General features: G+C 70.1%; 59 protein-coding genes (1 of these 59 cut by a window edge). 18 read left to right on the top strand and 41 right to left on the bottom strand.

Features of this window, described 5'->3' with window-relative positions; genetic code table 11:
- On the top strand, positions 1-673 hold a 673-nt coding region (locus O9280_RS15105), incomplete at its 5' end, for a BamA/TamA family outer membrane protein (protein ID WP_298344585.1).
- Positions 674-986: 313 nt separating this feature from the next.
- Here O9280_RS15105 and O9280_RS15100 read toward each other — a convergent pair.
- The 7 genes from O9280_RS15100 to O9280_RS15070 all read right to left on the bottom strand — a co-directional run bounded on the left by O9280_RS15100 (position 987) and on the right by O9280_RS15070 (position 7159).
- Positions 987-1913 carry a transposase gene (locus O9280_RS15100; RefSeq protein ID WP_298344582.1) on the bottom strand — a complete coding sequence of 309 codons (927 nt, stop codon included), beginning with the start codon at positions 1911-1913 and terminating at the stop codon, positions 987-989.
- 195 nt (positions 1914-2108) lie between these two features.
- A complete protein-coding gene (locus tag O9280_RS15095; RefSeq protein ID WP_298344579.1) occupies positions 2109-3140 on the bottom strand; it encodes a phosphotransferase family protein in 1032 nt (343 codons plus the stop codon).
- A complete protein-coding gene (locus tag O9280_RS15090) occupies positions 3137-4348 on the bottom strand; it encodes an acyl-CoA dehydrogenase family protein (protein WP_298344576.1) in 1212 nt (403 codons plus the stop codon). The genes O9280_RS15095 and O9280_RS15090 overlap by 4 nt, the downstream gene beginning before the upstream one ends.
- A gap of 10 nt (positions 4349-4358) precedes the next feature.
- Complete coding sequence (locus tag O9280_RS15085; protein WP_298344573.1) at positions 4359-5042, bottom strand: histidine phosphatase family protein; 684 nt, start codon at positions 5040-5042, stop codon at positions 4359-4361.
- A gap of 3 nt (positions 5043-5045) precedes the next feature.
- A complete protein-coding gene (locus tag O9280_RS15080; protein WP_298344570.1) occupies positions 5046-5561 on the bottom strand; it encodes a DUF4426 domain-containing protein in 516 nt (171 codons plus the stop codon).
- Positions 5562-5577: 16 nt separating this feature from the next.
- Positions 5578-6414, bottom strand: coding sequence for a pyrroline-5-carboxylate reductase (proC, locus tag O9280_RS15075; protein WP_298344568.1), 837 nt, complete (start codon positions 6412-6414; stop codon positions 5578-5580).
- Positions 6415-6481: 67 nt separating this feature from the next.
- On the bottom strand, positions 6482-7159 hold the full coding sequence (locus O9280_RS15070; RefSeq protein WP_298344566.1) for a YggS family pyridoxal phosphate-dependent enzyme: 678 nt from the start codon (positions 7157-7159) through the stop codon (positions 6482-6484).
- Between the two features lie 86 nt (positions 7160-7245).
- Between O9280_RS15070 and O9280_RS15065 the strand changes: the two genes are divergently transcribed.
- Genes O9280_RS15065 through O9280_RS15055 form a run of 3 tightly spaced genes read left to right on the top strand, consistent with a single transcriptional unit; the run spans position 7246 to position 10336 of the window.
- Positions 7246-8283: a type IV pilus twitching motility protein PilT gene (locus O9280_RS15065; RefSeq protein WP_298344564.1), complete on the top strand. Its 1038-nt coding sequence runs from the start codon at positions 7246-7248 to the stop codon at positions 8281-8283.
- A gap of 46 nt (positions 8284-8329) precedes the next feature.
- Entirely contained in the window at positions 8330-9460 is a 1131-nt protein-coding gene (locus O9280_RS15060; protein ID WP_297866111.1) for a PilT/PilU family type 4a pilus ATPase, read from the top strand.
- A gap of 60 nt (positions 9461-9520) precedes the next feature.
- Positions 9521-10336 (top strand): methyltransferase, TIGR04325 family, encoded by an 816-nt coding sequence (locus O9280_RS15055; RefSeq protein WP_298344562.1) that lies wholly within the window; start codon positions 9521-9523, stop codon positions 10334-10336.
- Between the two features lies 1 nt (position 10337).
- Here the strand turns inward: O9280_RS15055 and O9280_RS15050 are convergent, their stop codons facing one another.
- The gene (locus O9280_RS15050) at positions 10338-11096 is read right to left on the bottom strand and encodes a hypothetical protein (protein ID WP_298344559.1); all 759 of its coding nucleotides are present in this window, start codon (positions 11094-11096) and stop codon (positions 10338-10340) included.
- Between the two features lie 73 nt (positions 11097-11169).
- Here O9280_RS15050 and O9280_RS15045 point away from each other — a divergent pair, with 73 nt between their 5' ends.
- From O9280_RS15045 to O9280_RS15035, 3 genes are read left to right on the top strand one after another with little or no spacing between them, the layout of a single operon-like run.
- Positions 11170-11730 (top strand): YqgE/AlgH family protein, encoded by a 561-nt coding sequence (locus O9280_RS15045; protein WP_298344556.1) that lies wholly within the window; start codon positions 11170-11172, stop codon positions 11728-11730.
- Positions 11731-11743: 13 nt separating this feature from the next.
- Entirely contained in the window at positions 11744-12187 is a 444-nt protein-coding gene (gene ruvX / locus O9280_RS15040) for a Holliday junction resolvase RuvX (RefSeq protein WP_297866115.1), read from the top strand.
- Entirely contained in the window at positions 12184-13116 is a 933-nt protein-coding gene (locus O9280_RS15035) for an aspartate carbamoyltransferase catalytic subunit (RefSeq protein WP_298344553.1), read from the top strand. Before ruvX ends, O9280_RS15035 begins: the two co-directional genes overlap by 4 nt.
- Here O9280_RS15035 and O9280_RS15030 read toward each other — a convergent pair.
- The gene (locus tag O9280_RS15030) at positions 13113-13811 is read right to left on the bottom strand and encodes a hypothetical protein (protein ID WP_298344551.1); all 699 of its coding nucleotides are present in this window, start codon (positions 13809-13811) and stop codon (positions 13113-13115) included. The genes O9280_RS15035 and O9280_RS15030 overlap by 4 nt on opposite strands.
- A 2-nt stretch (positions 13812-13813) precedes the next feature.
- On the bottom strand, positions 13814-15175 hold the full coding sequence (gene mgtE, locus O9280_RS15025) for a magnesium transporter (protein WP_297875456.1): 1362 nt from the start codon (positions 15173-15175) through the stop codon (positions 13814-13816).
- A gap of 131 nt (positions 15176-15306) precedes the next feature.
- Between mgtE and O9280_RS15020 the strand changes: the two genes are divergently transcribed.
- Positions 15307-15687 (top strand): hypothetical protein, encoded by a 381-nt coding sequence (locus O9280_RS15020; protein WP_298344548.1) that lies wholly within the window; start codon positions 15307-15309, stop codon positions 15685-15687.
- Positions 15688-15708: 21 nt separating this feature from the next.
- On the opposite strand, the gene ptsP is transcribed toward O9280_RS15020, so the two are convergent.
- From ptsP to O9280_RS14955, 13 genes are all read right to left on the bottom strand, one after another.
- Positions 15709-17433 carry a phosphoenolpyruvate--protein phosphotransferase gene (gene ptsP, locus O9280_RS15015; protein WP_298344546.1) on the bottom strand — a complete coding sequence of 575 codons (1725 nt, stop codon included), beginning with the start codon at positions 17431-17433 and terminating at the stop codon, positions 15709-15711.
- Complete coding sequence (locus O9280_RS15010; protein ID WP_298344544.1) at positions 17433-17702, bottom strand: HPr family phosphocarrier protein; 270 nt, start codon at positions 17700-17702, stop codon at positions 17433-17435. Before O9280_RS15010 ends, ptsP begins: the two co-directional genes overlap by 1 nt.
- A complete protein-coding gene (locus O9280_RS15005) occupies positions 17695-18087 on the bottom strand; it encodes a PTS fructose IIA subunit family protein (RefSeq protein ID WP_297866122.1) in 393 nt (130 codons plus the stop codon). Before O9280_RS15005 ends, O9280_RS15010 begins: the two co-directional genes overlap by 8 nt.
- 55 nt (positions 18088-18142) lie before the next feature.
- On the bottom strand, positions 18143-19003 hold the full coding sequence (gene rapZ / locus O9280_RS15000; RefSeq protein ID WP_298344542.1) for an RNase adapter RapZ: 861 nt from the start codon (positions 19001-19003) through the stop codon (positions 18143-18145).
- Positions 19000-19950, bottom strand: a complete 951-nt coding sequence (gene hprK, locus O9280_RS14995; RefSeq protein WP_297875493.1) for an HPr(Ser) kinase/phosphatase — start codon at positions 19948-19950, stop codon at positions 19000-19002. Before hprK ends, rapZ begins: the two co-directional genes overlap by 4 nt.
- 15 nt (positions 19951-19965) lie before the next feature.
- Complete coding sequence (ptsN, locus tag O9280_RS14990) at positions 19966-20436, bottom strand: PTS IIA-like nitrogen regulatory protein PtsN (protein WP_298344540.1); 471 nt, start codon at positions 20434-20436, stop codon at positions 19966-19968.
- 32 nt (positions 20437-20468) lie between these two features.
- Complete coding sequence (raiA, locus tag O9280_RS14985) at positions 20469-20795, bottom strand: ribosome-associated translation inhibitor RaiA (RefSeq protein ID WP_297866125.1); 327 nt, start codon at positions 20793-20795, stop codon at positions 20469-20471.
- 99 nt (positions 20796-20894) lie between these two features.
- Positions 20895-22340 carry an RNA polymerase factor sigma-54 gene (locus tag O9280_RS14980; RefSeq protein ID WP_298344537.1) on the bottom strand — a complete coding sequence of 482 codons (1446 nt, stop codon included), beginning with the start codon at positions 22338-22340 and terminating at the stop codon, positions 20895-20897.
- A gap of 5 nt (positions 22341-22345) precedes the next feature.
- The gene (gene lptB, locus O9280_RS14975) at positions 22346-23065 is read right to left on the bottom strand and encodes an LPS export ABC transporter ATP-binding protein (protein WP_298344534.1); all 720 of its coding nucleotides are present in this window, start codon (positions 23063-23065) and stop codon (positions 22346-22348) included.
- Positions 23065-23568, bottom strand: a complete 504-nt coding sequence (gene lptA / locus O9280_RS14970; protein ID WP_298344532.1) for a lipopolysaccharide transport periplasmic protein LptA — start codon at positions 23566-23568, stop codon at positions 23065-23067. Before lptA ends, lptB begins: the two co-directional genes overlap by 1 nt.
- Complete coding sequence (gene lptC, locus O9280_RS14965) at positions 23504-24100, bottom strand: LPS export ABC transporter periplasmic protein LptC (RefSeq protein WP_298344530.1); 597 nt, start codon at positions 24098-24100, stop codon at positions 23504-23506. The genes lptA and lptC overlap by 65 nt, the downstream gene beginning before the upstream one ends.
- Positions 24097-24648 carry an HAD-IIIA family hydrolase gene (locus O9280_RS14960; protein ID WP_298344528.1) on the bottom strand — a complete coding sequence of 184 codons (552 nt, stop codon included), beginning with the start codon at positions 24646-24648 and terminating at the stop codon, positions 24097-24099. The genes lptC and O9280_RS14960 overlap by 4 nt, the downstream gene beginning before the upstream one ends.
- A 3-nt stretch (positions 24649-24651) precedes the next feature.
- Positions 24652-25653, bottom strand: a complete 1002-nt coding sequence (locus tag O9280_RS14955; RefSeq protein ID WP_298344526.1) for a KpsF/GutQ family sugar-phosphate isomerase — start codon at positions 25651-25653, stop codon at positions 24652-24654.
- A gap of 70 nt (positions 25654-25723) precedes the next feature.
- Between O9280_RS14955 and O9280_RS14950 the strand changes: the two genes are divergently transcribed.
- From O9280_RS14950 to O9280_RS14940, 3 genes are read left to right on the top strand one after another with little or no spacing between them, the layout of a single operon-like run.
- Positions 25724-25960 (top strand): BolA/IbaG family iron-sulfur metabolism protein, encoded by a 237-nt coding sequence (locus tag O9280_RS14950; protein ID WP_298344524.1) that lies wholly within the window; start codon positions 25724-25726, stop codon positions 25958-25960.
- A gap of 1 nt (position 25961) precedes the next feature.
- On the top strand, positions 25962-27221 hold the full coding sequence (gene murA / locus O9280_RS14945) for a UDP-N-acetylglucosamine 1-carboxyvinyltransferase (protein ID WP_298344522.1): 1260 nt from the start codon (positions 25962-25964) through the stop codon (positions 27219-27221).
- A 4-nt stretch (positions 27222-27225) separates the two neighbouring features.
- Positions 27226-27900, top strand: a complete 675-nt coding sequence (locus tag O9280_RS14940) for an exopolysaccharide biosynthesis protein (RefSeq protein WP_298344520.1) — start codon at positions 27226-27228, stop codon at positions 27898-27900.
- A 30-nt stretch (positions 27901-27930) separates the two neighbouring features.
- On the opposite strand, the gene O9280_RS14935 is transcribed toward O9280_RS14940, so the two are convergent.
- The 4 genes from O9280_RS14935 to purM are packed head-to-tail and all read right to left on the bottom strand — an operon-like array spanning position 27931 to position 30682.
- Entirely contained in the window at positions 27931-28641 is a 711-nt protein-coding gene (locus O9280_RS14935) for a DUF3108 domain-containing protein (protein WP_298344518.1), read from the bottom strand.
- Between the two features lie 36 nt (positions 28642-28677).
- Positions 28678-29343 (bottom strand): phosphoribosylglycinamide formyltransferase, encoded by a 666-nt coding sequence (gene purN / locus O9280_RS14930; protein WP_298344516.1) that lies wholly within the window; start codon positions 29341-29343, stop codon positions 28678-28680.
- Positions 29340-29597 carry a hypothetical protein gene (locus O9280_RS14925; RefSeq protein ID WP_298344514.1) on the bottom strand — a complete coding sequence of 86 codons (258 nt, stop codon included), beginning with the start codon at positions 29595-29597 and terminating at the stop codon, positions 29340-29342. The genes purN and O9280_RS14925 overlap by 4 nt, the downstream gene beginning before the upstream one ends.
- Before the next feature lie 11 nt (positions 29598-29608).
- A complete protein-coding gene (gene purM, locus O9280_RS14920; RefSeq protein ID WP_298344511.1) occupies positions 29609-30682 on the bottom strand; it encodes a phosphoribosylformylglycinamidine cyclo-ligase in 1074 nt (357 codons plus the stop codon).
- Positions 30683-30849: 167 nt separating this feature from the next.
- On the opposite strand from purM, the gene O9280_RS14915 reads away from it, so the two are divergent.
- Genes O9280_RS14915 through O9280_RS14900 form a run of 4 tightly spaced genes read left to right on the top strand, consistent with a single transcriptional unit; the run spans position 30850 to position 34294 of the window.
- On the top strand, positions 30850-32013 hold the full coding sequence (locus tag O9280_RS14915; protein WP_298344510.1) for a DUF2066 domain-containing protein: 1164 nt from the start codon (positions 30850-30852) through the stop codon (positions 32011-32013).
- Between the two features lie 21 nt (positions 32014-32034).
- Positions 32035-33180: an AI-2E family transporter gene (locus tag O9280_RS14910; protein ID WP_298344508.1), complete on the top strand. Its 1146-nt coding sequence runs from the start codon at positions 32035-32037 to the stop codon at positions 33178-33180.
- Positions 33177-33902, top strand: a complete 726-nt coding sequence (gene hda, locus O9280_RS14905) for a DnaA regulatory inactivator Hda (protein ID WP_298344506.1) — start codon at positions 33177-33179, stop codon at positions 33900-33902. The genes O9280_RS14910 and hda overlap by 4 nt, the downstream gene beginning before the upstream one ends.
- Entirely contained in the window at positions 33899-34294 is a 396-nt protein-coding gene (locus O9280_RS14900) for a hypothetical protein (RefSeq protein ID WP_298344504.1), read from the top strand. The genes hda and O9280_RS14900 overlap by 4 nt, the downstream gene beginning before the upstream one ends.
- Positions 34295-34298: 4 nt before the next feature.
- On the opposite strand, the gene O9280_RS14895 is transcribed toward O9280_RS14900, so the two are convergent.
- The 5 genes from O9280_RS14895 to O9280_RS14875 all read right to left on the bottom strand — a co-directional run bounded on the left by O9280_RS14895 (position 34299) and on the right by O9280_RS14875 (position 39833).
- Positions 34299-35984, bottom strand: coding sequence for a hypothetical protein (locus tag O9280_RS14895; RefSeq protein ID WP_298344502.1), 1686 nt, complete (start codon positions 35982-35984; stop codon positions 34299-34301).
- 300 nt (positions 35985-36284) lie between these two features.
- Positions 36285-37010 (bottom strand): N-acetylmuramate alpha-1-phosphate uridylyltransferase MurU, encoded by a 726-nt coding sequence (murU, locus tag O9280_RS14890; RefSeq protein ID WP_298344499.1) that lies wholly within the window; start codon positions 37008-37010, stop codon positions 36285-36287.
- A gap of 13 nt (positions 37011-37023) precedes the next feature.
- Positions 37024-38049 (bottom strand): phosphotransferase, encoded by a 1026-nt coding sequence (locus O9280_RS14885; RefSeq protein ID WP_298344497.1) that lies wholly within the window; start codon positions 38047-38049, stop codon positions 37024-37026.
- Between the two features lie 4 nt (positions 38050-38053).
- The gene (locus O9280_RS14880) at positions 38054-38320 is read right to left on the bottom strand and encodes a GlsB/YeaQ/YmgE family stress response membrane protein (RefSeq protein ID WP_298344495.1); all 267 of its coding nucleotides are present in this window, start codon (positions 38318-38320) and stop codon (positions 38054-38056) included.
- Between the two features lie 19 nt (positions 38321-38339).
- A complete protein-coding gene (locus tag O9280_RS14875; protein WP_298344493.1) occupies positions 38340-39833 on the bottom strand; it encodes a M20 family metallopeptidase in 1494 nt (497 codons plus the stop codon).
- 225 nt (positions 39834-40058) lie between these two features.
- On the opposite strand from O9280_RS14875, the gene O9280_RS14870 reads away from it, so the two are divergent.
- Both O9280_RS14870 and O9280_RS14865 read left to right on the top strand, forming a co-directional pair.
- A complete protein-coding gene (locus O9280_RS14870; RefSeq protein ID WP_298344490.1) occupies positions 40059-40409 on the top strand; it encodes a helix-hairpin-helix domain-containing protein in 351 nt (116 codons plus the stop codon).
- Positions 40410-40616: 207 nt separating this feature from the next.
- On the top strand, positions 40617-41180 hold the full coding sequence (locus tag O9280_RS14865; RefSeq protein ID WP_298344487.1) for a HutD family protein: 564 nt from the start codon (positions 40617-40619) through the stop codon (positions 41178-41180).
- Between the two features lie 21 nt (positions 41181-41201).
- On the opposite strand, the gene O9280_RS14860 is transcribed toward O9280_RS14865, so the two are convergent.
- From O9280_RS14860 to O9280_RS14820, 9 genes are read right to left on the bottom strand one after another with little or no spacing between them, the layout of a single operon-like run.
- Positions 41202-41519, bottom strand: coding sequence for a non-heme iron oxygenase ferredoxin subunit (locus tag O9280_RS14860; RefSeq protein ID WP_298344484.1), 318 nt, complete (start codon positions 41517-41519; stop codon positions 41202-41204).
- Positions 41516-42043: a GNAT family N-acetyltransferase gene (locus tag O9280_RS14855; RefSeq protein WP_298344481.1), complete on the bottom strand. Its 528-nt coding sequence runs from the start codon at positions 42041-42043 to the stop codon at positions 41516-41518. The genes O9280_RS14860 and O9280_RS14855 overlap by 4 nt, the downstream gene beginning before the upstream one ends.
- 41 nt (positions 42044-42084) lie before the next feature.
- On the bottom strand, positions 42085-43338 hold the full coding sequence (locus O9280_RS14850; protein ID WP_298344478.1) for a cysteine desulfurase: 1254 nt from the start codon (positions 43336-43338) through the stop codon (positions 42085-42087).
- Positions 43335-44645, bottom strand: a complete 1311-nt coding sequence (gene sufD / locus O9280_RS14845; RefSeq protein ID WP_298344475.1) for a Fe-S cluster assembly protein SufD — start codon at positions 44643-44645, stop codon at positions 43335-43337. Before sufD ends, O9280_RS14850 begins: the two co-directional genes overlap by 4 nt.
- Positions 44642-45406, bottom strand: coding sequence for a Fe-S cluster assembly ATPase SufC (sufC, locus tag O9280_RS14840; protein WP_298344472.1), 765 nt, complete (start codon positions 45404-45406; stop codon positions 44642-44644). The genes sufD and sufC overlap by 4 nt, the downstream gene beginning before the upstream one ends.
- Before the next feature lie 8 nt (positions 45407-45414).
- Positions 45415-45834: an ACT domain-containing protein gene (locus O9280_RS14835; protein WP_298344468.1), complete on the bottom strand. Its 420-nt coding sequence runs from the start codon at positions 45832-45834 to the stop codon at positions 45415-45417.
- Between the two features lie 4 nt (positions 45835-45838).
- A complete protein-coding gene (locus tag O9280_RS14830; protein ID WP_298344465.1) occupies positions 45839-46180 on the bottom strand; it encodes a DUF3703 domain-containing protein in 342 nt (113 codons plus the stop codon).
- On the bottom strand, positions 46177-47652 hold the full coding sequence (sufB, locus tag O9280_RS14825) for a Fe-S cluster assembly protein SufB (RefSeq protein ID WP_298344462.1): 1476 nt from the start codon (positions 47650-47652) through the stop codon (positions 46177-46179). The genes O9280_RS14830 and sufB overlap by 4 nt, the downstream gene beginning before the upstream one ends.
- Before the next feature lie 22 nt (positions 47653-47674).
- On the bottom strand, positions 47675-48136 hold the full coding sequence (locus tag O9280_RS14820; RefSeq protein ID WP_298344459.1) for an SUF system Fe-S cluster assembly regulator: 462 nt from the start codon (positions 48134-48136) through the stop codon (positions 47675-47677).
- Positions 48137-48385: 249 nt separating this feature from the next.
- Here O9280_RS14820 and O9280_RS14815 point away from each other — a divergent pair, with 249 nt between their 5' ends.
- Positions 48386-49062: the 5' portion of an SDR family oxidoreductase gene (locus O9280_RS14815; protein ID WP_298344588.1), read on the top strand. It continues 898 nt past the right edge of the window; 677 of the gene's 1575 nt are visible here — the first part of the coding sequence; the start codon lies at positions 48386-48388; its stop codon lies off the right edge, out of view.

Here is a 49062-nt window from a genome sequence, read left to right as displayed (position 1 = left end):
GAACCGGTCGCCCGTGATCGAGCACCTGCTTGGCCGCCTCAACCTTGAACTCGGTCGTGTACTTCTTGCCACCCATAACCACCTCCGTGAATGCCGTAATGTACGGCGTGGAGGTGTCCATCAAAACCGGGGCGATTCACTGCGCCTACCGAAGCGTTCGCAGTTGCGGCTGTCGTCGGCGCTTTCCACGCGCTGGGAAGACGGAAGCGCCCGTGACCTCAAACTCACCGGCAGCGTTCGCTTCTATCGCGAAACCGGCCGCAACCGGCTGTTCTTCGTCACCGTGGACGGCCAGTACGGCCATCACTTGGACCTCGACAACCGTAGCTACTTGGGTGGTGACTCCGGCCTGCGCGGTTACCCGCAGCGCTGGGCCGGAGGCGAAAGCTTCGCGCGGTTCAGCGTTGAGCAGCGCTACTACACCGATTGGTTTCCATGGCGCCTGTTCCGCGTCGGCGGTGCCATCTTTGCTGACGTCGGCCGCACGTGGGGTCCGGATGGCCTGGGCAGTGAGAACCCTGGTGTGCTGGCGAGCATTGGCCTCGGCTTGCGCCTGAGCAATGCGCGCAGCGCGTTTGCGCGAGTGATCCATGTCGATTTCGCCGTCCCGCTGGATTCGGACCCCGGCTTGAAGAAAGTCCAGTTTCTGATTGAGGCGCGTCGGGAGTTCTGATGCGCCGCCTTTTTCCGATCAGTGTGCGAGCGCGCGCCTGGACGTCAGCACGCCTTCGCAACTCGCCATGGACCTCCTTCGTCTCGACAAACTCGGCCACTCCACGAAGGCTGCGCACCGCCGCAGGGTCGAGTGGGTCTTCCAGCAGTTCTCTCGCGAACTGCCCGTCGATCTTCAAGGTGTTCACCGGGAGGCTCTTGAATTCGCCGAAAGACGAGATGCCAGCACCAAAGTCGTCCAGCGCCACTTGAGTGCCCAGTGCGCGCACTTGCTCGACCTCTGGGCCGGCGTACTGAAGGTCCGGTTGTTGCACTTAGTCGGGCGCCAGCTCGCCGCTGGCCCGAAGCTCGTCGCGTCGCCGGGCGTTGACGATGGTGAGGAGCTTGCGCATGCAAGCCACCAGCGCGACCTTCGCCGGCTTGCCGTGGTCGCGAAGCTGCCGATAGTGCGCCTTCATCGCCGGGTCGCAGCGCACGGCGGAGAGGGTGGCCATGTACAGCGCCACCCGCATGCTGGCCCGCCCGCCACGGATACGGCGTCTGCCCTGGCTGTGGCCGCTTTCCTTCGCCATCGGCGCGACACCGACGAGTTTGGCGACTTGCCGGCGGCTCAGTCGTCCCAGCTCGGGCAGCAGGGCGAGGGTCGTGGCCTGGAAGATCGGGCCCATGCCCTTCGATGAGCGGATGGCCGCTGTGCCATTCGCGTCGACGAGGACCTTCATGGCCTGCTCGATGGCCGCGATTTCCCGCCGGAGGGCGGCCATGGTGCGGTGGATCAGGGTGCGCACCGCGGGCGGCGTGCGATCAGCCTGCTGTTTCTGCGCCTGCAGGGTCATGACGACCTGACCGCGGCGGCGCAGCCACGCGCGCAGTTCGCGTTGCCAGGGCGGTGCCGGGACGTGGCATCGCAGTCGATCGCGGAAGAGCCGCGCGAACAGGCAGAGCAACCGCGCATCGATGGCGTCGGACTTGGCGAGTTCACCGATGGCGCGGGCGAAGGCGTTCGACTGTCGGCGGTTGATCCGCGCCACGTGGAGCCCGGCGTCCACGCAGGCGTCCAGCAGCGCGTCCTCGTAGCCGCCGGTGGCTTCGACGACGACGAAGGCATCGTCGAGGCCGGCCAGCCCGCGGATGAGCTTCCGTCGCCCGGTGGCATCGTTGCTGAAACGGGTGGTCCGGGCTCGCCCGTCGATGGCGAGATCGAGGAAGTCCTTGCCGACATCGACACCTGCGGCCGTCATCACGATGCTCCAAGGGAAGGGGAAGCCGTGGGAGCCGGCGTGCGTCCCTTCAGGAGCTACGGTGGCGCGGCACCCAAGCGTTATCGGGCGCGCACGCCGGACTCCCGGTGCCTACATTAGGGAAACGCGCCGCCGCTGTTCTTCGGGACCTTCATTCCAGCCATCGTCGGCCGGCCAGTTCGTCCAGCCGGCGTTTCAGCCCAGCGCCTTCATTCCCGAAGCCGCGAGCAGCTCCACCATCTGTCCGGCCTGCTGCGCCTGCTCGCTGCTGGCGTTGCCCTGCTCGGCGCGCTTCGCGACGCCCTGCGCGATGGCGGCGAGACGGAAGAAGCTGAAGGCCAGCACAAAGCCCCAATCCTCCGGGATCGCGCGACCGGTCGTCGCTGCGTAACGCGCCAGCAGCTCGCGCTCGGAGGGGATGCCAAGCGCGGCGCGGTCCATGCCGGCAAGGCCGGGCAGGGCGGGATTGCGCGGCAGGCGCAAGGCCATGCAGAAATAGCCGAGGTCGGCCAGCGGGTGACCGAGGGTGGCGAGTTCCCAGTCCATCACCGCGAGCACGCGCGGGGCGTCCCTCGCCCACATCAGGTTGTCGATGCGGAAATCGCCGTGCACGAGCGCCACGACGCCGTCGTCGCCGCTCCCATCAACATCCCGACAGCGCTTGGGCAGTTCATGGATCAGCGCGTCCATCGCCGGGATCTCGCGGGTGCGGCTCTGCGCGTACTGCTCGCTCCAGCGCGAGAGCTGGCGGGCGAAGTAGTTGCCGGATTTGCCGAAATCGGCGAGACCCGCGGCCGCCACGTCGAGGCCGTGGATGGCGGCGAGCGTGTCGATGATCGATTCGAAATGCGCCGCGCGTTGCTCGGGCTTGTGGTTCGGCAGCGCCGGGTCCCACTCGACGCGGCCATCGACGAAATCCATCACGTAGAACATCGAGCCGATCACCGCGTCATCGCTGCACAGCCAGCGCGGCGTGGCCACGGGCACGCGGCCCTGAAGCGCCTGCAGCACGCGGAACTCACGGTCGACGGCGTGCGCTGAAGCGAGCAGCGCCCCCGGCGGCTTGCGGCGAAGCACGAGCGGGCCGGACGCCGCGTCGAGGCGGTAGGTCGGGTTGCTTTGGCCGCCCTTGAACTTCGTCGCTGTCAGCGGGCCGCGGAAGCCGGGCACGTTCGCTTCGAGCGCCTCAACGAGTGCCGCCTCGTCCAGGGCGAAAGGCGTGCTCATGCGCGCGGGCCCTTCAGCATCCCCTTGGCCAGCGAAGCGAGGTGCACTTCATCCGGGCCGTCGGCGAGGCGCAGGCAGCGCGCACCGGTGTAGGCGGCCGACAGGAAGGGGTCGGCGAGGCCGCCCGCGCCGTGGATCTGGATGGCGCGGTCGACCACCGCGCAGGCCATGCGCGGCGCGACGATCTTGATCATGCCGATGGCGTCCTTCGCGCCCTTGTTGCCCTTGGCGTCGAGCTGGGCGGCGGCATCGAGCGTCAGCAGGCGGGCCTGCTCGATCTCGCAGCGCGAGAGCGCGATCGCCTCCTGCAGCATCCCCTGCGCGCCCAGCGGTTTGCCGAAGGCGATGCGCGACTGCGCGCGGGCCACCATCATTTCCAGCGCGCGCTGAGCCATGCCGATGGTGCGCATGCAGTGGTGGATGCGGCCGGGCCCGAGGCGCGCCTGCGCCAGGGCGAAGCCCTGGCCTTCGCCGCCGATCAGGTTCGCCACCGGCACGCGTACGTCGGTGAATTCGAGTTCGACGTGGCCGCCCGGCGCGTCGTCGTGGCCCAGCGCTTCGAGCGGGCGAACGACTCGAACGCCGGGCGTGTCCATCGGCACCAGCACCATCGCGTGGCGCGCGTGCGGCTCGGCCTCCGGCGTGGTCACGCCCATCACCATGAGGATCCGGCAGCGCGGGTCGCCGGCGCCGGTGATCCACCACTTGCGGCCATCAAGCACGTACGTGTCACCGTCACGGCGGATGCGCAGGGCGATGTTGGTGGCGTCCGACGAGGCGACGTCGGGCTCGGTCATCGCGAAGGCCGAGCGGATCTCGCCTCGGAGCAGCGGCGCCAGCCACGTCGCCTTGTGCTCCGGCGTGCCGAAGTGCGCGAGCACCTCCATGTTGCCGGTGTCGGGCGCGTTGCAGTTGAAGACCTCGCTGGCCCACAGCACGCGGCCCATGCGCTCGGCCAGCGGCGCGTAGTCGAGGTTCGAAAGGCCGGCGCCGTGCGCGGCGTCGGGCAGGAACAGATTCCACAGCCCGGCAGCCTTCGCTTCGGCCTTCAGCGTTTCAATGCGCGGGCACACCGTCCAGTGCGTGGCGGGGTCGGAAGCCCACGCATGCACCTCGGCTTCGGCCGGCAGCACGCGTTCGGCCATGAAGGCCGCGAGCCGCGCGTCGAGCTCGCGGGCGCGGTCGGAGAAGGGGAAGAGCGGGCTCATCGGCAGTCCTTCAGAAATGCGTCCACAGCCGGCGGTCGTGGGCGAGGTGCGGCAGGGTGTTGAAGCTGCCGAAGCGCAACGCGCCGTGGCGCGCGCTGAATTCGTTGATCGAGGCGTTGCGGATCGCGAGGTTGAGGTCGACGGCGCGCGTGGCCGGCACCTCGAGGGCCTGCTGCGCCAGCCGGGCGATGACGCCACCGGAGCTGACCACGAGGGCGGGGCCCTCGCTCGTCGCCTGCACCGCGGCCGCGCCGGCGCGCGCCACGCGTTCGCCGAACACGCTCCAGCGTTCGGGCACGGCGTCCAGCTCGTCATTCGCCCACGCGAGAATCGCGGCGTAGAGCATCGGGCCGACCACCGTCGGATCATGCGAGCCGGCGCGGGCGCGCATGTCGGCATCGGCGCGCTCGACGAGGTAGGCGCGGATCACCGCGCCATGGTCGAACTCGTTGAGGTCGGCATCCTCTTCCGGCTCGGGCAGTGGATGCCCGGCCTCGGCGAAGGCGCGGCGGATGGCTTCGAAGGTCTCGCGATGCCGGCGCATCGCGCCGACGCGCGCGCGCGCGAAGCCGTGCGGTTCGCCGGCCAGCCAGGTGCCGAGGTGGCCGGCCTGGGTCCAGCCCAGCGGCGAGAGGCGATCGTAGTCGTCGGTGCCGTAGCTGGCCTGGGCGTGGCGGACGAAGAGCAGAGCCATGCGTCAGCGCGCCGGAATCGCGGGCCAGAACGCCTGCGCGTAGCGGGCGTTGATCGGCGTGCCGCCCTCCGGCGTGACGACCAGTTCGAACACGATGTCGTCGCGCTCCTCGATGCGGGCTTCGCCGAGGTAGTAGATCGCACCACGGTCGCGCACTTCGCGCAGGTTCAAGGCCTGTCGCTGGCCGGCGCTGTTGATGGCGGTGGCTTCGATGCGCGCCGTCACGGCGACGGCGGTGGCCGCACGCGGGCCCTTCATCACCGAGACATTGAGCAGGGCGCGGTTGGCGGAACGCGTGATGCCGTAGCGCGTCGCGATCTCCGGCGTGAGCTGGGTGCTCGGCATCGCGTTGTAGTGCACGGTGAACTCGCCGGACTGCGTGCTGTTGAGCCCGGAGCTGAGCGTCAGAGAGGGCTTCGGCGGAGGCGCGGACGGCGGCGTGGCGCTGGCCGTGGGCGCAACGAGCGCGGCGGCGAGCGCGACGCCGATCAGCGGCAGGGTCGGGCGGAAAGCGGGCATGGCGGAAGGCTCCGGATCAGTCGTTCGCCGCGGAGAGTTCCGCGCCGCGGCTCCGCGCAGCGTGAACGGCCGCGGCGACCAGGGGCGTGAAGCCGCCGGCGGCGAAGGCGTCGAGGGCGGCCTGCGTGGTGCCGTTCGGCGAGGTGACGCGCTGGCGCAGCGTCGTCGCGGTTTCACCGCTTTCCTTCAGCATCCGCGCCGCGCCGGCGATCGTTTCGACGACCAGCGTGCGCGCGGCATCGGTCGGCAGCCCCTCGGCTTCCGCAGCCGCCTGCATCGCTTCGGCCAGCAGGAAGACATAGGCCGGGCCGCTACCCGAGGCCGCGGTGACGGCATCCATCAGCGCTTCGTCGTCGATCCACACGGTCTCGCCGGCCGGCCGCAGCAATTGGTCGGCCAGGGCGCGCTGGGCATTCGACGTGGCTGCCGTCGCATACAGCCCGGTGACGCCGGCACCGAGCAGTGCAGGCGTGTTGGGCATGGTGCGCACCACGGCGATGCCGCCGCCCAGCCAGCGGTCGAGCTGCGCGCTGGTGATGCCTGCCGCGATCGAGACCACCAGGGGGCGCTGCGCCTGCGCCAGCGGCGCGAGGGCTTCGCAGACGCCGCGCAGCACCTGTGGCTTGGTCGCCAGCACCCACACTGCACCCTTCGACGCGGCGGCGGCGTTGTCCTCGGTGGTGGCCACGCCGAATTCCGCAGCGAGGCCCTCGCGGTTGGGCGCGTAGGGCTCGCTGACTTGGATGTCCTGGGCCGAGGCGCCACCGCGGACCATGCCGCCGATCAGGGCGCGGGCCATGTTGCCGCCGCCGATGAAGGCGACGGGAGGAAGGGCGGTCGGTGTGGCGCTCATGGGTTCGCGGGTACGGAGGCGGAAGCCCTGCATCATGGCCGGGCCGCGCAGCGTTCGGAACCCCGGATCAGGCCTTGGCGGGCCGCGCCCCGAACAGCGCGGAGCCGACGCGCACCAGCGTCGCGCCCTCGGCCACGGCCAGCGGCCAGTCGTCGCTCATGCCCATCGAGAGGGTGTCGACGCTGGCGTGCCGCTCGCGCACACGTTCGAACAGCGCCCGCATCCGCGCGAAGGCGGCGCGGCGATGCGCTTCGTCCGGGTGCGGCTCGGGGATGGCCATGAGGCCGCGGAGCGCCAGGCGGGGCAGGGCGGCGGCCTCGTCGGCCAGGGCCATCACCTCGTCGGCTGCGCAGCCGGACTTGCTGGCTTCGCCGTCGATGTTGACCTGCAGCAGCACGTTCAGCGGGCCACGATCGGCCGGGCGCTCCTTGTCGAGCAGCGGCAGCAGTTTGGCCCGGTCCACCGACTGCACCCAGTTGAAGTGGCGGGCGGCCTCGCGGCACTTGTTGCTCTGCAGGGGGCCGATCAGGTGCCACTCCAGATCCAGGTCGGCGAGCTCGCGCTGCTTGGCCAGCGCCTCCTGCACGTAGTTCTCGCCAAAGGCCCGCTGGCCGAGCGCGGCGAGGGCGCGGACCGCCTCGGCAGGCTGGGTTTTCGACACCGCGACGACTCGCGCCGAAGCCCCTGCCACGGGGTGGGCGAGGGCGTCGACGAGCGGGCGGTAGCGGGCTTCCAGAGCGTCCATGGGCTGGGGCTATACTGCCGGAGAACATGCCGTCGCACGAGGCTGTGCGACTCAATCGGCTTCGGCCGGCTCTGGGGAGTGAACGAATGGATATCGCGGAACTGTTGGCCTTCTCGGTCAAGAACAAGGCCTCCGACCTCCACCTTTCGGCCGGCCTGCCGCCGATGATCCGCGTGGATGGCGACGTCCGCCGCATCAACATCCCGGCGCTCGACCACAAGACCGTGCATGCGCTGATCTACGACATCATGTCGGACAAGCAGCGTCGCGATTACGAAGAGTTCCTCGAGACCGACTTCTCGTTCGAGATCCCCGGCCTCGCGCGCTTCCGCGTGAATGCCTTCAACCAGAATCGCGGCGCGGGTGCGGTGTTCCGTACGATTCCCTCCGAAATCCTGACGCTCGAAGACTTGAATGCGCCGCGCATTTTCCGCGAGCTCATCGACCAGCCGCAGGGTTTGATTCTGGTCACCGGCCCGACCGGCTCGGGCAAGTCCACCACGCTGGCAGGCATGGTCGACCACATCAACAAGAACGAGTACGCGCACATCCTCACCGTCGAGGACCCGATCGAGTTCGTGCACACCTCGCAGAAGTGCCTCGTCAACCAGCGCGAAGTCCACCGCGACACCCACGGTTTCAACGAGGCCCTGCGCTCGGCGCTCCGCGAAGACCCCGACTACATCCTCGTCGGCGAGCTCCGCGACCTCGAGACCATCCGCCTGGCGCTCACCGCCGCCGAAACCGGCCACCTGGTGTTCGGCACCCTGCACACCAGCTCGGCCGCCAAGACCATCGACCGCATCATCGACGTGTTCCCCGCTGGCGAGAAGCCGATGGTGCGCTCGATGCTCTCTGAATCGCTGCGCGCTGTGGTGTCGCAATCGCTGCTGAAGAAAGTGGGTGGCGGCCGCGTGGCGGCGCACGAGATCATGGTGGGCATCCCGGCCATCCGTAACCTGATCCGCGAGGACAAGGTCGCCCAGATGTACAGCTCCATCCAGACCGGCCAGCAGTACGGCATGCAAACGCTCGACCAGTGCCTGCAAGACTTGCTGAAGCGCGGGCTGATTACCCGTGCCCAGGCCGCCACCTACGCCAAGGACAAGCGCATCTTCGAGTGATCGAACGCGTCGACTGAGCGCCCATGAGAACCGGCCGGAGCCCCCAATGAGCAGCATCGATTTCACTTCGTTCCTCAAGCTGATGGCGCACAAGAAGGCGTCCGACCTGTTCATCACGGCCGGCGTCCCGCCGTCCATGAAGCTGCACGGCAAGCTGGTGCCGATCACGCAGGAGCCGCTCACGCCCACGCAGAGCCGCGACCTCGTGCTGAACGTGATGAACCCCTCGCAGCGCGAGGAGTTCGAGAAGACCCACGAGTGCAACTTCGCCATCGGCCTCGCCGGCGTCGGCCGCTTCCGCGTCTCGTGCTTCTACCAGCGAAACCAGGTCGGCATGGTGCTGCGCCGCATCGAGACCAAGATCCCGACCATCGACGAGCTCAACCTGCCGGCGGTGATCAAGACGCTGGCCATGACCAAGCGCGGCCTGATCATCTTCGTCGGCGCCACGGGTACCGGTAAGTCGACCTCGCTGGCGGCGATGATCGGCTACCGCAACATCAACTCCTCGGGCCACATCATCACCATCGAGGACCCGATCGAGTTCGTGCACAAGCACGAGGGCTGCATCGTCACGCAGCGCGAGGTCGGCATCGACACCGACAGCTGGGAGGCCGCGCTGAAGAACACCCTGCGCCAGGCCCCCGACGTCATCATGATCGGCGAGGTGCGTACCCGCGAGGGCATGGACCACGCCATCGCCTTCGCCGAAACCGGCCACCTGGTGCTGTGCACGCTGCACGCGAACAACTCGAACCAGGCGATGGACCGCATCATCAACTTCTTCCCGGAGGAGCGTCGCAACCAGCTCCTGATGGATCTCTCGCTGAACTTGAAGGGCATCGTCGCCCAGCAGCTGATCCCGACGCCGGACGGCAAGGGCCGCCGTTGCGCGATGGAGATCCTGCTCGGCACGCCGCTGGTGCAGGACTACATCCGCGACGGCGAGATCCACAAGCTGAAGGACGTGATGAAGGAGTCCACCCAGCTCGGCATGAAGACCTTCGACCAGGCGCTTTTCGAGCTCTACCAGTCCGGTGAGATCACTTACGAAGACGCGCTGCGTTACGCCGACTCGGCCAACGAGGTGCGTCTCAAGATCAAGCTGGCGCAGGGCGGCGACGCCCGCTCGCTGTCGGCGGGCTTGGACGGCGTGGAAGTCTCGAAGGTCGAGTAAGCGCCTCGCCGGCAACAAGGGAACGGGCCACCCCCCGATGGCCCGGATGCAAGGGCGTGCATGTACCTCCATCGCTGGTTTTCACGGGCCGGTCGGCTCCTCGACCGCCTTCCGCCGTTCATCTGGATCAACCGCGCGGTGTATCGCCGCGCATTCGCGCGCAACCGCCACGAGAACCTCTTCCTCGGACGCTATGCGAGCTTCGCCGAGGCCGCCGCGGCCGCGCCTCCGGTCAAGCCGGTGGGCTATGACAACGCCGATTCGGTCGCGCTCTATGGCGACGAACTGCGGCCGCGCGATTATCCGGCGGTGTTCTGGATCGATCGCCTCGTGCGCGCGGGTGCGCGCCGGGTCTTCGACCTCGGCGGCTACACCGGCATCAAGCACTACGGCTTCGCGCGGCTGATCGATTACCCGGACGACCTCGTCTGGACCGTCGGCGACGTGCCGGCCGTCGTCGAGGCGGGGCGTCGCGTGGCGGCCGAGCGCGGCATCGAAGCTCGCCTGAAATTCACCGCCGACCTGTCCGACGTCGCCGAGGCGGACCTGCTGTTCGCGTCGGGCAGCGTGCAGTTCCTCGAGGAATCCCCCGGCGCGCTGCTGTCGCGCACCGGGGCGCGGCCGCGCTGGATCCTGCTGAACACCTCGGCCATCCATCCGAAGCAGTCGTACATCACGCTCAACAGCATCGGCACCGCCTTCTGCCCCTACCGCGTGCAGTCGCGCGACGCGCTGGTGGCCGAGCTCGAGGCGCTGGGCTACCGGCTGCTCGACGAATTGCGGAACCCCGGCAAGGGCATCACCGTGCCCTTCCACCCGGAGTTGGACCTCGAGGAATACCGCGGCTTCTGCTTCGAGCGCGCTGCTTCGGCCTGAGTCAGCCGCCGGCCTGGTAGCGGCCGATGTCGAAGCCGCCCACCTCGAAGTCGATCGGGTCGGCGCGGCCGTCCACCGGCGCGATGCGCACGGTGCTGGCGGCATCGAGCGCGCGGATGAAGCCGGCATCGTCTTTGATGAACAGGGCCGGCCGGGTGCCCGTGCTGGAGGCCTCGCCGGCGAAGCGCTTCGGCGCGGCCTCGTCGAGGGTGATGTTGAAGGCGCAGGGGCGGCCGCATTCGAACACGCCCTCTTCGATCACGAGGTAGACGCTCTGGCCCCAGCGCGGGTCGTTGCGCAGCACCAGTTGCACGGTCGGCACCACGGCGAAGCTGGCCGGGTCGTCGGCCTCCGGGCGCCGGTTGCGCATCGAGGCGGCTTTCTGCGGGTTCGACTCCCCTGCGATGGGCGTGGATACGTAGCTCCACAGCGCCTCGAGGCGTTCGGTTTCCACCTGCGTCTTCGCCGCCTCGCGCAGGGCGTCCAGGCCTTCCGACACCTCGGTGGCGGCCGCCGTGCCGGGGCCGTCGGCGAGGATGACCTCGGCGCTGGCGACGGCGATGCGGGCGTCGCCACGGGCCCTGGCGTCGCGGTAGACCTGCAGGGTCGGGGCCATCGCGGCTTCGCGGGCGGCCGCGGCGGCTTCGGCGGCTGCACGCTGCTCTTCCGGGCTCGGGCCGCAGCCGGTCAGCGCCAGCACGGCCGCTGCCAGAAGAGTGGGGCGCACGCGGAAGAGAGACGGGCGGCAGGGCAGGGGCATGGGCGCGTCGAGCTGGGGTTGGCCTTCAGCTTAAGCGCACCTCCGCCCGGGGCGCACGGCCTACAATGCCGGCATGCCGCTGGAAAACACGCTCGCGTCGTCGCTCCTGCTCGCCATGCCCGGCATGGACGACCCGAATTTCGCCCGCTCCGCGGTGCTGGTCTGCCAGCACGACGGAGACGGCGCCATGGGCGTGGTGTTGAACCGCCGCACCGACGTGTTGCTCGGCGAACTGTTCGAACAGCTCGGCATCGAGGGCGCCTCGCACGAGATGATGGGCCGGCAGGTGCTGTGGGGCGGCCCGGTGCAGGTCGATCGCGGCTTCGTGCTGCACGACGACCCGCGTCCGTGGCCCTCGACCCTGCGCTTCGGCGGCTTCAGCCTCACCAGCTCGCGCGAGATCCTGCACGCCATGGCGCGCGGCGACGGCCCCGAGCGCTACCTCGTCATGGTCGGCCATGCCGGCTGGGGCGGCGAGCAGCTGGAAGGCGAGCTCGCGCAGAACGCCTGGCTCACCGTGCCGGCGCCCGAGGCCATGGTCTTCGACACCGACAGCGAGCAGCTGTGGCAGGTGGCGGCGGGCCAGATCGGCGTCGACATGGCGAACATGGCCGATTACAGCGGCCACGCGTGAGCGACCCTCGCGCATGAGCCTCGGTGCCGTGCTCGGCTTCGACGTCGGCGCGAAGCGCATCGGCGTTGCCGTGGGCAACGGCATCACCGGCACCGCCAGCGAACTCGGCCTGATCGAGGTGCGCGACGGCATCCCGGACTGGGCGCGCTTCGAGAAGTTGTTGAAGGAGTGGGCCCCGGTGCAGCTCATCGTCGGCGACCCGCTCACCTTCGATGACGACGACCCCGACCCGCCGGCCCGCCAGCGTGCCCGCGGCTTCGCCCGCGCCGCCGCGAAGCGCAGCGGCCTGCCCGTGGTGATGGTGGACGAACGCAGAAGCTCGAAAGAAGCCGCGCGCCGCTTCGCCGACCAGCGCCGCGCGGGCCTTAAGCGCCGCAGCGACGCCGAGGAAATCGACGCCTTGGCCGCCGTGGTGATCGTCGAGCGCTTCCTCGCCAGCTATCCTTCGCCCCCATGACGACCGAACGCCTGCGCCACCTGCTCACACTCGACGGCCTGGGCGGCGACCGCCTCGACGCCCTGCTCGACACCGCCGAGGCCCTGCACCCCAACGCCCTCGGTGGCACGGCGCTTCGCCACGTGCTGGCCGGCCGCACGGTGTGCAACCTGTTCTTCGAGAACTCGACGCGCACGCGCAGCAGCTTCCAGCTGGCAGCGCAGCGCCTCGGTGCCGACGTGCTGAATTTCGACATCAGCGCCTCGTCGGTGAAGAAGGGCGAGAGCGCGCTCGACACGCTGCGCACGCTGGAGGCGATGGGCATCGATGCCTTCGTCGTGCGCCACGCCGAGAACGGCGCCGTCGCGGCGCTGGCTGCGGGCGCGAAGCCGACGACCTCGCTGTTGAACGCGGGCGACGGTCGCAGCGCGCATCCCACGCAGGGCCTGCTCGACATGCTGACGATCCGCCAGCGCAAGGGCCGCGATTTCAGCGGCCTGTCGGTGCTGGTCGTCGGCGATGTGCTGCATTCGCGCGTGGCGCGCTCCGACCTTCATGCCTTGCGCCAGCTCGGCTGTCGCGACATCCGCGTCTGCGGTCCGGCCAGCCTGCTGCCCGGTTCGAACATCACCGCGGGTTGCACGGTCGGCCAGAACCTCGACGCGATGGTCGAAGGCGCCGACGTGGTGATGATGCTGCGCCTGCAGCGCGAGCGCATGGAGGAGGGCCTGGTGCCCTCGCTCGACCAGTATTTCCGCGAGTACGGCCTGACGCCGGCGCGTCTGGCGCGCGCCAAGCCGGATGCGATCGTCATGCATCCCGGCCCGATGAACCGCGGCGTCGAGATCGCCGACGCCGTGGCCGACGGCCCGCAGTCGGTGATCCTCGACCAGGTGGCGAACGGCGTGGCCGTGCGGATGGCGGTGCTCAAGCACCTGCTCGGCGGCTAGCGCGCGAGCACGTCCGCCTGCGGCGTGCCGTCCATCGGCTCCAGCGTGGTGTCCGCGACCGCGAGGCCCTCGGCATCGAGGCGGTAGCGGATCACGCGGGCGAAGCCGGCACTCGGGCTCGCGTTGTCGTCGTCCTCGCGGTAGAGCGGGAAGCTGCGGACCAACACATCACCTTGCACGCCGAACTGGTCCCGCCCGCGCCAGCCGATCGACGCCTCGTCGTCGAGGGGTGGCACCTGGATCGCCGTGGCACTGCCCGCGGCGTCGAAGCGCCAGCCGCGCACTTCGCCTTCGGCCGAGCTCCCGCTGCTGCGCGTCCAGAGCAGCAGCTCAGGGACGGCATCGCCGTCGAGGTCGGTGGCGAAGGCCTCGGCGAGGCCCCCTTCCACGTCCAGCCGGAGGCGCTGCGGGGCGGCACCGACCGTGGCAGTGCGCACCAGCACGTCGATGCGGGTGGCGTCGCCGACGGTGGCGGTATCGAGATCGAACTGCCAGCCCGAACCGGACAGGCGAAGGCTGCGGATGAACGGCGTGTCCGGCACTGGCGGGCCCGGAGCTTGCGCGTCGATCGCCGTCGGCGGGATGTCCGGCGTGGCCGCGGGGGCGGGTGGCGCGGGCTCTCGGCCGGTGTCGCCGCATCCCGCCAGGATCGCCGTGGCGACGAGCAGCAGTGCGAGGCGGCCCGTCGCGCGCATCGTCAGTGCAGCAGGAAGACGGTGGCCAGGCCGAGGAAGGCGAAGAAACCCATCACGTCGGTGACGGTGGTGAGGATCACGCCGCCGCCAACGGCTGGATCGACGTTGAAGCGGCGCAGCAGCATCGGCACCAGCACGCCCGCGCAGGCCGCGAAGCCGAGGTTGATCACCATCGCGGCGAAGATCACCGCGGCGATGCCCGGGCTGCGGAACCACGCCAGCGTCACCGTGGCGACCACAAGGCCGAGCAGCACGCCGTTCATCAGCGCGATGCGGATCTCCTTCCACACCAGCGTGCGCAGGTTGGCGGCGGAGACCTGGCCGAGGGCGAGGCCGCGCACCATCAGGGCCAGCACCTGCGTGCCGGCGTTGCCGCCCATGCCGGCGACGATCGGCATCAGCACCGCCAAGGCGACCACTTCGGCCAGCGTGGCCTGGAAGCGGCCCACGACGCTGGCGGCGAGGAAGGCAGTGCCGAGGTTGATGCTCAGCCACAGGAAGCGGCCGCGGAAAGCGCGCAGCACCGGGCTGAACAGGCTTTCGTCCTCGCTGACGCCGGCCGCGGAGAGCACCTGGTAATCGGCCTGCTCGCGGATGATGTCGACGACGTCGTCGATGGTGATGCGGCCGAGCAGCACGTTGTTGTCGTCCACCACCGGGGCCGAGATCCAGTCGTGGTCGGAGAACTGCCTTGCCACCTCGTCGGACAGGGTGTCGACGGCGATGGCGGGCTGCTCGCCATCCATCAGCGTGTTGATCGGCGTCGTTGGCTCATGCGTGAGCAACTGGGCCAGCGCGATGCGGCCGAGGTACTGGTGCCGACGGCTGACGACGTAAAGGTGGTCGGTGTTGTCCGGCAGCTCGCCGCGCAGGCGCAGGAAGCGCAGCACCACGTCGACGCTGACGTCGGCGCGCACCGTCACCACGTCGGGGTTCATCAGGCGGCCCGCGCTGTCCTCGGGGTAGGAGAGCACCTGCTCGAGCCGCTCGCGGTTCTCGCGGTCCATCGACTTCAGCACTTCATCGATGACCGTGTCCGGCAGATCCTCCATCAGTTCGGCGAGGTCGTCGATGTCGAGGTCCTCGACCGCGGCGACGAGCTCGTCGGCGTCCATCGCCGCGATCAGGCCCTCGCGGACCTCGTCGTCGACGTGCAGCAGCACTTCGCCGTCGTCTTCCGGATCGACCAGCCCCCAGACCACGTCGCGCTTGGCCGGCGGCAAGGATTCGAGCAGGTTGCCGATCTCGGCCGCGGACAGCGAGTTCACCAACCGGCGCACGGGCCCGAGCCGCCCGCTGTCGAGGGACTCCGACAGCATGCGCAGCTGGTGGGCGGTGCGTTCGTGGCGGGCGGCGTCGACCATCGAGGAGCCTGGGCGTGCAGGGCGCGCGCATTATGGCCCGTGGGCGCGGGGGCGAACAGCGCGCGGCGCGTGCTTGCGGCGTTCATCGAGGCTCCGGCACGCTGGCGCACCGTCGAACCGACCCGCCCGCCATGCGAATCACCGCCATCGCCGCTGCTGTCCTGCTGCTCGCCGCCTGCACGCCGGACGAGATCGTGCCGACGGCGCCGATGGCGCTCGATGGCGTGAGTTTCGAGGTGGAGGCCTTGCCGCAAGCCGAGGGGCCCTGCGATCCGGCGCAGCCGTTCCCCGCGCGCGTCACCTGGGACGTCACCGACTGGACCGACCCGAAGTTCGACTTCCTGCTGGGCAGCACGAACGGCCAGCTCGTCGCGCGCGACAACACGTCGAAAGGCGAACTCGTCACTGATCCCTGGGCTCGCGAGGGCCTCTGGATCCTTTTCGTCGATCGCAACACGCGGCTACTGGTCGCGGCGGAGCCGGTGCCCGCGCTGGTTTGTCCAGCCGATTGAGTCGCGCGCCGGCGCGGCAGCTCAGAGGCCGCGCACCCGCTCCAGCCAGCGCTCGACCTCGGCGCGTTCGCGACACTGCAGCAGTGAGGCGGCGCGCCGCCGGAGTTTACCGACGTCGGCGCCGCGGATCGCTTCGCGCACTTCCAGCACCGCGCCGGGATGCACGCTGAAATCGCGCAGGCCGAGGGCCAGCAGCAGCGGGACGTCCTCGGCACGCGCGGCCAGTTCACCGCAGACATGGATGGGCAGCCGGGCATCGCGCGCCTGCGCGAACAGCTGGTGCAGCAGGCGGAGCACGGCCGGGTGGCGCTCGCTGTAGAGGCCATCGAGCGCTTCGTGCGTGCGGTCGGCGGCCAGCAGGTATTGCACGAGGTCGTTGGTGCCGACGGCGGCGAAGTCGATCAGGTCGGCGAAGTCCAGCAGCGTCAGCGCCGCGGCCGGCACCTCCACCATCACGCCGAAGCGCACGTGTTCGCCGATCGGCACGCCGTCGTCGCGCAACCGCGCGGCCAGCGCATTGAGCCGGAACTTGACCGCTTCGATTTCCTCGCGCGCGGTCACCATCGGTACCAGCACGCGCACCGGGCCGAAGGCCGAGGCGCGAAGCATCGCGCGAAGCTGCGCGTCAAGCAGCATCGGGCGCGACAGTGACAGGCGCACGCCGCGCAGGCCGAGCGCCGGATTGGGCTCGTTGCGCAGGGCGAGCCCGCTGTTGTCGGCCTTGTCCGCACCGAGATCGAGCGTGCGCAGGGTCACTGGCTTGCCGGCCATGCCGAGCACGGCGTCGCGGTAGGCGTGGAACTGCTCGTCCTCGTCCGGCACCTGTGCACGGCCCATGAACAGGAACTCGGTGCGGTAGAGGCCGATGCCGTCCGCGCCCATTGCCAGCGCTTCGGCGATCTCTTCGCGCCGTTCGCCGTTCGCGTACAGGCCGATGTCCATGCCGTCCTGCGTCCGCGTCGGCGCGCGTTTCAGGCGGTCGAGCTGGGCGCGCTTCTTCTCGATCTTCGCCCGGGCGACGTGGTAGCGGGCGAGGTCGTCGGCATGCGGCTCGACCACCAGCAGGCCGTCGCGGCCGTCGACCAGCAGCGCGTCGCCATCGTTGACGTGGGAGAGCGCGTCGGCACAGCCCACCACCATGGGCAGGTGGAGGCCGCGGGCGATGATCGCGCTGTGCGACAGCGGGCTGCCGGCGCGGGTGACGACGGCGAGCAACTGTTGCCGTGACAGCTCGGCGAGTTCGGCCGGGGCGATGTCGTCGGCGACGAGGATCTCGCCGGCCAGGCCCAGCTGGCCGTCGTCCGCGCGGCGATGCAGGGCGGCGTGCACGCGACCGATCACGTGGTCGAGGTCGTCGAGCCGCGTGCGGAAGTAGTCGTTGTCCATCGCCTGGAACACCGCGGCGAGGCGGTCGCGCTGCAGCTTCAGCGCGTAGTCGGCGGAGTAGCGCCCGGTCTGGATCAGGTCGCGCAGGCCTGCGCGAAGCTCCGGGTCGTCGAGGATCAGCACGTGCAGGTCGAGGAACTCGCCGATCTCCTGCGCCAGCGCGCCGTGGAGTTTTTCGCGCAGCCCGCCAAGCTCGTCGCGGGCGGCCTGCATCGCGCTGTCGAGGCGGGCCAGCTCGGCCTCGATGGCCTCCGGCGCGATGGTTTCCTCGGAGAGCGTGAGGACGTGCGGGTGGCGGACGCGGGCGCGGCCGAGGGCGAGACCCTTCGATGCCCCGACGCCGGCCAGCGCGCGCCGCATCAGCTCTCCTCGTCGAAGCGTCGAGCGAACAGGGCTTCCGCGGCGGCCATGGCTTCGGCCTCGTCCGGGCCGTCGGTGCGCAGCGTCACCGTGCTGCCTTGGCCGGCGGCGAGCAGCAGCACGCCCATGATGGATTTCGCGTTCACCTCGCGGCCGCTACCCACCAGCGTGGCCTGCGCCTTGAAGCCGCCGAGCAGTTGCACGAGCTTGGCCGAGGCCCGCGCGTGCAGGCCGAGGCGGTTGATGACGGGGATCTGCCGTTCAAGCATCGTCGAGCACCACGCCGTTGCGGCCGCCATTGGCGGCGGTTCGCGCCAGGTCTTCGAGGCCCTGGTCGCCGTAATTCATCACCCGCAACAGCATCGGCAGCGACAGCCCGGCCACGCGGCGGCAGGGCGAGGCGATCTGCGTGAGCTGGTGCGCCAGCCGGGCCGGCGAGGCGCCGTAGACGTCGGTCAGCAGCAGGGCGCCATCGTCGCCCATGACCTTCTTCAGCGCGGCGCTGGCGCGCGGCAACTGCACGCCGAGGTCGGCGTCGAACTCGAGCTCGAACGCCCGCGCCTCCAGCGGCAGCTTGCCGAGCAGGCGTGACGCGGTTTCGAGCAGGGCGTTGCCGAGCCCGGGATGGGTGACGAGGAGGATGCCGACGGCCATGCATCGAACCTTAGCAAACCCCCGTGGCGCGTCGGCAAGCGACGGCGCCGCGGGCTCACTCGAGTTCGCGGTGGTACGTCAGGGCGTCGTCGCGCCCGCGGTCGCGGAAATGCGCGGCGAGGGTCTCGGCCAGGTACACGGAGCGATGCCGGCCGCCGGTGCAACCGAAGGCGATCGTGAGGTAGCTGCGGGTTTCGGATTCGAAGCGCGGCAGCCAGCGCTCCACGAAGTCCCGCACCTCGGCCACGTACTCCTGCACCTCGGCGATTCCGGCGAAGTGCGCCTGGATCAGCGCGTCGCGGCCCGTCAGCGGGCGCAGGGCCGGGTCCCAGTGCGGGTTGGGCAGGCAGCGGGTGTCGAAGACGAAATCGGCGTCGACCGGCAGGCCGCGCTTGTAGGCGAAGCTCTCGAACAGCACGGTGAGGCCCGGCCGGCGCCCGGCCTCGAGCTCGGTGAGCACGAGCTTGCGCAGTTGGTGGACGTTGAGCGCCGTGGTGTCGAACACGTGGTCGGCCAAGGCGCGCACTGGGCGCAGCACCTGGCGCTCCAGCGCGATGGCGTCGGGCAGAGCCAGCCCGAGCTGGGACAGCGGGTGCCGGCGGCGGGTGTCGGAGTAGCGCTTCACCAGCGTCGCGTCGGCCGCGTCGAAGAACACGAGGCGGTGCTGGTAGCCGCGCTCGCCGACCGCCGAGAGCCATTGCCCGATGCTGCCCAGGTCGGCGTGGTGGTTGCGCACGTCGATGCCGACCGCGAGCTTCTGGTGCGTCTCGCTGGCGCCGACGCTGTCGACGAAGCCGGGCAGCAGGTCGGCCGGCAGGTTGTCGACGCAGTAATAGCCGAGGTCCTCGAGCGTCCGCAGGGCGACGGACTTGCCGGCCCCGGACAGCCCCGAGACGACGGTGAGCGAGCGGCTCATGGCGCGGCCTTGTCGAGCAGCGCGGAGTGGCGCGCGAGGAAGGCGGCCGCCGGGTCATCGCCCTTGGCGCGCAGGATGTGCAGGCGTGCGGCGGCTTCCGTCAGCACCGCGAGGTTGCGGCCCGCGGCCACCGGCAGGTTGATCACCGGGACGTCAAGGCCGAACACGGGGCGTGCGGCGGTTTCGCCGGTGAGGCGCGAGAGGCCTTCCACGTCGACCGCCTCGCCGGGACGCACGAGGTTGACGATCAGGCGCAGGTACTTGTTCCGCTTCACCGCGGTGTCGCCGAACATCTGGCGGATGTTCATGATCCCGAGGCCGCGCACTTCCAGCAGGTCCTGTAGCAGTTCCGGGCAGGTGCCGTCGAGCACGTCCGGCGCGATCTGGGTGAACTCGGGCGCGTCGTCGGCAACGAGGCGATGGCCGCGCGAGATCAGCTCGAGGGCGAGTTCGCTCTTGCCGAGGCCGGATTCGCCGGTGATCAGCACGCCGATGGAATAGATCTCCATGAACACGCCGTGCAGCGTGATGCGCGGCGCCAGCGCACGGGCAAGCACGTATTGCAGTTGCGACAGCAGCTCATGGCCGGCCTGCGGCGAGATCCACAGCGGCGTGCCGGTTTCCTCGGCGATGTCGCGCAGGTCGGTGGGGCAGCCCTGGTCGCGGGTGATCACCAGCGCCAGCGGCCGGAAGTCGACGATCTTCTGAAGGGTTTCCCAACGCTGGCGGGCGTCGAGCGAATCGAGCCACTGCAGCTCCTCGCGGCCCAGGATCTGCAGCTTGTTCGGGTGGATGACGTTGAGGTACCCGACCAGCGAGGGGCGCCGCGTGCGGTGCTCCTCGGCTTCGAGGGCCCTATCGCCGCCGGCCTGGCCGGAGAGCCAGCGCAACCCGAGCCGGTCGCGGTGTTGCTCGAAGAGTTCGCGGGCGCTGAGTCGGCGCGGCAGCATGCGGTGGCCGTCTCAGGCCGCCGCGGAGTGGCCGGGACGCCAGTCGGCGACCAGCCGGTACAGCGCGTCGCCGTCGGTGGCCGCGCGCAGCCGCGAGCGAAAGCCTTCGTCGGCGAACATCTCGGCGAGCTGGGCGAGCAGCACGAGATGCTGCTGCGTGAAGTGCTCCGGCACGGCCAGCGCGAACAGCAGATCGACCGGCTGGCCGTCACTGGCGCCGAAATCCACCGGCTCGGCGAGGCGGATGAAGGCCCCCGTCGCGACGGTCAGTGCCGGACTGCGGCCGTGCGGGATGGCGACACCGTGGCCGAGCCCGGTGCTGCCGAGGCGCTCGCGCTGGCACAGGCTGTCGAAGAGCGCGCGTTCGCGCTCGGCATTGCCCTCGCCGAGCAGCTGGGCCAGTTGTTCGAGCAGGCGTTTCTTGGAAGAAACCTTGGCGCCCGCGAGCACGCGCGCGGGCGCCAGGAGGTCGAGGAGGTGCATGGGGGATGGGGCTGGGTGGGGCCGCGATGCCTTCAGCCGAAGCTGCCGGAGCGGACGGCGGATTCGCCGCGGTGGTGGTCGGTGATGCGCTCTTTTTCCTTGAGCACGATGCGGTCGAGCTTGTCGACCAGAAGGTCGATGGCGGCATACATGTCGGCAGCCTCGGCTTCGGCGTGAAGCGCCTTGCCGCGGGGGGTGAACGTGGCTTCGGCCTTGTGCTGGAGCTTGTCGACGGAAAGCAGGACGCGCACGTCGAGATGGTGGTCGAAATGGCGGGATATCCGCTCGAGCTTCGCCGTGACGAAGTCCTTCAGGGCCGGGGTGATGTCGATCTGGTGGCCGCTCACTTCAAGGCGCATGGGCGCGTTCTCCTCGCTGGGACAAACAAACCTTCACTTCGCGCCCAGCATACGCCCCTCGGGGGAGGGGGCGAAGGGGACCCACGTCAAACTTCGGTGTCAGCGTTGCCCGCGCTCGGAGGACGGCGGAATGCCCAGCCCTTCACGGTACTTCGCCACGGTGCGCCGCGCCACGGCGATGCCCTCGGCCTTCAGTGCGTCGGCAAGCGCTTGATCCGAAAGCGGTTTCCCCGAGGGTTCGGCCTCGATCATCTTGCGGATCATGGCCTGCACGGCGGTGGACGAGGCCGCGCCGCCGTGCTCGGTGGCCAGCCCGGCGCTGAAGAAGAACTTGAACTCGAAGGTGCCGCGCGGAGTCCGCAGGTATTTGCGCGTCGTGGCGCGCGAGATCGTCGATTCGTGGAGATCGAGCTGCTCGGCGACGTCGCGCAGGGTGAGTGGCCGCATCGCTTCGAGGCCGTGGTCGAGGAAGGCGCTCTGCGTGCGGACGATGGCCTCGGCGACGCGCTGCAGGGTCTCGCCGCGGTTCTCCAGGGCTTTGATGAGCCAGCGCGCCTCCTGCAGCTGGCCACGCAGGTAGGCGTCGTCGTCACGGCTGCAGCGCCCGATCAGGCCCTGGTAGTGCGCGTTCAGCCGAAGCCCACCACCGCCACGGGCCATGCGCACCCGCCAGACGCCGCGCTGCTTCAGCGCGATGGCATCCGGCTGCACGTACTCGGCCGGTGCACCGTCGAAGCGCGCGCCGGGTTTCGGGTCGAGCGACTTCACCAAGGCGATCGCTTCGAGCACGGCTGCCGGATCCGCGCCGAGTTCCGCGGCGAGGCGGTCCGGACGTTGCCGGGCGATGGCGTCGAGGTGCCCGGCCACCAGCCGCTGCGCCAGGGCCAGGCCCGGCGTGTCCGAGGACAAGGCGGCCAGCTGCAGGCCGAGGCACTCGGCGAGGTCGCGCGCGCCGCAGCCGATCGGGTCGAACTGCTGCACGAGGCGCAGCAGGGCCCGCACGTCGTCGAGCGTGACTTCGAGCGCTGAGGGCAGGGCGGCGGGCAGGGCGTCGAGCGGTTCGCGCAGGTAGCCGTCGTCGCCCAGCGCATCGATCACGGCTTCGCCGATGGCCTCGTCGCGGGCGGAGTGCACGCTCATCCGGAGCTGCCATCGGAGGTGCTCATGCAGGCCCGGCGCGGCGCCGGCATCCTCGCGCTCACCGTCGTCGTCGCTGTCGCGCTGCCGCGGGCCGGCCTCGTCGTCGCCGAGCGTCCAGTCGTCGTGGCCGAGGTCGTCGATCCCTGCAACGTCGTCGCCCGCCTCGGCGCCGGGGCCCTCCGCATCCCCCGGCGACTCGTCGCCGGAGCTGCCCTCCAGCGTCGCGGCGGTGGCGCCGTCCTCGTCGCCCGGTTCGGCGAGTTCGAGCAGGGGGTTCGATTCGACGGCGGCCTGCAGCTCGGCCTCGAGTTCGATCTGCGAAAGCTGCAACAGGCGGATCGCCTGCCGGAGTTGGGGGGTGAGTGCCAGCGCCGTGGCGAGCTTGGCCTGCAGGGCGGGCTTCATCGCCGTTACATCGTGAAGCTGGAGCCGAGGTAGACGCGGCGGACGTCGGGATTCATCAGCACGTCGTTCGGCGAGCCCTGCGCCAGCACCGTGCCGGCGTTGAGGATGTAGGCGCGGTCGCAGATGCCCAGCGTCTCGCGGACGTTGTGGTCGGTGATCAGCACGCCGATCCCGCGGTGCTTCAGGTGCCGGATGATCCCCTGGATTTCGCCGACGGAAATCGGGTCGACGCCGGCGAAGGGTTCATCGAGCAGCATGTAGCGCGGGTTCGCGGCGAGGGCGCGGGCGATCTCGATGCGTCGGCGTTCGCCACCCGAGAGGCTCTCGCCCAACTGTTCGGCGACATGGCCGATGTGCAGTTCGTCGAGCAGGTGGCCGAGCTCGGCCTCGCGCTGCGCGGGCGAGAGGTCTTCGCGCAGCTCGAGCGCGGCGCGCACGTTGTCGGCCGCCGACAGGCTGCGGAAGACGCTGGCTTCCTGCGGCAGGTAGCCCACGCCGCGGCGCGCGCGCTGGTGCATGGCGAGGGTGCTGATGTCCTGGCCGTCGAGCAGGATCTCACCGGCGTCGCTCGGCACCAGCCCCACCACCATGTAGAAGCAGGTGGTCTTGCCGGCGCCGTTCGGGCCGAGCAGGCCGACGACCTCGCCGGGGTGCAGGTCGAAGCCGAAATCCTTGACGACTTCGCGCTTCTTGTAGCGTTTGGAGAGCGCGCGCGCCGACAGCATCAGTTGCCGGCCGGGCGGGCTTTGGGCTGGATGGTCGTTATCACGCGGCCGCCGTCGCCGCCGCTGTCGATGCTGCCGGTGTCGAGGTTGTAGCGAATCGTCCCGGCTGTGAATTCGCCGCGGTCCTGGGCCACGCGTGCGTCGCCGGCGAGCAGGATGATCTCGTCGTCGGGCGCGTAGGTGACGCGCGCCGCCTGCGCATCGACGACCTCGCCGCGATCGTTTTCCTGACGGATCCGCACCGGGCTGCCCTCGAGGACGATGCGCTGGACGTCGCCGCCGCGGCGCTCGACCGTGGCCGTCGCGGCGTTCACCTGCAGCGTGCCCTGGGTGATCTCGACGTTGCCATTGAAGACGACGTTGTCGTCGTCGCCGAGGCCGCCGGTCTGGCGGTCGGAGCGCACGTTCATCGGCTGCTCGCGGTCGTTCTTGCGCGCCTCAAGGGCGGGGGACGTCAGCAGGGGCAGCAGGACGAGGAGAAGGCTCGGAATAGAACGTCGCATCGACATCGGCGAGGAGCTCGTAGGTTTTGGCCTGCATGTCCACGTCGAGGCCGGTCGCCTGAAGTATAGAGCGGCCTTGCGTGACGGTCACCGCGGCGTCGGTGCGCACCCGCTCCGATTCAGTGAACACGCTCAGGTGGTCGGTGCTGAATCGCATCTGGCGGCCGTCGCCCTCCGGGGGCGCCAGCATCTCCACGCCGCCTTCCAGCCGGACTTCATCGTTGTCGGGGCCGATCCACGCGCTCGCCGAACGGGCGTCCCAGCGCTGCCCGGGGGCTTCGCCCGGGAAACCGAAGCGTGGTTCGGTCAGCGTGGTGACCTGTGCGTCCTGGTCGCGCTCGAGCAGGGGCCCCACCACCGTGAAGCCCTCGCTGCCGTCCTTCCTGAGGGCGGTCATTTCGAAGCCTTCGAGCCGATAGTCGGCACGGGCGTCGGTGCTGGGCGGTGCCGGAGGCTCGCGCAGCCACCACAGCGCGACGCCGGTGGCGGCGGCACCGACGGCGAGCAGCACGCCCAGCCAGAAACGATTCATCGCAGGAAGCCCGCCAGCACGGCCTCGGCCTTGCCCTGCGCGCCGAGGATCAGGTCGCAGAGCTCGCGGGCGGCGCCCTGGCCACCGCCGGCGCGGGTGCGCCAATGTGCGCGCTCCTTCACCCAGGCGTGCGCGCTCGCGGGTGCGACGGCGAGGCCGGCGATGCCCATCGCGGCGAGGTCGACGAGGTCGTCGCCCATCATCGCGGTCTCGGCCGGGGTGAGGCCGTACTTCGCGCACAGCGATTCGAGCAGGGCGCGCTTGTCCTTGACGCCGATATGCACCTCGGTGAGGCGCAACTCGCGCCCGCGCGCTTCCGCGACGGCGCTGTGGCGGGCCGTCACCAGCGCGACCCGCACGCCGTGCTCTTCGAGCAGGCGCAGGCCCATGCCGTCATGGATGTCGAAGGCCTTGAGCTCGCGGCCCTCGGCATCGAGCCACAGGCGGCCGTCGGTCAGAGTGCCGTCGACGTCGAAGCAGGCGAGGCGCACGCGCGCCGCGCGCTCGCGGATATCGGCGGGATAGTCGGCGAGGTGGGCGTAGGCCATGGCTCAGACCACCCGCGCGTTGAGCAGGTCGATGAAGTTCAGCGCACCGACGACGCGCCGCTCGGCGTCGACGACCACCAGCGCGTTGACCTTGTGCTCCTCCATCGCGTGGACGGCCGCACTGGCGAGCTCGTCCGGCGCGATGGTCTTGGGCGAGCGGCCCATCACCTTCGCCACCGCGTCGCCGCGCACGTCCAGCGCCGGGTCGTCGAGCGCGCGACGCAGGTCGCCGTCGGTGAACACGCCGACGAGGCGGCCGTCCGCATCGACGACGGCGGTCATGCCGAGGCGGCCGCGGCTCATCACCACCAGCGCCTCGGCGATCGAGGCCTCCGCGGCGACGCGCGGCACGTCGTCGCCGGCGTGCATGACGTCGCGGATGGTCAGCAGCAGGCGGCGGCCCAAGGCGCCGGCCGGGTGCGAGCGGGCGAAGTCCTCGGGCGTGAAGCCGCGGGCCTCGAGCACCGCCACGGCCAGCGCGTCGCCGAGGGCCAGCGAGGCGGTGGTGCTGGTGGTCGGGGCGAGGTTGTGCGGGCAGGCCTCGGAGGGCACCGAGACGTCGAGGTGCACATCGGCCAATTGGGCCATCGACGAGCCCGGGCGCCCGGTCATGGCGATCAGCGGCACGCCCATGCGCTTCAGCGCCGGCGCGATCATCAGGATCTCGTCGCTCTCGCCGGAATAGGACAGCGCCAACACGACGTCGCGCTCGGTGACCATGCCGAGGTCGCCGTGGCTGGCCTCGCCCGGATGCATGAAGAAGGCCGGGGTGCCGGTGGAGGCGAGCGTGGCGGCGATCTTCCGGGCGATATGGCCCGACTTGCCCATGCCGGTGCACACGACGCGGCCGTGGCAGGCCAGCACCCGCGCGCAGGCCGCGCCGAAGGCGCCGTCGAGGCGGCTGGCCAGGGCCGAGAGGGCGGCGGCTTCCTCGCCGATCACGCGCCGGCCGGTGCGGGCGAAATCGGGCAATCCGGGGGCGGCGGCGGCCGCTGGAGCACTCATGGGAAGCCTTCGGGGAGTACAATGAGGTTCCTAGTTTACGGCAGGGCCTTCGGCCCTCTTCGCCTCCTCCATGAATGCAGATTTCGTGCGCCAGCTGATCGAAGCTGGCCTGCCCGGCGCCCGGGTCCACGTCGAGGGCGCCGACGGCGTGCACTTCGAAGCCACGGTCGTCAGTCCGGCCTTCGCCGGCAAGCTGCCCTTGGCCCGCCACCGCATGGTCTACGCGACGCTTGGCGAGCGCATGGGCGGCGAGATCCACGCCCTGGCCCTCCGTACCCTCACCCCTGACGAAGCCGACCGGAACTGACATGGCCAAGATCGTGATTGCCGGCGGCGAAGCGCTGAACGGCGAAGTGCAGATTTCCGGCGCCAAGAACGCCGTCCTCCCGATCCTGTGCGCCACCCTGCTGGCCGACAGCGCCGTCGAGATCGGCAACGTGCCGCACCTGCACGACGTCACCACGACGATGGAGCTGCTGGGCGAGCTCGGCGTGCAGCTGATCGTCGACGAGAAGCTCACCATCACGGCGGATCCGCGCCACGTGACCAGCACGATCGCGCCGTACGAGTTGGTGAAGACCATGCGCGCCTCGATCCTCGTGCTCGGCCCGCTGCTGGCCCGCTTCGGCCACGCGCAGGTCGCACTGCCGGGCGGCTGCGCCATCGGCTCGCGCCCGGTCGACCAGCACATCCGCGGCCTGCAGGCGCTGGGTGCCGACGTGCTCGTCGAAGGCGGCTTCATCAAGGCCTCGGCCAAGCGCCTGAAGGGCGCGCGCTTCGTGTTCGACATGGTCACCGTCACCGGCACCGAGAACGTGCTGATGGCCGCCACGCTGGCCGAGGGCACCACGGTACTCGAGAACTGCGCGCAGGAGCCCGAGGTCGTCGACCTCGCGAACTGCCTGATCGCCATGGGTGCGCGCATCGAAGGCGCCGGCAGCAACAAGATCATCATCCACGGCGTCGACCGCCTGCACGGTGGGCACTACGACGTGCTGCCCGACCGCATCGAGACGGGCACCTTCCTCGTCGCCGGCGCGATGACCGGTGGACGCGTGATGGCGAAGAAGACCCGCGCCGACATCATGGACTCGGTGCTGCAGAAGCTCGAAGAGGCCGGTGCGCACGTCAACACGGGCGATGACTTCATCGAAGTGGACATGCGCGGCAACCGCCCGAAGGCGGTCAGCCTGACCACCGCGCCGTACCCGGCCTTCCCGACCGACATGCAGGCGCAGTTCGCGGCGATGAACACCATCGCCGAGGGCGTGGGCGTGATCACCGAGACGATCTTCGAGAACCGCTTCATGCACTTGAACGAGCTGACGCGCCTCGGCGCCGACGTCCGCATCGAGGGCAACACGGCGATCATCCGCGGCGTGCCGAAGATGACCGGCGCGCCGATCATGGCCACCGACCTGCGCGCCTCGGCCTCGCTGGTGCTGGCGGGCCTCGTCGCCGAAGGCGAAACCACCGTCGACCGCGTGTACCACATCGATCGCGGCTACGAGAACATCGAAGAGAAGCTGGGCGGGCTCGGCGCGCGCATCCGCCGCTTGCCGGGCTGATCGCGTGCAGCGCGTCGGCGAGGACATCCTCGCGGCCCTCGACGCCGCGGCCAACGCCCCGGTGCCGCCGCGCATCGGCGAAGTACTGGGTGCGGGCGGTGCCTCGGCCTTCGGCTTCACCCTCGTGGTGCTTTGCCTGCCCTTCCTCCAGCCGATCTCGCTCGGCCCCCTCGGCACGATCGGCGGCCTCGCTCTGGCCGGCATCGGCTGGCAGCTGGCGCGCGGCGATGCGCGGCCGTGGCTGCCCGAGTCACTCTCGCAGGCGCAGCTTGATGCGAACCAGTGGCGCCAGCTCGCCGCGGCCGCGCGCAAGGTGCTGGGCTGGGCGTCGAAACTCGTGCGCCCGCGCCTCGGGCATTGGACCGAAGGCCGTCGTGGCCATCGCATCGCCGGCTCGCTCGTCGTGGTCGCCGCGCTGCTGCTGGCGATCCCCGTGGGCGGAATCCCGCTGAACAACCTGCTGCCGGCGCTCGCCATCATCTGCGCCGCCTTGGCGTTGATGGCCGACGACGGCCTGATGTTCCTGTTCGCGCTGTTCTGGCTCGCCGTGACGGTGGGCTACTTCATCTTCCTGTACGAAGTCTTCGTAGCGATGGCGATGAAGGCCTGGGCGTTGTTCCACCTCTGGCCGACGGCCTGGGGCCTGGTCGAAGTCGGCTGGCGGGCCCTCGGCGCCTGATCGTCCGTCGCGGCGCGACCGCCGCCCGCCTCAGCCCCTGCGCAGCAGCCGCATCTCGACGGTCTCGCCGTCGTCCTCGCGCTGTTCGATGCGCAAGGGCAGATGGCCGTCGTCGCGATCCAGCCAGAGCACCGTCGTGCGGCCGCTGGCGTCCTCGCGGCGGCGTTCGATGCGCAGGCCCTGTTCGGAGGCGGCGCCCATCGGCACCGCTTCGGCCTCGCCGATCCACCAAGTCTGCGCTTCCACGGCGCTGCGGCCGGCGACCTGCAGGGCCTGCGCGCCGCGGCGCCCGCCGGCAACGGCCTGCATCAGTGCGACGGTGAGCAGCTGCCGGTCGAGGATGCCTTGCACGTACGGGGCCTCCTGACGCTCGTTGCGGTTGCGCAGCGTGATGCGGCCGGCGGCGGCGTCGACGACGGCGCTGCGTTCGCGCGAGTTGAAGCTCGTCTTTTGCGCGTAGCGGTAGTCGAGCGTTTCCGGGCGGCCATCGACGTAGCGGAAGCGGCTCGATTCGTCGATGCGCACGCCCGCGATCTTCGCCAGGCCCTGGGTGCCGCGCGTTTCGCTGGTGAAGCGCCAGTCGGCGCCGTCGCGGGCGAGGCGCAGCGTGGCCTCACCCAGCACATCGCCGTTGCGACGAACCTCGTAGGTCGCGCTGAACGGGGCCACCGGCGTGGCCGTGGCCGGAAGGGCCAGCGCCAGCGAGAGCGCCAGGGCGCTGCGAAGCAGGATCGAACGCATGGGAGGTCCTTCGTCGTGTCGTCGGGGGCGCCGCGCTCAGGGCGCGGCGTGCAGGCGGTCGTCGTCGCCGAGGCGCAGGGGTTCGCGCAGCGGCGCGCCCTGCCAGCGGATGGCGTCGGCGTCGAGCCGGAGGTTTCCGTTGGCGACGGCCGCGACGCTGGCGAGCAGCAAGGGATGCTCGCGCGTGAGCACGCGCGCGGCCAGCGTTTCCGCCGTGTCGCCGCCGTGCACCGGCACGCGCGCCTGCGCCAGCACCGGGCCGGCGTCCAGTTCCGGGATGACGATGTGGACGCTCGCGCCGTGCTCGGCATCGCCGGCCTCCAGCGCGCGCTGGTGCGTATGCAGGCCGGGGTGGCGCGGCAGCAGCGAGGGATGGATGTTGATCATGCGGTTCGGGAAACGGGCGATCGCGGCGGCGCCGATGATGCGCATGTATCCCGCACAGACGATGAGGTCGGGCTGAACCGCGTCGATGGCGTCGAACATGGCCGCGTCGAAGGCGTCGCGCGTTTCGAACGTGTTCGGCTTCATCGCCCAGGCCTGGATGCCGGCCTCGGCGGCGAGGGCCACGGCACCGCTCTGCGGCTTGTCGGAGAACACGCCGACCACGCCGCCGTGGATGCGCCCCTCGGCGCAGGCCTGCAACAGGGCCGCGAAGTTGCTGCCGCGCCCCGAGGCGAGCACCGCGAGGCGCAAGCTCATCGCGCGGTCGGGCGGCGGGGCAACGCGAGACGCCACGCCAGCGCTGCCGCGCCCAGCGCGGTCAGCAGGCACATGGCGAAGAGCGGTACGGCGGCCTGCAGCAGCAACCAGCCGAACTCGACATCGCGCTGCATGTGCTGGATGAAGGCGAAATCGTCTTTATGGACCAGCGGCCACAGGGCCATCGCCGCGACCGAGGTCGCGACCGCCACGAGGGCGGACAGCGCGATGCCGATGCGGCGTGCCGTGCCCATGCCTCCGGCCCTCAGCCGATGCGCACGCGCTCGTGCACCGACGCGCCAGCGCTCTTCACCACGCGGCCGATCGGGCGTGGCGGCAGGCCGGCGGCGGCGAGCGGCGCGGTGAGCGTCGCGATGGACGCCTCAGGCACCACCAGCACGAAGCCGATGCCGCAATTGAAGGTGCGCCACATCTCGGCGTCGGCGATGGCGCCTTCGCGCTGCAGCCACTCGAACACCGGCGGCAGCACGATGGTGCTGGCGTCGATGTCGAGGCCGAGGCCGTCGGGGATGACGCGGATGATGTTCTCGGTGAGGCCACCGCCGGTGATGTGCGCCATGCCGTGGATCGGCGAATCGGCGCCCGGGAAGGCCTGCAGCAGCGACAGGATCGGCTTCACGTAGAGCTGGGTCGGCGCCATCAGCGCGTCGATCAGCGGCACGCCGCCCACCTGCACATCGAGGCCGCCCTGGGCCGCGTCGAAACCGGCGCGGGCGAGCACTTTGCGGATCAGCGAGTAGCCATTGCTGTGCGGGCCCGACGAGGGCAGGGCGAGCAGCACGTCGCCTTCGCGTATGCGGCCGCCGTCGCGGAGTTCGCTCTTCTCCACCGCCGCCACGCAGAAGCCGGCGAGGTCGTACTCGCCCGGCGCGTACATGTCGGGCATCTCGGCCGTTTCGCCACCGATCAGCGCGCAGCCCGAGAGCTCGCAGCCGCGGGCGATGCCGCCGATGACCGCAGCCGCGGTGTCGATGTGCAGCTTGCCGGTGGCGAAATAGTCGAGGAAGAACAGCGGCTCGGCACCCTGCACCAGCACGTCGTTGACGCACATGGCCACGAGGTCGATGCCGATGGTGTCGTGGCGGTTCAGCTGCTGGGCGAGCTTGAGCTTGGTGCCCACGCCGTCGGTGCCCGAGACCAGCACCGGCTCGCGGTACTTGCCGGAGAGGTCGAACAGGGCGCCGAAGCCGCCGAGGCCACCCATCACCTCGGGGCGGAAGCTGCGCTTCACCAGCGGCTTGATGCGTTCGACGAGGTCGTTGCCGGCGTCGATATCGACCCCCGCGTCGCGGTAGGTCAGGGGCGTCGGGGTGCTCACGGGTGGCGGGCCTTCGGGCATCAAGCGAAGCGCGCAGTTTACCAGCCGGGCTCCGGCCGACGGTCGCCGGGGCCCCCTCGCGGCTGAACCGGGGCCGCCGCGGCCGGTGCCGCGTTGGACGCTTCCGCGCGCCCTGCGGCACCATGGCATGTCCCTCGGAGTCCACGATGCACGCGTTTTCCTCCCGATCCCTCCGCACCCTCGCGCTGTCCGGCCTGCTCCTCGGGGCCTCGATGCCCTCGGCCGACGCGCAGGCGCAGGCCGCAGGCGGAGCGCCCGTCGCGAGCTCATCGGCCCCGGCGGAACCCGCTGCGGCGCCCGCGCGGGAGCTCGAGTGGTACACCGCCGAAGTGCCGGTGAGCTCGCAGGAGAGCCGCGAGCGTGACGCCGCACTTGGCCGGGCGTTGGCCCAGGTGCTGGTGCGGGTGAGCGGGCAGGTCGCGGCGCCGAACGACCCCGTGGCGCAGCGGGCGCTTCGCGTCGCCGAATCGATGGTGGTGGGCACCGAATACCGTGATGTCGAGGAATTGGCCGGTGGCGTGCCGGTGCAGCGCCAGGTGCTGGCGGCCAGCTTCGACCCCGATGCCGTGGATGCGCTGGTGGTCGCGGCCGGCCTGCCGCTGTGGGCGGGCGAGCGGCCGAAGCCGATGCTGTGGCTGGTGGTCGACGATGGCGGCGGCGCCGGTCCGCGCCTGGTTTCGGCGCAACAGATCAACGTGGTGAAGCCGCTGGCGCAGCGCGGCCTGGAGCGCGGCCTGCGTTTCCTGCTGCCCGGCGGTACCGCCGTGGAGCAGCCCGCCTCCGGCAGCATCTGGGCCCTCGATGCCGCCGCGGTCGGCGTGCTGTCCAGCCGCTATGGCGCCCGCGTGCAGTTGCTCGGCAAGGTGGCCCGCGCCGGCGCCGCGGGCTGGACCAGCGAGTGGCTGCTGGCCGACGGCGCCGAGGAGTTGGCGCGCTGGAGCGTCACCGACCCCAGCCCGCAGCGCGCCATCGCCGCCGGTGCGGACCGTGCGGCCGACACCCTCGCGGCGCGGCAGGCGAAGCGCGTCGAGGCCGGCAAGGCCGAGGTGATCGAGGCCGAGATCCTCGGCATCGACAGCCAGTCCGCGTGGCTCGATCTCGCCGCCTACCTGCAGTCGCTGCCGGTGCTGCGCGGCTTCGACGTGATCGAAGCCCAGCCCGACGCGATGCGTGTTCGCCTCGATCTCGCCGTCGACCGGACGCGCTTCGAGGCGATGCTCGCGGGTTCCGGCCATCTCGTTCCGGAAGCCACGGCGCCAGCCACGGATCCGACCCTGCCCACGCGGGTGCGCTACCGCGTGGCCCGCTGACCCGACGCAAAGGACGGCCCGATGAATCCACCGCTGCTCTGGTTGCGCCCCTGGCTCTGGCTCGGCGGCTTCGTCGTGCTCGGCCTGCTGCTCTGGCTGCTGGGCCCCGTGCTGACGCCCTTCGCCGTCGCCGCCCTGCTGGCCTGGGTGGCTGATCCGCTGGTCTCGCGCATCGAGCGCCGCGGCCGTTCGCGGAGCACGGCGGTGACCCTCGTCTTCCTGATGATGAGCCTGCTGGTGGTGCTCGTCGTGCTGCTGCTGGTGCCGATGCTGAAGACGCAGATCGAGCAGGCGGGGGAATGGGGCCCGAAGCTCGGCGTGTGGATCACCGGAACGGCGATTCCCTGGGTGGAGGCCCGCTTCAGCGTGTCGATCGCCACTTATGTCGATCCGGCGGAACTCGGCAACCTGCTGAAACAACACTGGCAGCAGGCTGGCGGGGTGGCAGCGAACGTGATCGGCGGCCTGTCGAAATCCGGCCTCGCCTTCCTCGCGCTGGTGGCCAACCTGCTGCTGATTCCGCTGGTCACGTTCTATTTCATGCGTGACTGGCGCGGGATGATCGACGCGGTGCACGGGCTGATCCCGCGCCCGCTGGAGCCCACGGTGGTTCGCCTCGCTCGCGAGTCCGACGACGTGCTGGGCGGTTTCCTGCGCGGTCAGGTGAGCGTGATGATCGCTCTGGGCCTGATCTACGGCGTGGGCTTGAGCCTCATCGGCCTCGACCTCGGTTTCCTGATCGGTATGATCGCCGGCCTGCTCAGCTTCGTGCCCTACCTCGGCACGGCCATCGGGCTGGTGGCGGCGGTCATCGCCACCCTCGTCGAGCACGGCGATCTCTTCCACCTCGTCCTCGTGTGCGCGGTGTTCAGCGGCGGCCAACTCATCGAGGGCTTCGTGCTGACGCCGTGGCTGGTGGGCGATCGCATCGGCCTGCATCCGGTGGCGGTGATCTTCGCGATCATGGCCGGCGGCCAGCTCTTCGGCTTCCTCGGCATCCTGCTGGCGCTGCCCGCGGCGGCGGTGTTCATGGTGCTGCTGCGTTACGCGCATGAGCGCTACAAGCAGAGCCTGCTGTACCGCGAGGACCGCGACGGCGACGGCGTTCTGGAAGGCGAGGCTGAAGGCCCGCCCGCCGACGAGGCTGGCGACACGCGTCCGGCATGAGCGCCCAGCTGCCGCTGGCGCTGCCGGTGGGGCCGGACCAGCGCTTCGAGCTCTTCGTGGGCCACGACTGGGCCGTCGAGCTGCTGCGTGCCGCTGCGACGGGTGAACGCGTCGATGCGTCGATCGATGCCGGCCTGTTCGTCGAAGGCGTCGAGGGCAGCGGCAAGAGCCACCTGCTGCTGGCCGCGTGTCGCGAGGCGCACGAGGCCGGTCGTCGCGCGCGCTACCTGCCGGTGCCGGCCTTTGCTGGCGCGCTCGGCACGATGCTCGAGGGCCTCGACGCGAACGACCTCGTCGCCCTCGATGGCATCGAGGCTGTTTCCGCTTCACGCGAGGACTGCGAAGCCCTGTTCCACCTGCACAACCGCCTGCGTGACGCGGGACGAACGCTGCTCTACGCATCGCGCCTTCCGGCCGGGGACACGGCTTGGGCGCTGCCGGACCTGCGCTCGCGTTTGGGGCAGGGCCTGAGGGTGTCGCTCGACGTCCTCGATGACGACGGGCGCCGCGAGGCACTGCGTCGCCGCGCCGGACGCCGTGGCCTCGAGCTCGACGACGCCGTGCTCGACTGGCTGTTCCGTCGCGTCGACCGCGACCTGAAATCGTTGACGGCGCTGCTCGATCGCCTCGACCGCGCGGCGATGGCTGCCCAGCGCCGCCTGACCGTGCCCTTCGTTCGCAAATGCCTTGATGGCCCCATGTCCCCGGAGAATGTCCAATGAGCGAACAGCCCATCATCCATTTGGTCGACGAACCGACCGACAGCGAGCTCGCAGCCATTGTCGTCCGACTCGAGCAGTGCCTCGGCGACGGCTTCGATGCTCGTTCCGAAGAGGGGCTCGCCGAACTGCTGGCCTTGTCCTCGAAGGTGGTGGTCGCCTGTCAGGCGATGTTCGCGAGAGGGAAGCAGCGCATCGAGATCGTCGATCACCTTGTTGCCATGGGTGTCCGAGCGGACACGATGACTCCCTTCGTCGAGCGCGCAGAGGTCTTCCATCGCGACGGCGTAAAGCCTGTGGGCGGTGCCTTGAACGGCACTTCGCCCCTTCGCGAAGTCGCGATCCTGTTCATTCTGGCCGTCGCGGCGGCCGTCGTGGGATTCGTCCTGTTCTGATCGGTCAGCGCGATCGGCACACCAGCGTCGGCAAGCCGATGTCATCCTTCGGGCCCGCGTGGCAGGGAATTCCCAGCGCCTTCAGTGACCGGTCGAGGGCTGCGAGCGTGTACGGGGAGTCTCCGCTGTATCCGGCCTGTGCCAAAGGGCATTGCGCGGACACGGACTCGGCTTGGTGCTCATCGAAGCGGGTCACCGCGATGTCCTCCCATGGCTGTTCGGACCAGTGCTCCTGGAGGCGAAGAAGGGCGGGCGTCGTCTCGGGAACCTGCTCTTGCGGGTCGACAAGCTCCCAGAACGCGGCATTCACCCAGTTGCAGTAGGCCGCCGCCGAGGGCGGTGTGTGCACGAGCATCTCGACGGCGGCATCCGCCGCCAAAGTGGCGGGGGCGGCGGACTTCGGCAATTCGATATTCCGCCATTGGATCGCTGCCCGCCGTGCTTCGTCGACGGCGCTGGTGATCCGTTCGATGTCCTGCGAATTCCGGGGCGGGATCGTCTTGCCGTACCAGCGCGCCAGCGACGGGCATTGCTCGATGGACTTCCCCCCGGGCAAGCCAAGGGTCGTCGGGATGACGGTGTCGATGTTCTGCGTGTTGTGCGGATCGAAGCGGGCCAGGATCAGCGCGTCCAGCAGTTGGCGAGCGTGTTCGATCGATGGCTTCACACCCTTTTGGGTGAGGAACTCGGCGTAGCTTGCGTCGCAGTGGCGGTTGGCGAAGTAGAAGTCATGGTCGGCGTAGCCGCCGGTGTAGGGCACTTCCGGCGAGCCGACAGCGGCGGCGATCATCATCGGGTTGGCGATGGCCAGCCGGGCGTAGACCGAGGCCGTCCGCACTTGCTCTTCGGTATACGACTCCGCGGTCATGCTGGGCATGTGGGCGGCAAGGTCGCCCAGCCCTCGCGCGTAAAGCGCGTAGCGGTGATGAGGACGAATGTCCTCTTCCCCCGGCAAGGACTGCTTCACCTGCTCGTCCGTGCCTTCGACCAGGATCAGGTCGAACACCGTCATCCCGGCTCGCTGGGAGGGGGGGATCCGATCTGACAGGCGCTGGCGCAACGACGGCCCAAAGCGATCCAGCGGCAAGGCGATGACATCGGTGGATCCTAGGCCGTTGGCATTCGACAGGAAGGTGGCGACGTCGCCTCGAACCAGGGCCGACTCGGCCGCCTCGCCATTGGCCAGGGTTTTCTCACCCTCATCGCCACAGGGCGCGCGCCAGGTCGCGAGCACAGATTCATCGTAGGTGTCCGGCGCGAGATGCCGCTCGAGCCGCAACAGCAGCCAGCGGTCCGATCGCCACGTAGGGCACAGGATCTCGATTTCGGCGCCGCTCTCGTCCGTTTCGCCCGTGGCGATCCTCGTCAAGGTGACGCGCTGGCCCCAGGGCTGCACGACGACCTCCGGGAGCGCTTGGCGGGTCATTACCCAACGGCCCGCGTTGTCCCGCAGGTGAATCTCCGGGCCGAGCAGGAGCACCGCCAGCAGCCATGCGGCGCTCGTCCGCTTCCCCAGCCAAGGCGCGCGACGGCCGCGCTCGCCGAAGGCCATCGTCATCAGCGCCAGTGTGGCGAAGCCCATCCCGATCACCGTCGCCAACATCTGGAGCCGCTCGCGACCGACCCGGGCGACGCCAAGGATCTCCAGGCCCGCGTCGAAGCGCAGGCATGCGCCGGCAGCGACGGCCATCGCCAGCATCCACACCGAGGCCGCAGCGAACCACAGCAGGCGATCGCTGGCCCATGCGCGCCCAGAAGCACGGAGTCGCCTGCACGCGACGGCCAACGCGGCTGCCGTGAGCCCGCTCACGCCGAAAAACAGAGCCGAGCGGGCGTCTTCGTTGGAGGCGGCAACCGCTGCGAGCAGGGAGCACGCGGCCGCGATGAGTTGCCAGAAGGCGAGATGACCGGCGGCACCCGCCGCGGCGGGATCGATCGTCGCGGGCGAACTCCCGGAGGGTTGGGGGGGCGTTGTCGTGCATCGGGGGAGTCAGGAAGGGGGGAGTTGGGCGTCCAGCGCCGCCAGCCGTTCGGGCGTGCCGACGTCGGTCCAGCGGCCGTCGTGCCGCTGGCCGGTGATCGCGCCGCGGGCGATGGCGGCATCGAACAGCGGGCGCAGCTTGAAGCGCGGCGGCGTTTCGTTGGCGCCGGGTGCGTCGCCGACAGTGCCGCGCCAGCCATCGAGGAATTCGCGGCGGTACAGGCCGATGCCGGAGAAAGTGAGCGCCTCGGCGCCGGCGGTCGCAAGCTGCAGGCGCCCGTCGTCGCTGAGGGCGAAATCGCCGCGGCCGTGGTGTTCGGGGTTCGCCACCATCAGCAGGTGCGCGAGGCCTGCGGGTTCGCGAGGCAGCGTGGCGAAGTCGAAATCCGTCCACACGTCCGCGGCGATGGCGAGGAAGGGGGGCTCGCCCAGCAGCGGCAGGGCGTTGAGCATGCCGCCGCCCGTTTCGAGTGGTTCCGCGCCTTCGTACACGTAGTGGAGGCGCAGGCCCCAGGCGCTGCCGTCACCGAGCGCTGGCGCGAAGCAGTCGGCCAGCCAACTCGTGTTGATCACGACCTCGCGCACGCCGAGGGCGGCGAGCTTTTCGAGGTGCCAGGCGATCAGCGGTTTTCCACCAGCGATGAGCAAGGGCTTCGGCGTGTGCTCGGTGAGCGGGCGCATGCGCTCGCCCTTGCCGGCGGCGAAGACGAGGGCGTGCGTCGGGCGATCGCTCATGCGCGGTGGCGGATCAGCGCGACGGCAGCGCGCCGACCTGCGGCAGCACGCGCTCCTCGATCACCGCCTGCAGGGGCTGCAGCATCCGGTGCCTCGGGATCACGTCGAGCAGGTAGCGCACGAAGCGCGGCGCGTCGGCGAGGTACTTCGGCTTGCCGTCGCGGTGGTTCAGGCGCGCGAAGATGCCGAGCACCTTCAAGTGCCGTTGCACGCCGATGAGGTCGACGTCGCGGCGGAAGTCGGTGAGCCCCGGCACCAGCAGGCCGGCGGCGCTTGCGCGCTCGTGGTAGCGCGCCACTCCCCAGTCCACGAGCTCCTGCGGCCAGCCGTGGAAGGCGTCCTTGAACAGCGAGAGCACGTCGTAGCTGATCGGCCCGACCACGGCGTCCTGGAAATCCAGCACGGCGAGCCCGCCATCGCGAAGCGGCATCAGGTTGCGCGGCATGAAGTCACGATGCACCAGCACGCTGGGCTGCGCGAGGATGGCGTCCATCAGCCGGCGGTAGACCAGCTCCAGCGGGTCGGTCAGCGCGCAGTCGAGCGGGTGGCCAAGGTGCGTGCCCAGCAGCCAGTCGTCGAACAGCTTCAGTTCGCGGGTGAGCAGGGCTTCGTCGTAGCGCGGGAAGCCGGCCGGCGGGGCGATCTTCTGCAGCGGCAAAAGCTGGTCGAGTGCGGCATCGAACCAGGTCGCGGCGTTCGAGTCGTCGACGACCTGCAGCAGGGTCTGCGTGCCGAGATCTTCCAGCAGCAGGAAGCCGGCCTCGACCTCGCGGGCCAGCACGCGCGGCACGCGCACGCCGCCTTGTTCGAGCAGGTCGCGGATCGCGAGCCATGGCCGCACATCTTCCTTGCCGGGCGGCGCGTCCATGACGATGCGCGTCGGCTCGCCACTGCTGCGCCAGTAGCTGCGGAAGCCGGCGTCCATCGACGCGCGCTCCAGCGTTGCGCCGTGATCGCCCAGCGCCGCACGGGCGAAAGCGAGGCGGTCGTCGGCGCGTGCGGCATCGTCGGCCGTCGCGGCCGTTCCGGTGTTCGTCATCGCGTCACTTGCCCTTCAGCGACTTGACCAGCGCGAGCAGCGCCACCGCGCCGCCCACCGCGGCGGCGAAGCGCATCCAGCGCCCGCCGACGGTGATGTCGAAGGTGTCCAGCACCCACGAGGCGCAGATCGCGCCGGCCATGCCGAGCAGGGTGGTGAGGATCAGGCCGAGCTTCTGCTTGCCCGGGAAGATCCAGCGCGCGAGCAGGCCGGCGACGAAGCCCAGCAGCAGGATCTGCACCCAGCCGTAGCCGAGGAAAGCGAGGTCCATCGAACGTTCTCCCTAGAGATCAGCAGCAGCCGTGGTCGCCGAATTCCGCGCCACCCGCGGCAACGCCGACGCCGCGCGTCAGGCCCTTCTGCGAGGCCTCGTAGTGCTCGGCGATCACTTGCGCCACCGCCTGCGTCACGCGCTTGCCGGTGGGGATGTGCAGGAATTCGTTCGGGCCGTGCGCATTGCTGTGCGGGCCGAGCACGCCGGTGATCATGAACTGCGCGCCCGGGAACTTCTCGCCGAGCATGCCCATAAACGGGATGGTGCCGCCTTCGCCCATGTACATGGCCGGCGCGCCGAAGGCGTGCTTCGACGCATGGTCGATGGCGTGCGACAGCCACGGGCTCATCGCCGGGGCGTTCCAGCCGGTGCTGCTCTTCTCCAGCTCGAAGCTCACCTTCGCGCCGTAGGGCGGGCTCTTGATGAGCGCGTCGCGCAGCGCGTGGCCGGCGGTCTTGCCGTCGGCGGTGGGCGGCAGGCGCATCGACAGCTTCACCGCGGTGAAGGGGCGCAGCACGTTGCCGGCGTTCGACAGCGAGGGCCAGCCCTCTTGGCCGGTGACCGACAGCGCCGGTCGCCAGGTGCGGTTGAGCACCAGCTCGGCGAGGTCGTCGAGCGCGGGCTGCATGCCCTTCACGAAGGGGAACTTGCTGTACACCTCGTCGCCGAGAACGGCGGCGGCCTTCTTCGCCTGCTCGATGCGTTCCGGCGGGATGGCGACGTGCAGGGCGTCCAGCGTGACGCGCCCGGTCTCGATGTCCTCGATGCGCGCCAGCAGCTGGCGCAGCACGCGGAACGACGACGGCACGACGCCGCTGGCGTCGCCCGAGTGCACGCCTTCGTCCAGCACGTCGACGCGCAGGTTGCCGCCGGCGAGGCCGCGCAGCGAGGTGGTGCACCAGAGCTGGTCGTAGTTGCCGCAGCCGGAGTCGAGGCAGACCACCAGCGAAGGCTTGCCGATGCGCGCGGCGAGATGGTCGACGTAGAAGGGCAGGTCGTAGCTGCCGGATTCCTCGCAGGCTTCGATGAGGATCACCGCGCGGCAGTGCGGCTTGCCCTGATCCTGCAGGGCCTGGATCGCGGCCAGCGAACCGAACAGCGCGTAGCCGTCGTCGGCGCCGCCGCGGCCGTAGAGCTTGTCACCCTTGATCACCGGCACCCAGGGGCCGAGGTCCGGGTCCCAGCCGGTCATCTCCGGCTGCTTGTCGAGGTGGCCGTAGAGCAGCACCGTGTCGCCATCCGCGCCGCCGCCGTCGGTGCCCGGGACCTCGATGAAGATCAGCGGCGTGCGGCCCTCGAGGCGCACGATCTCGACGGTCATGCCCTTCACCGGCTGCCGCTTCGCCCAGTTGGCGAGCAGCTGCGTGGCGTCTTCCATGTAGCCGTGCTTCACCCAGTCGGCGTCGAACATCGGCGACTTGTTGGGGATGCGGATGTACTCGACGAGGCGCGGGACGATGTCGTCGTCCCACATCTGGCCAACGAAAGACTGGGTGCGGGCGTGGTCCATGGCGGGCTCCGTTGCGGCCGCGGCGGGCCGTCGTGAATGGCGTTCCTTGGATTGTAGTCGGCGGGCGGAGCGGGGGTAGGAAAATTCCTACAAGACGTCGCGCAGAACTCCTAGCCGACATCGGGCGCTCGGTCGATAACCTGACGCCCGTCGGATCGCGATGCTGTCTCCACCGCGGCACGAACCCCGCCGCGGCCCCAAGGATGACGGACACGGAGCCCCCCAATGAACTTCCTCAGCAAGACTTTCGCCGCGCTGCTGCTGGCCCTCGCCTTCGCCGGCGCGGCCCAGGCCAACGAGCGCATCAACATCAACACCGCCGATGCCGCCACGCTGGATCGCGTGATGGACGGCGTCGGCCCGGCGAAAGCCGCGGCCATCGTCGAGCACCGCCGCGTGCACGGCCCGTTCCGCTCGATCGACCAGCTCGTGAACGTGAAGGGCATCGGCCCCGCCACGCTCGAGCTGAATCGAGCGCGGATCATGGTGGGCGGCGCACCGGCCGCGGCTCCCGGGACGGCCCGAGCGGCCACGAGCGCTCCGCGCCCCACCGCACCAGCCCCCCGGGTGCGTTGAGGCATGGTCTCAAGGACGAGCGCGTCGCCCACGGATGGGCGCAAGGATGAACCAGGAAGCGCTGCCCCGGACGGCGGCGTGACCGGCAAGGACGCTGCCCGGTGTCGCCCACGGAATGGGCGGCCGGGCCTTCTTCTTCCGCCCCTTTCCGCAGGGCGAAGGGCGGGCCAGACTGACGGGGACCTGTGTTCCGATGTCGGCCCCCGCATGATCGAGCTGCTCCCCGCCACCAACCACCGTCGCGAACGCTGGAAGAACGGCGGCGGCTGGACGCGCGAGATCTTGCGCTTCCCGGCGGACGGCGCCTGGGACTGGCGGATCTCGGTGGCGGAAGTGGGCTGCGACGGTCCGTTTTCGCCCTTCCCCGGCTGCGAGCGCGAGATCGTCCTCCTCTCGGGGCAGGGGATGGAACTGCACTTCACCGATGGCGAGATGCATCGCCTGGTGCCGCCGCACGGTCGGCTGCGCTTCTCCGGCGAGCGGCCGCTGACGGCCCTGCTGGTGGACGGCCCGACGGTCGATTTCAACCTGATGTGGCGGCGCGAGGCCATCGATGCCCAGCTGCTGCATCGCCCGATCGTCGGCTCGATGCTGTTCTTCGGCGAGCCCGGCGTGACCTGGCTGCTCTACGTGCTGGCCGGGCAGGTGCGCACGCCGGCCGGCGTGCTCGAGGTCGGCGATGCGGCGCGCATCGCCATTCCCCCCGGGGAACGGCGCGTCATCGAAGGCGGCGGGGAACTGTTGTTGGCGAAGCTGCAGCCGAAGGCTTGAAACCCGGCCTTGCCCGGCGCGTCAGCGGTCGTCGCGGGTCCAGACGGCGCCGTCCTCGACCTTCACCGGGAACTTCACCAGCGGCAGGTAGGCCGGGGCGCATTGCGCCTCGCCGCTGCGCAGGTCGAAGGTCGCCGAGTGCAGCAGGCAGACCAGCCGGCCCTGTTCGGCATCGAAGGGACCCGCCGAGAGCTCGTAGTCCTCGTGGGTGCACTTGTCCTCGACGGCGTAGAGCGCGCCGTCGAAATTGAGGACGAGGATCGGTGTGTCGCCATCCCACACCACGCGCGTCTCGCCGGGGGCAAGCTCGTTCTCGGCGCAGACCTTCACCCACGTCACAGGGTTTTCTCCAGCACCTCGAAGCGCAGGTCGTCACGCTTCGGATGGCCGAAACGCGCGTCGCCGTAAGGGAAGGGCTTCGTGATGCCGGTGCGCCGGTAGCCGCGGCGCTCGTACCAGGCGATCAGTTCGTCGCGGACGTCGATCACGGTCATCTTCATGCTCGTCAGACGCCAGTCGTCGCGGGCGACGCGCTCGCACTCCTTCAGCACGGCGTCGCCGAGGCCACCGCCCTGGCGCGTCGGGTCGACGGCGAACATGCCGAAGTAGCCGGCGCCGGCGTCGTCGCAGACGTGCGCGCAGGCCACCAGGGTGCCTTCGCGTTCGGCGAGCACGACGCGGCTGCGCTCGCGGATGAGATCGTGCTCCAGCACCTCGGGGGCCACGCGCGGGCCGTCCAGCAGGTCGGCTTCGGTGGTCCAGCCGGCGCGGCTGGCGTCGCCGCGGTAGGCCGAGGTGACCAGCGCGATGATCTCGTCGCGGTCGGCGAGCGTGGCGGTTCGGAACTGCAGCGGTGCGGTCATGGCGTTGGCGTTGGCGTGCGGCGTTGGGCGTGGCGATGCGTTCAGAGCAACAGCTGGCGCACTTTTTGGAGCGCGGCCACCAGCGCGTCGATCTCGGCTTCCGTGTTGTAGAACGCCAGCGAGGCGCGGCAGGTGGCGGAGACGCCGAACCACGCCAACAGCGGGTGGGCGCAGTGCTGGCCGGAACGCACGGCGATGCCTTCGAGGTCGAGCAAGGTGGCGAGGTCGTGGGCGTGCGTGCCTTCGATGGCGAAGGAAATCACCGCCGCCTTCTCGCGGGCGGTGCCGAAGATGCGCAGGCCCGGCACGGTGGAGAGCGCCGCGTTCGCGTGGGCGAGCAAGTGCTGCTCGCGGGCTTCGATGGCCGCCATGCCGACGCCGTCCAGCCACGCCGCCGCCGCACCCAGCCCGATGTGCCCGGCGATGTTGGGCGTGCCGGCTTCGAAGCGCATCGGCGGATCGTTGAACACCGTTCCTTCGAAGCGCACTTCCTTGATCATCTCGCCGCCGCCCAGGAAGGGCGGCATCTGCGCCAGCAGTTCGCGCCGGCCCCACAGGCCGCCGGTGCCGGTCGGGCCGCACATCTTGTGGCCGGTGAAGGCGTAGAAATCGCAGCCCAGCGCGGCGACGTCGACCGGGCGGTGCGGCACGGCCTGCGAGCCATCGACGACCGTGACGATGCCGCGCTTCGCCGCTTCCCGGCAGATCTCGCGCACCGGGTTCACGGTGCCGAGCACGTTGGACACGTGGGCGAAGGCGAGCAGCTTCACCTCCGGCGTGAGCAGGCGCCACAGGCCGTCGAGGTCGAGTTCGCCCTCGGGCGTCAGCTCGGCGACCTTGATCGTCGCGCCCGTGCGTTCGGCGATGAGCTGCCACGGCACGATGTTGGCGTGGTGCTCCATGCGCGTGAGCACGATGGCATCGCCGGGCTTCAGTCGCGGCAGCGCCCACGAGTACGCGACGAGGTTCAGGGCGAAGGTGGTGCCGCTGCACAGCACCAGCTCGTCGCGGCGCACGTTGAGGAAGCGCGCCAGCGCACTGCGGGCGCCCTCGTAGGCTTCGGTGGCCTCGCTGCCCAGTGCATGCACCGCGCGGCTGACGTTGGCGTTGTGGTGCGCGGTGAATTCGTTCACCGCATCGATGACCGCCTGCGGCTTCTGCCCGGTATTGGCCGAGTCGAGGTAGACCAGCGGCTTGCCGTGCACCGTGCGTTCGAGCACCGGGAACTGCGCGCGGATCGCCGCCCAGTCGAGTGCGGCTGGGGTGTCGCGCGGCGTGGGGGCAGGCGTGCTCATTCGCGGGCCGACGCGGCAGAGGCGAGGCGTGCGTCGAGCGTGGCGGCCAGCGCGGCTTCCAGCGGCTCGTTCGCGAGTACGCCCAGTGGCTCGCGCAGGAAGGCGGCGGTCAGCATCGCCGTGGCCTCGGGCAGCGGCACGCCGCGGGCGCGCAGGTAGAACAGGGCGGTGTCGTCGAGGCGGCCCACGGTCGCGCCGTGCGCGGCCTGCACGTCGTCGGCGTGGATGACGAGCACCGGCTGGGTGTCGATCTCAGCGCCGTCGTCGAGCAGCAGGTTCTTGTTGGAGAGCGTGGCGTTGCTGCCGTCGGCGCCCTCGGCGATCAGGATGCCGCCGTGGAACACCGCTCGACCGCGCTGCGCGCCGAGGCCGCGCCAGGTGAGCTCGCAGCGGGTGTTGCCGGCGCGATGCTCGATGCCGAGGCGGGTGTCGAGGTGGCGGCGGCCGTCGGCCAGAAGTACGCCGTTGGCGTCGAGCTGGGCGCCGTCGCCGGCCAGGGCGACGTCGAGCTCGTGGCGCGACAGCGCGCCGCCGAGTTCGAGGTCGAGCCTGCGGTAATGCGCGTTGGCGCCGAGCGTGGCCTGGGTTTGCTGGATCAGGGTGGCGCCGTCCGCTTCGCGCTGCACGCGAGCCTGCGTGAGCGTCGCGCCTTCGCCCAGCTCGACGTGCAGGACCGTGTTCAGAAGGTGGCGGTGCGCGCCGGCGCCGAGGTGGTGCTTGGCGACGGTGAGCGCCGCACCGGCGCCGAGGGCGATGCGGTGGCGGAGGTGGAAGGCGCGATCCGCACCGTCTTCCACGCCGATGACAACGAGGTGCAGCGGCGTGGCCACGCGAACGCCGGGCTCGACCTCGAGCACGAAGCCCTCGTCCGCGAGGGCGCCATTCCATTGCTGGAAAGCGGCGTCGGTGGCCGCGGTGTCAGTGGCGAGCCAGGCCGCCGCTTCGGTCGGCGCGTCGCGCAGCACTTCGGACAGCAGGCGCACGCGCAGGCCTTCGGCCAGGCCGTGCAGGTCGGAGAGGGCCGGGGCGTAGCGGCCGTTGGCGATGACGAGGCGCGGCGCCGGAATGTCGGCGATCACCTTGAGGTCGACGTCGACGCGGGCCGCGGCGGCCTCGAAACGACGCGCGGCCAGCGCGCGCAGGGCGGTGTACTTCCAGCGCTCGTTTCGGGTGGTCGGGACGCCGTGCGCGAGGGCGGCCTCGCGGGCCAGTGCGCGCGCCGGTGCGAGCGCCGGGGGCGCTTCGGCCAGCGCGTTGGCCTGTGCGTCCAGCGCCTCGACCAGCGGGCTGGTCGCGGCCGTGCTCATGCCGAGGCTCCCGGGGCGATGCGGTCCTTCACCCAGCTGTAGCCGTGCTGCTCGAGCTCGAGCGCGAGTTCCGGGCCGCCGCTCTCGACGATGCGGCCGTCGGCCAGCACGTGCACCACGTCCGGCTTGATGTAGTCGAGCAGGCGCTGGTAGTGCGTGACCACGAGGAAGCTGCGCTCCGGCGAGCGCATCAGGTTCACGCCTTCGGCCACCAGCTTCAGCGCGTCGATGTCGAGGCCGGAGTCGGTCTCGTCGAGGATGGCCAGCGTCGGCTCCAGCACGGCGAGCTGGAAGATCTCGTTGCGCTTCTTCTCGCCGCCGGAGAAGCCGACGTTGACGGCGCGGTTCAGCAGCTCGTCCTTGATGTGCAGCACCGAGAGCTTCTGGCGCACGAGCTTCAGGAAGCCCATCGAATCGATCTCGGGCTCGCCGCGGTGCTTGCGCTGGGCGTTGAGCGCGGCGCGCAGGAAGTAGGTGTTGTTCACGCCTGGGATCTCGACCGGGTACTGGAAGGCGAGGAACACGCCTTCCGCGGCGCGCTCTTCCGGCTCCAGCGCCAGCAGGTCCTTGCCCTGGTAGGTCACCGAGCCCTCGGTGACCTCGTAGCCGTCGCGGCCGGCGAGGATGTGGCCGAGCGTGCTCTTGCCGGCGCCGTTCGGTCCCATGATGGCGTGCACCTGGCCGGGCGCGACCTCAAGCGTGAGGCCCTTGAGGATCTCGCGCTGGCCCGCGCGGACGTGGAGGTTGTCGATCTTCAGCATGGGGCGGCTCAGCGGTGCTCGGCGGAAAGGGTCTGGAGGGCGGCCATCGCGGCGTCGCGCTGGGCCCACGGGACGAATAGATGGTCGTGGTGCATCGCGGCCACGACGTTGCAGGGAATGCCGGCGTCACCGAGGGCTTTCGCCACGGCGGCGGTGAGGCCCACGGCTTCCAGGCTGGAATCGACGGCCAGCGTGATCTGCGCCCACTGCGGCTCGCCTTCGGAGGGCGTGTGGTCAGCGATCGATTCGATCACCGTCGTGCCTTCGGCTTCGCGCACCACGACGATGGCGTTGGGCGGCAGCGCCGCCTCGACCGGCTGTGCGCGGATGATCCGTGGGATGGCCCACAGCTGCGGCGAAAGCCCGGCGAGCAGGGCACGCAGCGCGGTCTGGCCAGGAAGAAAGGGGCTGGCGGTGGCGTTCGTCATGGGCCTACTCCAGCCAAGGCTTCAGGTCGTCCGGGATCGGCATGGGCTTCAGGGGGTGGACGTTGGCCCCTCCCGTGTTGCCCGCCGGGACCCAGAAGACCGTCTTGGTGAGGGCGGCGACGCTGCGGACGACCTGTCCGAACAGTTCCCGCGCATCGGCGCGCTTCCACCCGTTGCGCAGCATCCTGAGGTGGGTCCGCGTGTGTGCCAGTGTGTGGCGCTGCCCGAGGATATGGGCGCGCTCGAGGTGGCGGAAGGCGCCTGCCCAGTCGCCGGCCGACTCGAGCGCATCGGCTTGCGCCAACTCGCCGCGGTACGCGGCACGAAGGTCGCTGTCCATGCTCATCCCACGGCCCCTTCGAGGCTGACTTCGAGCAGCTTCTTGGCTTCGACGGCGAATTCCATCGGCAGCTCCTTGAAGACCTGCTTGCAGAAGCCGTCGACGATGAGGCTGACCGCGTCTTCCTCGCCGATGCCGCGGGCGCGGCAGTAGAACAGCTGGTCGTCGCTGATCTTCGAGGTGGTGGCTTCGTGCTCGACGGTGGCGCTGGCGTTCTTCACCTCGATGTAGGGGAAGGTGTGCGCGCCGCAGCGCTTGCCGATCAGCAGCGAGTCGCACTGCGTGTAGTTGCGGGCGTTGGCGGCGGTCTTCTCCACTTTCACCAGCCCGCGGTAGGTGTTCTGGCCGTGGCCGGCGCTGATGCCCTTGGAGACGATGGTGCTCTTGGTGTTCTTGCCGATGTGCACCATCTTGGTGCCGGTGTCGGCCTGCTGGCGGTGGTGGGTAAGGGCCACCGAGTAGAACTCGCCCACCGAGTCGTCGCCGAGCAGCACGCAGCTCGGGTACTTCCAGGTGATGGCCGAGCCGGTTTCCACCTGCGTCCAGCTGATCTTCGAGCGCGCGCCGCGGCACTCGCCGCGCTTGGTCACGAAGTTGTAGATGCCGCCCACGCCGTTCTCGTCGCCGGGGTACCAGTTCTGCACCGTCGAGTACTTGATCTCGGCGTCGTCCAGCGCCACCAGCTCGACCACCGCCGCGTGCAGCTGGTTCTCGTCGCGCATCGGCGCGGTGCAGCCTTCGAGGTAGGAGACGTAGGCCTTCTCCTCGCAGATGATCAGCGTGCGCTCGAACTGGCCGGTGTGGCCGGCGTTGATGCGGAAGTAGGTGCTGAGCTCCATCGGGCAGCGGGTGTTCTTCGGGATGAAGACGAAGCTACCGTCCGAGAACACCGCCGAGTTCAGCGCGGCGAAGTAGTTGTCGCCCACCGGCACGACCGAGCCGAGGTACTGCTTCACCAGCTCGGGATGCTCGTGCATCGCCTCGCTGATCGAGCAGAAGATCACGCCGGCTTTCTTCAGCTCGTCCTTGTACGTGGTGCCGACCGAGACCGAATCGAACACGGCGTCGACGGCGATGCCGGCCAGGCGCGCTCGCTCGTGGAGCGGCACGCCGAGCTTGTCGTAGGCCTCGAGCAGCTTGGGGTCGATTTCGTCCAGCGACTTCGGCGCGTTCTTCGGCGCGGCGAAATACGAGATGGCCTGGTAGTCGATCGGCGCGATGTTGAGCTTCGCCCACTCCGGCGGCGTCATCGTCAGCCAATGGCGATAGGCCTTGAGGCGCCACTCGGTCATCCACTCGGGCTCGTTCTTTTTCGCCGAGATGGCGCGGACGACGTCCTCGCCCAAGCCGGCGGCGAAGGACTCGGTCTCGATGTCGGTGATGAAACCGGCGTCGTAGCGGCGGTTGAGGGCTTCCTCGACGCCGGCCTCGAGCGGGGTGCCGGAGGGCAGGAGGGTCTCGACGGTGGGTGTGGTCATGGTGGCTCTCCTCGGGGCGCGCTCAGGTCGACGGGACCAGGGCGGCCGGGATGGCTTTGGGGTTCTTCGGGGCCGGGACCGGCACGGGCGCCAGCATGTCGGCCAAGGTGGTGCGGTTCAGCGCATCGAGCAGCACGTCGTTGATGCGCTGCCAGCCGGCCCGGATGCCGCAATGGGCCTCGATGCCGCAGTCGCCGTCGTGGACGCTGCAGGCGGTCATGCCCAGCGGGCCCTCCAGGGCCTCGACGATGTCGGCCAAGCGGATGTGCGCCGCCGGCCGTGCCAGCCGGTAGCCGCCGGCCGCGCCGCGGAAACTCTCGACCAGTCCGGCCTGTGCCAGGAGCTTCAGCACCTTGGCGACCGTCGCCGCTTCCACCCGCGAGCGCTCGGCCAGCTCGGCGGCGCTGTGCACGCGCTCGGCCTGCTCGGCGAGCACCGTGAGCACCACGGTGGCGTAGTCGGTGAGCTTGGTGACGCGGAGCATCGGGGCGGTCGCTCGCAGGGGCTGGCGGAGGGGCTGGCCGGAGCCCGGGCGGCCCCGGGCTGAATCAGGACCGGAATTGTACGGATTGACCCCGGCCCGCTCAATCGGCGGGGTGTGAAGGGCCCGCCAGCCGTGTGGCCGGGCCCGGTTCCGGAGACAATGCGCGCTCGCAGGCGGCGCCTGCCGACACGCCTTCGATCAGCGCTGACGCGCCTTCTCTTTGCGCAATCGCGCTTCACGGCCTACCCCATGACCCAAACGCTTCACACCTCGCCCGTTGACGAGGCTGCTTCCTTCCCTGATCGCGCCCGCACGGCGATTGAGCTGCTCGAAGCCGTGCGCGACGACCGCGCGCTGCTCGAGGCTTTGCCCGAGGCCGAGCGTGTTCGCCTGCTGCAGGCGGTGGCCTTGGTGCATCACCCGGAGCCGCGCGAACGACGCAAGAAAAACAAAGAAGCGCTGCGGGAAGCCGCTCGCGAGAAGGCGAAGAAGACCGAAGCCTTGCTCGACCAAACCGGCATCCGCACCTTGCGCAGCAAGCCGGTGTTCACCACGCCGAATTGTTTCCCGCCGCATCCTGCCGGCCAGCACGATCCGCGCAACAATGCGGCCGAGCCGGTTCTGCTGGGCGAATCGCCCGAGCTTCTGCACTGCTATGTGTGCAAGCAGAAGTACACGCACGTGCACCACTTCTACGACCAGCTCTGCCCGCCCTGCGCGGAGCTGAACTTCTTCAAGCGCACCGAGACCACGGATCTCCGTGGGCGTGTGGCGCTGCTCACCGGCGGCCGGGTGAAGATTGGCTACCAGGCCGGATTGAAGCTGCTTCGTGCCGGTGCCGACCTGATCGTGACCACGCGATTCCCCCGCGACTCCGCGCAGCGCTACGCGCAGGAGCCGGATTTCGCGGAGTGGGGCCATCGGCT

The sequence above is a fragment of the Silanimonas sp. genome (genome assembly GCF_027531545.1).
Classification (GTDB): domain Bacteria; phylum Pseudomonadota; class Gammaproteobacteria; order Xanthomonadales; family Xanthomonadaceae; genus Silanimonas.
Note: the sequence above shows the minus strand (reverse complement) of the source record. Positions and strands in the feature narration are given on the sequence as shown.

Coding starts and splice junctions, on each gene's coding strand:
- O9280_RS15095 (WP_298344579.1), bottom strand. CDS start 3,140: ATGAGCACGCCTTTCGCCCTGGACGAGGCGGCACTCGTTGAGGCGCTC.
- O9280_RS15030 (WP_298344551.1), bottom strand. CDS start 13,811: ATGCGCGCGACGGGCCGCCTCGCACTGCTGCTCGTCGCCACGGCGATC.
- O9280_RS15005 (WP_297866122.1), bottom strand. CDS start 18,087: ATGGCCGTCGGCATCCTCCTCGTCACCCATCCCGGGCTCGGCAACGCC.
- lptA (WP_298344532.1), bottom strand. CDS start 23,568: ATGCGACGTTCTATTCCGAGCCTTCTCCTCGTCCTGCTGCCCCTGCTG.
- O9280_RS15065 (WP_298344564.1), top strand. CDS start 7,246: ATGGATATCGCGGAACTGTTGGCCTTCTCGGTCAAGAACAAGGCCTCC.
- O9280_RS14870 (WP_298344490.1), top strand. CDS start 40,059: ATGAACTTCCTCAGCAAGACTTTCGCCGCGCTGCTGCTGGCCCTCGCC.
- O9280_RS15090 (WP_298344576.1), bottom strand. CDS start 4,348: ATGAGCCCGCTCTTCCCCTTCTCCGACCGCGCCCGCGAGCTCGACGCG.
- O9280_RS14865 (WP_298344487.1), top strand. CDS start 40,617: ATGATCGAGCTGCTCCCCGCCACCAACCACCGTCGCGAACGCTGGAAG.
- O9280_RS15010 (WP_298344544.1), bottom strand. CDS start 17,702: ATGCTTGAACGGCAGATCCCCGTCATCAACCGCCTCGGCCTGCACGCG.
- O9280_RS14950 (WP_298344524.1), top strand. CDS start 25,724: ATGAATGCAGATTTCGTGCGCCAGCTGATCGAAGCTGGCCTGCCCGGC.
- mgtE (WP_297875456.1), bottom strand. CDS start 15,175: ATGGTCGACGCCGCCCGCCACGAACGCACCGCCCACCAGCTGCGCATG.
- O9280_RS14910 (WP_298344508.1), top strand. CDS start 32,035: ATGAATCCACCGCTGCTCTGGTTGCGCCCCTGGCTCTGGCTCGGCGGC.
- ptsP (WP_298344546.1), bottom strand. CDS start 17,433: ATGCGGCGCGCGCTGGCCGGCGTCGGGGCATCGAAGGGTCTCGCCCTC.
- murA (WP_298344522.1), top strand. CDS start 25,962: ATGGCCAAGATCGTGATTGCCGGCGGCGAAGCGCTGAACGGCGAAGTG.
- O9280_RS14855 (WP_298344481.1), bottom strand. CDS start 42,043: ATGACCGCACCGCTGCAGTTCCGAACCGCCACGCTCGCCGACCGCGAC.
- O9280_RS14880 (WP_298344495.1), bottom strand. CDS start 38,320: ATGGACCTCGCTTTCCTCGGCTACGGCTGGGTGCAGATCCTGCTGCTG.
- O9280_RS15085 (WP_298344573.1), bottom strand. CDS start 5,042: ATGGCTCTGCTCTTCGTCCGCCACGCCCAGGCCAGCTACGGCACCGAC.
- lptC (WP_298344530.1), bottom strand. CDS start 24,100: ATGAATCGTTTCTGGCTGGGCGTGCTGCTCGCCGTCGGTGCCGCCGCC.
- O9280_RS14895 (WP_298344502.1), bottom strand. CDS start 35,984: ATGGCCGTCGCTGCCGGCGCATGCCTGCGCTTCGACGCGGGCCTGGAG.
- O9280_RS14875 (WP_298344493.1), bottom strand. CDS start 39,833: ATGGACCACGCCCGCACCCAGTCTTTCGTTGGCCAGATGTGGGACGAC.
- murU (WP_298344499.1), bottom strand. CDS start 37,010: ATGAGCGATCGCCCGACGCACGCCCTCGTCTTCGCCGCCGGCAAGGGC.
- O9280_RS14915 (WP_298344510.1), top strand. CDS start 30,850: ATGCACGCGTTTTCCTCCCGATCCCTCCGCACCCTCGCGCTGTCCGGC.
- O9280_RS14850 (WP_298344478.1), bottom strand. CDS start 43,338: ATGAGCACGCCTGCCCCCACGCCGCGCGACACCCCAGCCGCACTCGAC.
- O9280_RS15080 (WP_298344570.1), bottom strand. CDS start 5,561: ATGCCCGCTTTCCGCCCGACCCTGCCGCTGATCGGCGTCGCGCTCGCC.
- O9280_RS15020 (WP_298344548.1), top strand. CDS start 15,307: ATGCGAATCACCGCCATCGCCGCTGCTGTCCTGCTGCTCGCCGCCTGC.
- ptsN (WP_298344540.1), bottom strand. CDS start 20,436: ATGCACCTCCTCGACCTCCTGGCGCCCGCGCGCGTGCTCGCGGGCGCC.
- O9280_RS14900 (WP_298344504.1), top strand. CDS start 33,899: ATGAGCGAACAGCCCATCATCCATTTGGTCGACGAACCGACCGACAGC.
- rapZ (WP_298344542.1), bottom strand. CDS start 19,003: ATGAGCCGCTCGCTCACCGTCGTCTCGGGGCTGTCCGGGGCCGGCAAG.
- O9280_RS15045 (WP_298344556.1), top strand. CDS start 11,170: ATGCCGCTGGAAAACACGCTCGCGTCGTCGCTCCTGCTCGCCATGCCC.
- proC (WP_298344568.1), bottom strand. CDS start 6,414: ATGAGCGCCACACCGACCGCCCTTCCTCCCGTCGCCTTCATCGGCGGC.
- O9280_RS15100 (WP_298344582.1), bottom strand. CDS start 1,913: ATGACGGCCGCAGGTGTCGATGTCGGCAAGGACTTCCTCGATCTCGCC.
- O9280_RS15060 (WP_297866111.1), top strand. CDS start 8,330: ATGAGCAGCATCGATTTCACTTCGTTCCTCAAGCTGATGGCGCACAAG.
- hda (WP_298344506.1), top strand. CDS start 33,177: ATGAGCGCCCAGCTGCCGCTGGCGCTGCCGGTGGGGCCGGACCAGCGC.
- O9280_RS14835 (WP_298344468.1), bottom strand. CDS start 45,834: ATGACGAACGCCACCGCCAGCCCCTTTCTTCCTGGCCAGACCGCGCTG.
- O9280_RS15070 (WP_298344566.1), bottom strand. CDS start 7,159: ATGGACGCTCTGGAAGCCCGCTACCGCCCGCTCGTCGACGCCCTCGCC.
- sufD (WP_298344475.1), bottom strand. CDS start 44,645: ATGAGCACGGCCGCGACCAGCCCGCTGGTCGAGGCGCTGGACGCACAG.
- O9280_RS14820 (WP_298344459.1), bottom strand. CDS start 48,136: ATGCTCCGCGTCACCAAGCTCACCGACTACGCCACCGTGGTGCTCACG.
- O9280_RS14980 (WP_298344537.1), bottom strand. CDS start 22,340: ATGAAGCCCGCCCTGCAGGCCAAGCTCGCCACGGCGCTGGCACTCACC.
- O9280_RS14830 (WP_298344465.1), bottom strand. CDS start 46,180: ATGAGCATGGACAGCGACCTTCGTGCCGCGTACCGCGGCGAGTTGGCG.
- sufC (WP_298344472.1), bottom strand. CDS start 45,406: ATGCTGAAGATCGACAACCTCCACGTCCGCGCGGGCCAGCGCGAGATC.
- purN (WP_298344516.1), bottom strand. CDS start 29,343: ATGAGCTTGCGCCTCGCGGTGCTCGCCTCGGGGCGCGGCAGCAACTTC.
- raiA (WP_297866125.1), bottom strand. CDS start 20,795: ATGCGCCTTGAAGTGAGCGGCCACCAGATCGACATCACCCCGGCCCTG.
- sufB (WP_298344462.1), bottom strand. CDS start 47,652: ATGACCACACCCACCGTCGAGACCCTCCTGCCCTCCGGCACCCCGCTC.
- O9280_RS14935 (WP_298344518.1), bottom strand. CDS start 28,641: ATGCGTTCGATCCTGCTTCGCAGCGCCCTGGCGCTCTCGCTGGCGCTG.
- O9280_RS14955 (WP_298344526.1), bottom strand. CDS start 25,653: ATGAGTGCTCCAGCGGCCGCCGCCGCCCCCGGATTGCCCGATTTCGCC.
- lptB (WP_298344534.1), bottom strand. CDS start 23,065: ATGCTGTCGGCGCGCGCGCTCTCCAAACGCTACAAGAAGCGCGAAGTC.
- O9280_RS14960 (WP_298344528.1), bottom strand. CDS start 24,648: ATGGCCTACGCCCACCTCGCCGACTATCCCGCCGATATCCGCGAGCGC.
- O9280_RS14925 (WP_298344514.1), bottom strand. CDS start 29,597: ATGGGCACGGCACGCCGCATCGGCATCGCGCTGTCCGCCCTCGTGGCG.
- O9280_RS15050 (WP_298344559.1), bottom strand. CDS start 11,096: ATGCCCCTGCCCTGCCGCCCGTCTCTCTTCCGCGTGCGCCCCACTCTT.
- ruvX (WP_297866115.1), top strand. CDS start 11,744: ATGAGCCTCGGTGCCGTGCTCGGCTTCGACGTCGGCGCGAAGCGCATC.
- O9280_RS14885 (WP_298344497.1), bottom strand. CDS start 38,049: ATGACGAACACCGGAACGGCCGCGACGGCCGACGATGCCGCACGCGCC.
- O9280_RS15035 (WP_298344553.1), top strand. CDS start 12,184: ATGACGACCGAACGCCTGCGCCACCTGCTCACACTCGACGGCCTGGGC.
- O9280_RS15055 (WP_298344562.1), top strand. CDS start 9,521: ATGTACCTCCATCGCTGGTTTTCACGGGCCGGTCGGCTCCTCGACCGC.